The sequence below is a fragment of the Paenibacillus sp. 1011MAR3C5 genome (assembly GCF_003591485.1).
Classification (GTDB): Bacteria; Bacillota; Bacilli; order Paenibacillales; family Paenibacillaceae; genus Pristimantibacillus.
This window is the reverse complement of sequence record NZ_QZCF01000004.1, coordinates 346,028-403,698: the sequence shown is the minus strand read 5'-3', so window position 1 is coordinate 403,698 and position 57,671 is coordinate 346,028. Positions and strand designations below refer to the sequence as shown.

The 57,671-nt window shown below is 50.0% G+C and carries 53 protein-coding genes and 2 pseudogenes (1 of these 55 cut by a window edge); 19 read left to right on the top strand and 36 right to left on the bottom strand.

Annotated elements, in window-relative coordinates:
* Positions 1 to 190, bottom strand: partial view of a response regulator transcription factor gene (locus D3P07_RS15510; RefSeq protein ID WP_119801126.1) — the 5' portion only. Its footprint begins 560 nt before the window's first position; only the first 190 of its 750 coding nucleotides appear in the window; its start codon is at positions 188 to 190; the stop codon falls past the left edge of the window.
* 224 nt (positions 191 to 414) lie between these two features.
* Here D3P07_RS15510 and D3P07_RS15505 point away from each other — a divergent pair, with 224 nt between their 5' ends.
* Entirely contained in the window at positions 415 to 1,437 is a 1,023-nt protein-coding gene (locus D3P07_RS15505; RefSeq protein WP_259391527.1) for a M23 family metallopeptidase, read from the top strand.
* An 83-nt stretch (positions 1,438 to 1,520) separates the two neighbouring features.
* Here the strand turns inward: D3P07_RS15505 and D3P07_RS15500 are convergent, their stop codons facing one another.
* Positions 1,521 to 2,291 (bottom strand): SDR family NAD(P)-dependent oxidoreductase, encoded by a 771-nt coding sequence (locus D3P07_RS15500; RefSeq protein WP_119801125.1) that lies wholly within the window; start codon positions 2,289 to 2,291, stop codon positions 1,521 to 1,523.
* A 185-nt stretch (positions 2,292 to 2,476) separates the two neighbouring features.
* Between D3P07_RS15500 and D3P07_RS15495 the strand changes: the two genes are divergently transcribed.
* Positions 2,477 to 3,253, top strand: a complete 777-nt coding sequence (locus D3P07_RS15495) for a TSUP family transporter (RefSeq protein ID WP_119801124.1) — start codon at positions 2,477 to 2,479, stop codon at positions 3,251 to 3,253.
* Positions 3,254 to 3,468: 215 nt separating this feature from the next.
* Positions 3,469 to 4,800 carry an FAD-dependent oxidoreductase gene (locus D3P07_RS15490; RefSeq protein ID WP_119801228.1) on the top strand — a complete coding sequence of 444 codons (1,332 nt, stop codon included), beginning with the start codon at positions 3,469 to 3,471 and terminating at the stop codon, positions 4,798 to 4,800.
* 321 nt (positions 4,801 to 5,121) lie between these two features.
* Here D3P07_RS15490 and D3P07_RS15485 read toward each other — a convergent pair whose 3' ends face one another.
* A complete protein-coding gene (locus tag D3P07_RS15485) occupies positions 5,122 to 5,652 on the bottom strand; it encodes a type 1 glutamine amidotransferase domain-containing protein (RefSeq protein WP_119801123.1) in 531 nt (176 codons plus the stop codon).
* Positions 5,653 to 5,877: 225 nt separating this feature from the next.
* Between D3P07_RS15485 and D3P07_RS15480 the strand changes: the two genes are divergently transcribed.
* The 5 genes from D3P07_RS15480 (at position 5,878) to D3P07_RS15460 (ending at position 9,310) form a co-directional block, all read left to right on the top strand.
* Positions 5,878 to 7,116: an SPFH domain-containing protein gene (locus D3P07_RS15480; protein WP_119801122.1), complete on the top strand. Its 1,239-nt coding sequence runs from the start codon at positions 5,878 to 5,880 to the stop codon at positions 7,114 to 7,116.
* Positions 7,117 to 7,123: 7 nt separating this feature from the next.
* Complete coding sequence (locus tag D3P07_RS15475; protein WP_119801121.1) at positions 7,124 to 7,846, top strand: hypothetical protein; 723 nt, start codon at positions 7,124 to 7,126, stop codon at positions 7,844 to 7,846.
* Positions 7,847 to 7,864: 18 nt separating this feature from the next.
* Positions 7,865 to 8,341 (top strand): ABC transporter ATP-binding protein, encoded by a 477-nt coding sequence (locus D3P07_RS15470; protein ID WP_119801120.1) that lies wholly within the window; start codon positions 7,865 to 7,867, stop codon positions 8,339 to 8,341.
* Positions 8,342 to 8,391: 50 nt separating this feature from the next.
* Entirely contained in the window at positions 8,392 to 8,826 is a 435-nt protein-coding gene (locus D3P07_RS15465) for a hypothetical protein (protein WP_119801119.1), read from the top strand.
* 64 nt (positions 8,827 to 8,890) lie between these two features.
* Positions 8,891 to 9,310, top strand: a complete 420-nt coding sequence (locus D3P07_RS15460) for a hypothetical protein (protein WP_119801118.1) — start codon at positions 8,891 to 8,893, stop codon at positions 9,308 to 9,310.
* A gap of 620 nt (positions 9,311 to 9,930) precedes the next feature.
* Here D3P07_RS15460 and D3P07_RS15455 read toward each other — a convergent pair.
* Positions 9,931 to 10,620, bottom strand: coding sequence for a M50 family metallopeptidase (locus tag D3P07_RS15455; RefSeq protein ID WP_119801117.1), 690 nt, complete (start codon positions 10,618 to 10,620; stop codon positions 9,931 to 9,933).
* Between the two features lie 300 nt (positions 10,621 to 10,920).
* Here D3P07_RS15455 and D3P07_RS15450 point away from each other — a divergent pair, with 300 nt between their 5' ends.
* Positions 10,921 to 11,823: a DUF4358 domain-containing protein gene (locus D3P07_RS15450; protein ID WP_119801116.1), complete on the top strand. Its 903-nt coding sequence runs from the start codon at positions 10,921 to 10,923 to the stop codon at positions 11,821 to 11,823.
* A gap of 75 nt (positions 11,824 to 11,898) precedes the next feature.
* Here the strand turns inward: D3P07_RS15450 and D3P07_RS15445 are convergent, their stop codons facing one another.
* Complete coding sequence (locus tag D3P07_RS15445) at positions 11,899 to 13,641, bottom strand: ABC transporter ATP-binding protein (protein ID WP_119801115.1); 1,743 nt, start codon at positions 13,639 to 13,641, stop codon at positions 11,899 to 11,901.
* The gene (locus D3P07_RS15440) at positions 13,631 to 14,461 is read right to left on the bottom strand and encodes a MerR family transcriptional regulator (RefSeq protein WP_119801114.1); all 831 of its coding nucleotides are present in this window, start codon (positions 14,459 to 14,461) and stop codon (positions 13,631 to 13,633) included. Before D3P07_RS15440 ends, D3P07_RS15445 begins: the two co-directional genes overlap by 11 nt.
* A gap of 216 nt (positions 14,462 to 14,677) precedes the next feature.
* Between D3P07_RS15440 and D3P07_RS15435 the strand changes: the two genes are divergently transcribed.
* Complete coding sequence (locus D3P07_RS15435) at positions 14,678 to 14,986, top strand: hypothetical protein (protein ID WP_259391526.1); 309 nt, start codon at positions 14,678 to 14,680, stop codon at positions 14,984 to 14,986.
* A 115-nt stretch (positions 14,987 to 15,101) separates the two neighbouring features.
* Here D3P07_RS15435 and D3P07_RS15430 read toward each other — a convergent pair whose 3' ends face one another.
* The 5 genes from D3P07_RS15430 to D3P07_RS15410 form a co-directional block, all read right to left on the bottom strand.
* Positions 15,102 to 15,689: a hypothetical protein gene (locus tag D3P07_RS15430; RefSeq protein WP_119801113.1), complete on the bottom strand. Its 588-nt coding sequence runs from the start codon at positions 15,687 to 15,689 to the stop codon at positions 15,102 to 15,104.
* A gap of 110 nt (positions 15,690 to 15,799) precedes the next feature.
* Entirely contained in the window at positions 15,800 to 16,792 is a 993-nt protein-coding gene (locus tag D3P07_RS15425; protein ID WP_119801112.1) for a CobW family GTP-binding protein, read from the bottom strand.
* Positions 16,793 to 16,815: 23 nt separating this feature from the next.
* Positions 16,816 to 18,150, bottom strand: a complete 1,335-nt coding sequence (locus tag D3P07_RS15420) for an extracellular solute-binding protein (RefSeq protein ID WP_119801111.1) — start codon at positions 18,148 to 18,150, stop codon at positions 16,816 to 16,818.
* An 87-nt stretch (positions 18,151 to 18,237) separates the two neighbouring features.
* Entirely contained in the window at positions 18,238 to 19,773 is a 1,536-nt protein-coding gene (locus D3P07_RS15415; protein ID WP_119801110.1) for a response regulator, read from the bottom strand.
* Complete coding sequence (locus D3P07_RS15410; RefSeq protein WP_119801109.1) at positions 19,770 to 21,548, bottom strand: cache domain-containing sensor histidine kinase; 1,779 nt, start codon at positions 21,546 to 21,548, stop codon at positions 19,770 to 19,772. The genes D3P07_RS15415 and D3P07_RS15410 overlap by 4 nt, the downstream gene beginning before the upstream one ends.
* A 182-nt stretch (positions 21,549 to 21,730) precedes the next feature.
* Between D3P07_RS15410 and D3P07_RS15405 the strand changes: the two genes are divergently transcribed.
* From D3P07_RS15405 to D3P07_RS15390, 4 genes are read left to right on the top strand one after another with little or no spacing between them, the layout of a single operon-like run.
* Positions 21,731 to 22,363: a helix-turn-helix transcriptional regulator gene (locus D3P07_RS15405; RefSeq protein ID WP_119801108.1), complete on the top strand. Its 633-nt coding sequence runs from the start codon at positions 21,731 to 21,733 to the stop codon at positions 22,361 to 22,363.
* Between the two features lie 25 nt (positions 22,364 to 22,388).
* Positions 22,389 to 23,513 carry an alanine racemase gene (locus D3P07_RS15400; protein WP_182914343.1) on the top strand — a complete coding sequence of 375 codons (1,125 nt, stop codon included), beginning with the start codon at positions 22,389 to 22,391 and terminating at the stop codon, positions 23,511 to 23,513.
* A 27-nt stretch (positions 23,514 to 23,540) separates the two neighbouring features.
* Positions 23,541 to 25,151, top strand: coding sequence for an N-acyl-D-amino-acid deacylase family protein (locus D3P07_RS15395; protein ID WP_119801106.1), 1,611 nt, complete (start codon positions 23,541 to 23,543; stop codon positions 25,149 to 25,151).
* Positions 25,152 to 25,189: 38 nt separating this feature from the next.
* Entirely contained in the window at positions 25,190 to 25,654 is a 465-nt protein-coding gene (locus D3P07_RS15390; protein WP_119801105.1) for a RidA family protein, read from the top strand.
* Positions 25,655 to 25,778: 124 nt separating this feature from the next.
* Here the strand turns inward: D3P07_RS15390 and D3P07_RS27595 are convergent.
* Positions 25,779 to 25,865, bottom strand: a pseudogene (locus tag D3P07_RS27595) (YjcZ family sporulation protein); the annotation flags it as partial.
* A gap of 362 nt (positions 25,866 to 26,227) precedes the next feature.
* Between D3P07_RS27595 and D3P07_RS27085 the strand changes: the two are divergent.
* A complete protein-coding gene (locus D3P07_RS27085; RefSeq protein WP_165861395.1) occupies positions 26,228 to 26,365 on the top strand; it encodes a hypothetical protein in 138 nt (45 codons plus the stop codon).
* A gap of 417 nt (positions 26,366 to 26,782) precedes the next feature.
* On the opposite strand, the gene D3P07_RS15385 is transcribed toward D3P07_RS27085, so the two are convergent.
* From D3P07_RS15385 to D3P07_RS15365, 6 genes and pseudogenes are all read right to left on the bottom strand, one after another.
* Entirely contained in the window at positions 26,783 to 33,322 is a 6,540-nt protein-coding gene (locus D3P07_RS15385) for an InlB B-repeat-containing protein (RefSeq protein WP_119801104.1), read from the bottom strand.
* A 191-nt stretch (positions 33,323 to 33,513) separates the two neighbouring features.
* Positions 33,514 to 34,050: a phage tail protein gene (locus tag D3P07_RS15380; RefSeq protein ID WP_119801103.1), complete on the bottom strand. Its 537-nt coding sequence runs from the start codon at positions 34,048 to 34,050 to the stop codon at positions 33,514 to 33,516.
* An 11-nt stretch (positions 34,051 to 34,061) separates the two neighbouring features.
* On the bottom strand, positions 34,062 to 34,559 hold the full coding sequence (locus D3P07_RS15375; protein ID WP_119801102.1) for a phage tail protein: 498 nt from the start codon (positions 34,557 to 34,559) through the stop codon (positions 34,062 to 34,064).
* A 40-nt stretch (positions 34,560 to 34,599) separates the two neighbouring features.
* Complete coding sequence (locus D3P07_RS27800; RefSeq protein WP_310732557.1) at positions 34,600 to 34,851, bottom strand: phage tail protein; 252 nt, start codon at positions 34,849 to 34,851, stop codon at positions 34,600 to 34,602.
* Between the two features lie 69 nt (positions 34,852 to 34,920).
* Positions 34,921 to 35,067 (bottom strand): annotated as a pseudogene (locus D3P07_RS27795) (phage tail protein); the annotation flags it as partial.
* A 68-nt stretch (positions 35,068 to 35,135) separates the two neighbouring features.
* Complete coding sequence (locus tag D3P07_RS15365; RefSeq protein WP_119801100.1) at positions 35,136 to 35,615, bottom strand: GNAT family N-acetyltransferase; 480 nt, start codon at positions 35,613 to 35,615, stop codon at positions 35,136 to 35,138.
* Positions 35,616 to 35,822: 207 nt separating this feature from the next.
* Between D3P07_RS15365 and D3P07_RS15360 the strand changes: the two genes are divergently transcribed.
* Complete coding sequence (locus D3P07_RS15360; RefSeq protein ID WP_119801099.1) at positions 35,823 to 36,563, top strand: stalk domain-containing protein; 741 nt, start codon at positions 35,823 to 35,825, stop codon at positions 36,561 to 36,563.
* Between the two features lie 94 nt (positions 36,564 to 36,657).
* On the opposite strand, the gene rodA is transcribed toward D3P07_RS15360, so the two are convergent.
* Together rodA and D3P07_RS15350 are read right to left on the bottom strand one after the other, a co-directional pair.
* Entirely contained in the window at positions 36,658 to 37,785 is a 1,128-nt protein-coding gene (gene rodA, locus D3P07_RS15355; RefSeq protein WP_119801098.1) for a rod shape-determining protein RodA, read from the bottom strand.
* Positions 37,786 to 37,909: 124 nt separating this feature from the next.
* Complete coding sequence (locus tag D3P07_RS15350; RefSeq protein ID WP_119801097.1) at positions 37,910 to 38,974, bottom strand: LCP family protein; 1,065 nt, start codon at positions 38,972 to 38,974, stop codon at positions 37,910 to 37,912.
* Positions 38,975 to 39,155: 181 nt separating this feature from the next.
* Here D3P07_RS15350 and D3P07_RS15345 point away from each other — a divergent pair, with 181 nt between their 5' ends.
* The gene (locus D3P07_RS15345) at positions 39,156 to 39,803 is read left to right on the top strand and encodes a DUF1232 domain-containing protein (protein WP_119801096.1); all 648 of its coding nucleotides are present in this window, start codon (positions 39,156 to 39,158) and stop codon (positions 39,801 to 39,803) included.
* A gap of 164 nt (positions 39,804 to 39,967) precedes the next feature.
* The gene (locus tag D3P07_RS15340) at positions 39,968 to 40,783 is read left to right on the top strand and encodes a DUF368 domain-containing protein (RefSeq protein WP_119801095.1); all 816 of its coding nucleotides are present in this window, start codon (positions 39,968 to 39,970) and stop codon (positions 40,781 to 40,783) included.
* Between the two features lie 276 nt (positions 40,784 to 41,059).
* Here the strand turns inward: D3P07_RS15340 and D3P07_RS15335 are convergent, their stop codons facing one another.
* The 11 genes from D3P07_RS15335 to D3P07_RS15285 form a co-directional block, all read right to left on the bottom strand.
* The gene (locus tag D3P07_RS15335; protein WP_119801094.1) at positions 41,060 to 41,902 is read right to left on the bottom strand and encodes a hypothetical protein; all 843 of its coding nucleotides are present in this window, start codon (positions 41,900 to 41,902) and stop codon (positions 41,060 to 41,062) included.
* Positions 41,903 to 41,963: 61 nt separating this feature from the next.
* Positions 41,964 to 43,601, bottom strand: a complete 1,638-nt coding sequence (gene groL, locus D3P07_RS15330) for a chaperonin GroEL (protein WP_119801093.1) — start codon at positions 43,599 to 43,601, stop codon at positions 41,964 to 41,966.
* Between the two features lie 52 nt (positions 43,602 to 43,653).
* Complete coding sequence (groES, locus tag D3P07_RS15325; RefSeq protein ID WP_028609403.1) at positions 43,654 to 43,935, bottom strand: co-chaperone GroES; 282 nt, start codon at positions 43,933 to 43,935, stop codon at positions 43,654 to 43,656.
* Positions 43,936 to 44,120: 185 nt separating this feature from the next.
* On the bottom strand, positions 44,121 to 44,714 hold the full coding sequence (locus D3P07_RS15320; RefSeq protein WP_119801092.1) for a TetR family transcriptional regulator: 594 nt from the start codon (positions 44,712 to 44,714) through the stop codon (positions 44,121 to 44,123).
* A gap of 26 nt (positions 44,715 to 44,740) precedes the next feature.
* Complete coding sequence (locus tag D3P07_RS15315) at positions 44,741 to 45,910, bottom strand: YhgE/Pip domain-containing protein (RefSeq protein WP_119801091.1); 1,170 nt, start codon at positions 45,908 to 45,910, stop codon at positions 44,741 to 44,743.
* A 146-nt stretch (positions 45,911 to 46,056) separates the two neighbouring features.
* Entirely contained in the window at positions 46,057 to 46,857 is an 801-nt protein-coding gene (gene tatC, locus D3P07_RS15310; RefSeq protein ID WP_119801090.1) for a twin-arginine translocase subunit TatC, read from the bottom strand.
* 54 nt (positions 46,858 to 46,911) lie between these two features.
* A complete protein-coding gene (locus D3P07_RS15305; protein ID WP_119801089.1) occupies positions 46,912 to 47,145 on the bottom strand; it encodes a twin-arginine translocase TatA/TatE family subunit in 234 nt (77 codons plus the stop codon).
* A 75-nt stretch (positions 47,146 to 47,220) separates the two neighbouring features.
* Entirely contained in the window at positions 47,221 to 48,228 is a 1,008-nt protein-coding gene (locus D3P07_RS15300; RefSeq protein WP_119801226.1) for a molybdopterin-binding protein, read from the bottom strand.
* 47 nt (positions 48,229 to 48,275) lie between these two features.
* On the bottom strand, positions 48,276 to 48,770 hold the full coding sequence (locus D3P07_RS15295; protein ID WP_119801088.1) for a MogA/MoaB family molybdenum cofactor biosynthesis protein: 495 nt from the start codon (positions 48,768 to 48,770) through the stop codon (positions 48,276 to 48,278).
* A 38-nt stretch (positions 48,771 to 48,808) separates the two neighbouring features.
* Entirely contained in the window at positions 48,809 to 49,276 is a 468-nt protein-coding gene (gene moaC / locus D3P07_RS15290; protein ID WP_119801087.1) for a cyclic pyranopterin monophosphate synthase MoaC, read from the bottom strand.
* A gap of 34 nt (positions 49,277 to 49,310) precedes the next feature.
* Complete coding sequence (locus D3P07_RS15285; RefSeq protein ID WP_119801086.1) at positions 49,311 to 49,919, bottom strand: 5-formyltetrahydrofolate cyclo-ligase; 609 nt, start codon at positions 49,917 to 49,919, stop codon at positions 49,311 to 49,313.
* A 140-nt stretch (positions 49,920 to 50,059) separates the two neighbouring features.
* Between D3P07_RS15285 and D3P07_RS15280 the strand changes: the two genes are divergently transcribed.
* Positions 50,060 to 51,994 (top strand): ABC-F family ATP-binding cassette domain-containing protein, encoded by a 1,935-nt coding sequence (locus tag D3P07_RS15280; protein ID WP_119801085.1) that lies wholly within the window; start codon positions 50,060 to 50,062, stop codon positions 51,992 to 51,994.
* A gap of 57 nt (positions 51,995 to 52,051) precedes the next feature.
* Here D3P07_RS15280 and D3P07_RS15275 read toward each other — a convergent pair whose 3' ends face one another.
* The 5 genes from D3P07_RS15275 to D3P07_RS15260 form a co-directional block, all read right to left on the bottom strand.
* A complete protein-coding gene (locus tag D3P07_RS15275) occupies positions 52,052 to 52,702 on the bottom strand; it encodes a response regulator transcription factor (protein ID WP_119801084.1) in 651 nt (216 codons plus the stop codon).
* Entirely contained in the window at positions 52,680 to 55,076 is a 2,397-nt protein-coding gene (locus D3P07_RS15270; protein WP_119801083.1) for an ATP-binding protein, read from the bottom strand. The genes D3P07_RS15275 and D3P07_RS15270 overlap by 23 nt, the downstream gene beginning before the upstream one ends.
* 30 nt (positions 55,077 to 55,106) lie before the next feature.
* On the bottom strand, positions 55,107 to 55,274 hold the full coding sequence (gene comX, locus D3P07_RS27080) for a competence pheromone ComX (RefSeq protein ID WP_182914342.1): 168 nt from the start codon (positions 55,272 to 55,274) through the stop codon (positions 55,107 to 55,109).
* 135 nt (positions 55,275 to 55,409) lie between these two features.
* Positions 55,410 to 56,342: a polyprenyl synthetase family protein gene (locus D3P07_RS15265; RefSeq protein ID WP_119801082.1), complete on the bottom strand. Its 933-nt coding sequence runs from the start codon at positions 56,340 to 56,342 to the stop codon at positions 55,410 to 55,412.
* A 196-nt stretch (positions 56,343 to 56,538) separates the two neighbouring features.
* A complete protein-coding gene (locus D3P07_RS15260; protein WP_119801081.1) occupies positions 56,539 to 57,282 on the bottom strand; it encodes an ABC transporter ATP-binding protein in 744 nt (247 codons plus the stop codon).
* Between the last annotated feature and the right edge of the window lie 389 nt (positions 57,283 to 57,671).

The window sequence follows — 57,671 nt, the reverse complement described above, 5'->3', positions numbered from 1 at the left end:
GACCGCTCCGTCCCGGCATCATCACATCCAGCACAATGAGATGATAGGTTTTGTCGGCGCATGCCTTCAAGGCCTCCTCTGCGGATCGAACGGTATCGATATCGGCAAAGCCTTCTTTACGCAAGACTGTTTTCATCATTTCAAGTATGGAGAGCTCGTCATCGACAAGCAGTATAGAAGCATGGTTCATTATCGTTCTCCCTTAGCGACTGGCTTTGCCTCTATTTTAGCACGACTTTCAGAAGGTGGACGATGCGCCAATCTTAACGGAGCCTTAACTTTCCGGTCTGTACATCGGACCATCCTTAAGCTTCCGTACATGTTCCGTTTCATGTGCCTTTAAACTCAATTGTTACGATATAAACGAACGAAAAATAGAGAAACGAGCGAATAAAGAAAAAGGAGTGGAGTTTGATGAAAAACAAATTGCCAAAACGCCTCAGAATAGCCGGCGCCATTATCGCAACTGGAGCTATTGCGGGAATACTGACTGCCTGCAGCGGGGAAGCAAAGCCTGCAGCAACGCCGGTAGCCACACAGGTCAGCACGGGAGGGGAACAAATGGGGAATGAGGCAAGCAAGATCGAGCCGGAGGATTTGGCCAAATTTATGCTAGATGGGGAATACACACGGATTTATAAGCAATTATCCAAAGATTTTCAGGCTCAGGTGGGCGAAGAGGAATTCAAGTCTGTGGCAGCCGACGCAACAGCGGGAATCGAATCCTTCAAAGCATCAAGCTCGCTCAAGCTGAACGGCCTGGATCAGCGGATATGGCTAAGCAGCTCCCATGATACCGGGATGCTCGCCGCTTTTGACCAAGACAACGTTATTGTCGCTCTTCAGTTCCAGCCTCTGGAGCAGCATGCCGATACCGACCAGATCTATACGAAGGCCGCCTATGATTGGCCAATGCACGGAGACTGGTTCGTATTCTGGGGCGGAACGAATGTATTCGACAACTATCACTATGCGCATCCTTCCCAGCGATACGCCTATGACATCATACAAGAGAAGAACGGAATGTCGTACGAAGGAGATCCTGCGAAGAATGAAAGCTATTATGCCTTCGGACAGGATGTGGTAGCCCCTGCCGACGGGACGGTCGTTGAAGTTGTCAACGATATCGCAGATAACGAGCCAGTCGGGGTCATGAACGAGAAAGCCCCTGCCGGCAATGTCGTCGTCATCGACCATGGCGGCGAGTACAGCTACCTCGCTCATTTGAAGAAAGGGTCTGCTATGGTAAAGGTCGGTGACCAAGTAAAACGCGGAGACAAAGTCGGCGAAGTCGGCAACTCCGGCAACTCCAGCGAAGCGCATATGCACTTCCAGGTATCGGACGGCAGCGACTTATTCGAGTCCAAGTCGATTCGCATCAAGTGGTCGAATGATCTCGATCCTACTCGCGGAAAAACAATTAACGGCGGAAAATAACAGCTAACGACCAAAGACTGCCTGTCCATAAGAACAGCAGTCTTTGGTCATATATAGCATACATGCTTAACCGGATAACCATGCTATTCTTCGTATATCATTCGTCTGGTCATGCCGCCATCAACGGTCAGATGCGTGCCCGTTACGAAGTCATTGTTCGGATCGGTCAAATAGAAGCACGCATTGACGATATCCTCAGGCCTCCCCACTCGTCCCGCCGGATGCTGGGCATGATCCTCGGAGCGGAGGGCATTGTAATCTCCTGTCTCAATCCATCCGGGACAAATCGCATTGACGCGGATATGGTCATGGCCAAGGGAAACGGCCATCGCATGTGTCAGTCCCAGAATGCCGGCTTTGGAAGCCGCATATGCTTCCGAATTCGGTTCAGACATAAGCGCCCGAGTAGAGGAAAGATTAACAATTGCGCCGCCGCCGCGCTTTTTCATTTGAGCCGCAGCCTCACGCGAGCATAGGAAGGTGCCCCGCAAATTGGTATGGATTACGCTGTCCCACTCATCCAGCTCCAGCTCATACGGCGACTTCCAAATGCCAAAGCCAGCATTGTTGACGAGGATATCGATGCCCCCGACCAGTTCTTCAATTCTCGTGAACATAGAGGAGATATCACCTGGGATGCTTAGATCTACTGTGATCGAGACTGATTCATGCCCTATTCTCTTAAGCTGCGTCGAAGTGTCGGCTAGCCCGACTTCATTGCGATCGGCTATTACAACGACTGCCCCGTTTCTGGCGTAAGCCAGCGCAAGCGCTTGTCCAATCCCGGCACCCGCTCCAGTAATGAGAGCGATCTTTTCTGCAAAATGGGCTTGCTCCTGCTCTATTCCCGGCATAATGTCCCTCCTTCATGATCTTAACCGCACTTATTTAGTCATGATTATCTGATTACCTGTATTATAGCTCGCCCATGCAACGAATCAAAACATAGTAACGCATCTGGCGAAAGGCCGGAAAATGCGATATGATTTGTCAACATACAACAAACGATCAGTCTGAATAAAGAACGGGATGAACCAATATGGGCATAGAATGGGAATGGACTTGGCAAGTTATATTGATTATCGTCGCAGGGGGCTTTATAGCAGCATTCGTCGATTCAGTCGTAGGTGGAGGCGGCCTGATTGCCGTCCCGGCACTGCTCGCCGCAGGTTTGCCGCCGCATCTGGCGCTTGGAACGAATAAGCTTGCCGGATCGATGTCTTCGCTTACAAGTACGATCGCTTTTTTCCGGTCTGGGCATGTAGACCTCCGATTATCCGGCAAGCTAGTGCCGTTAACCGCAATCGGCGCGGTGGCAGGTACACTGCTCTTGCAGCTTGTTCCTACGGACTGGCTCCGTCCGCTAGTTATTGTCATGCTTTTGCTGGTTACGCTCTATACCCTCTTCCGAAAGGACTGGGGAGCGGTCAGCACCATGCGTGTGCTATCTCGCCGAAGCTGGCTCGCCATGGCGGCTGCCGCATTGCTGCTTGGCGGATATGACGGGTTTTTCGGTCCGGGAACGGGTTCGTTCCTGATCTTTGCTTTTCTCTTGATCGGACTGGACTTTGTAAAGGCGGCAGGGAATGCGAAGCTGCTTAACTTCACCAGCAACTTCTTCTCCTTAATTGCTTTTGTTGCGCTTGGCTCAGTGGCTTACGGAGTAGGATTACTAATGGGCGGGGCTATGGTGCTGGGTTCCATCGTAGGATCGAGAGTTGCGATTAAAAAGGGGGCAAAGTATGTGCGTCCTCTATTTATCGGTGTGAGCGCATTGCTGATTGCAAGACAAATATGGGTGATGGCGGTGGGGTAAGGGACCTTTCGCCATTTTTTCGCCACATGTTGTGAAAAAAATCACATGATTCTTTTCGAATCTATTGCGCTCCTCTTTCCGATCGCATATGATAATAACAAATAGATGATTGTGAATCATTTCACATTATAAATTAGGTTGTGAAAAGATTCACTTGGCGAAGGGTGAACCTAACGTCCTTCGTCCCATACAAGGAGGAGATTGGAATGAGAAACATGAACATTGCTGTTATCGGATGCACGCACGCTGGCACGGCCGCCATTACCGGAATGGCTAAGCAATACCCTGATGCCCAAATCACCGTCTTCGAGCGGAACGATAATATCTCCTTCCTGTCGTGCGGCATTGCGCTTCATGTGGGCGGTGTCGTGAAGGATTCGAAGGGGCTGTTCTACTCGTCGCCTGAGAAAATGGAAGAGCTTGGCGTGACTATGAAGGTCCGCCACGATGTACTCGATGTAGATACGGACGCCAAGACGCTAAGAGCGAAAAACCTGCAAACCGGCGAAGAATTCGTCCATTCGTTCGACAAGCTGGTCGTCACGACCGGATCGTGGCCGATTATCCCTCAACTGGAAGGCATCGATCTGGAGAACGTCGTACTGTGCAAAAATTACAATCACGCACAAGCCATCATCCAGAAAGCAAGACTTGCCCGCCGCATCGCCGTCATCGGTGCAGGTTATATCGGAATCGAGCTTGTTGAAGCCTTCGAGATGCTTGGCAAAAATGTAACGTTAATCGACAATATGGAGCGTGTGCTCTACAAATATTTGGACCGGGAGTTTACAGATGTAGCGGAACGCGCATTCGCCGATCAAGGTGTGAAGCTTGCGCTGGGCGAGACTGTTACATCGTTCCAAGGCAATGCGAATGGCGAGGTAAGAGCCGTTGTAACGAACACTGGCGTGCACGAAGCGGATATGGTTGTCCTGTGCATGGGCTTCCGGCCCAACACGGAGCTGCTCAAAGGGCAGGTCGATATGCTCCCGAACGGTGCGATCATCGTCGATGAATATATGCGCACCAGCAAGCCCGATGTATTCGCCGCAGGAGACAGCTGCGCAGTCAAATATAACCCGACCGGGGAGCATGCCTATATCCCACTAGCTACCAACGCTGTCCGTATGGGAACGCTCGTAGCCAGAAACCTTGTTGAACCTACCGTCAAATATCTCGGTACGCAAGGCACTTCGGGCATTAAAATCTATGACTACAACATCGCCTCGACCGGTATGACGGAAACGGCTGCAATTGCTGCAGGAATGAACGTGAAAAATGTCACAATCATTGATAATGATAAGCCGGAGTTCATGCCGACGTTCGAGAAGGTTACGCTCAAGGTTGTCTATGAAGCAGACAGCGGCAAAATCCTCGGCGCCCAGCTGCTATCGAAAATCGATCTGACCCAGTCGATCAACACGTTGTCGGTCTGCATCCAAAACGGTATGACGATGGACGAACTCAGCTTCGTCGACTTCTTCTTCCAGCCGCATTACAACAAGCCATGGAATCTGCTGAACCAAGCCGGGTTGCAGGCGGTGTAAGCTGCGAATGGAATCGACGATATAACATAAGTCGATGAGACCAGCTTAGTCCGTTACGCGCACCATATCCGAGCAATTAAGTCGATCTGATCGACCTATTGGCGGAACTCGGCTGGACTTGGGGCTTTAAGTCGGTGAAATCGACTTATTGAGTTAATCCCGACCATCCTTCCCACTCTCGCCATTGTTTACTGGATGTAATAAGCAGCAGCATTAAAGATTTTCACAACCGAAAGTCAACGACAGTACGCACCAACTATGAAAGGCGACACCGGAACCATCCCGGCGTCGCTTTTTTTATATCAATATAGTGCCTAACTCCTACCAAGCATTAACGCCGATCTTCTCCAGAATTTCGCTAATAAATGCAGGCTCGTCCTCCGGTGTGCGCGATGTAATCAAATTCTGATCCACGACAACTTTCTTATCGATAAAGCGACCGCCCACCTTCTCCACTTCGGATGCGATGCCTGGATACGATGTCAATGTACGTCCCTCTAATATTCCGGCTGCAGCCAGAATTTGCGGACCATGGCAAATCGCAGCGATTGTGATACCAGCAGAGTCGGCCTCCTGAACAAATTGCTGGACCTTCTCGTTGTCCATCAGCTTACCCGGGGAGCTTCCGCCAGGAATGATGACGGCCGCATAATCGCTTGCTGTTGCTTCTTCAATGGAAAGGTGGGACGTATACGCAATCGTTCCTTTTTTACCCCGCAACTCCACACCCGCCCGCTCGCTGATGATTACTGTCTCATGACCGTTCTTCACCATTTCGTCGAACGGATTTTCCATCTCCGAATCCTCGAATCCGTCCGCCAGCAGAAACGCAACCTTCTTTGCATTCGTCATTGTCAATCGCTCCTCTCAAACCTGGAATACGTATACTTTACCCTCTTCATCCTGATTTGAAGCAATTGGCTTCTTCCCCTAAAAAAAATACCGCATCCATATCTTCTCAATCTCGTATACCAAATTGGGACAAACTTCTAGCCCTATCGACCTTTATCCATTACTATAGGAAGAGATGGTTACAGGGACCTTTTTCCCATATTACATAGATGAGGTGATGACGTAATGTCCTTGATTGATATCGTCAAATATGACGGCACGCCGGATGTGTACGCTTGGAAATTTCCGCATCAGGAGCTGGGCACTTGGACGCAGCTGATTGTCAATCAATCGCAGGAAGCGATCCTGTTCAAGGGAGGCAAGGCGTTAGACAGCTTCGGACCAGGCAGACATACGCTTAGCACAGCCAATATTCCGCTTTTGAACCATATTGTCAACCTGCCGTTTGGCGGCAAGTCGCCATTTACCGCAGAAGTATGGTTCGTCAACAAAGGCAGCGTTCTTGATATTAAATGGGGTACAGCCACACCGATTCAGGTGAAGGACCCCCTGTATCATATTTTGGTTCCTGTACGCGCTTTTGGCCATTTCGGACTGACTGTCGAGGATAGCCGGAAATTCCTGATCAAGATGGTCGGAACGTTGGGCGAGTTTACAAAGGAATCATTATCCAAGCATATTCGCGGCGTTATGATGATGAATATTACCGAAATTATTACATCGTATCTGATTCATAAAAAAGTGAGCTCTTTGGAAATCAACGCGTATATCAGCGAAATTTCTTCGCATGCGCAGGCTAAAATCGCAGATGTGTTGGATGAATTCGGGATCAAAATCCATCATTTCTATATTGAAAACGTAAGCGTGCCGGATGGCGATCCCTCCATTGAGAAGCTTCGCAGTCTGCTGAACAAGAGACTGGAGATGGAAATGGTCGGCTTCTCGTATCAACAGCAGCGCTCCCTCGACATTCTGGAAGGCGCTGCAAAAAATCCGGGCAGCGTTCATCCGCTCTTTGTCGGCGCAAATCTCGGGAGCACGCTTGGCGGCACGTTCAGCGGCCAGATGGATCGTGTCAGCGACGCCATGAATGCTTCGCCTCCGCCAGCCCTTGCGAAGTGTCCGCATTGCGGAGCGAGCGGCTCGGCAGGAGTGCCATTTTGCAGCAATTGCGGTAAAAGCATGCGTGAAAAGGAGCCAGCGGCTCTGGAATCCCCGGCCAAAAAGGTCCCTCATTGCGACAAATGTGGAACCGCTATAGCTGAAAACGCCAAGTTCTGCGCCAATTGCGGCGACAAGTATCATGCATGCCCGTCTTGCGGAGCTGATACGGCAGAAGACAGTGCCAAATGCCATGAATGTGGAACCGCGCTGCCGAAGTCTTGTGTAAGCTGCAATGAAACAATTCTCGGCGGTTCCGCATTCTGCAGCCATTGCGGCGCAAGCCAGAAGCAAGGGGGTTGATCATTTCATGACGATACGTCCACAAGCTTTAAATTCAACTATCTTCCTGCTTATTGCAGGGCTTACGTTGTTTATTTATTTTGGCCTTAATCCGATTGTTACCTGGGACTTGCGCCAGATTCTGGCGCTCTCAGCCGTTCTATTGGCTGAACTGGCAGCTTGGCTGATGATATCCCGGTTAATTCAAGGCTCACGAGCAGGATACCAAGGCTCTTATATGACATACGGAATGATAGCCGGACTCTACTTCGTTGCCGCTGTCGTTGCGGCATTCCTTGCTTTCCTTCCGCTTGGCGTGTACATCACGCTCCATGGTGTACTGCTGCTTGTTGCTGTCATCGCATCTGCGCTGGTCCGTGTGTCTTACTCTCATATTCAGAACGTTGAGCAAGGGGACAGCGAGCGGACTGCAGACTGGAAGCTTATGCTGACAGCAGCGCGGAATGCCAAGCTGTCGCTTCAGCGATGGGAACAGGCGGAGCGTTCAAAAGTAGCACCCGTCCTGGACTCGCTAATTGATGATATCGCGTATAGCGATCCTGCATCCCTTCCCGCTCTTGCGGAGCTCGAATATACGATGCAACTGGATATCCAATATATCAATGGCGTCATTGAATCGGCGAAACAAATAAATGCCCAAAACGAATCCACAGAAGAGCTCATCCGTTCCATTCATCATCTGCGAGAACAAGTCAAAGCCCGCAACCTGCAATTGGTTGTGAGCAAATAACGGAGGGTACGGAACGTTATGCGTGGTTTTGGTTACGTCATTTCTGTCATCTTAACAGTGGCTGGTGCTATTTATACATTGGTTTCACTTATCTTTACGCTCATTATCATGTCGGAAGTTTCTTCAGAATCTGATTCCTTTGCAGAAGGCTTAGTCTTATTATTGATACTTTTCACCATGTTCTATCTTCCTACATTCGCGCTCTTTTTCTTCGGGCATCGCATTCGGAAGAAGCTGAAGCGCAAGAATGAAGCAGAAGCTGCGGCCATTGCCGCTGCACAGTACGATCCGGTATACCATGCCCCGCCTGTTCAACAGCGCGTGGAAACCAAAACCGTCATCAATGTCGTAGAATCCAGACCTGCTCCCGCCCCGAAAAAAGCACCTACCGTGTCCGTAGAGTGCAAGGGTTGCGGCGCCCGGAAAGCAGTAGTAAAAGGAGAAAGTACCTCTTGCGACTATTGCGGATCGCCTCTGGCAGCAACAGCTCAATAAATTGTATAGGGCGATTGCGCCTATAAGTAACGGAGGATGAAATTTAACTTATGCGCATAATCAGAATCGTAATCGGTTGTGTTTTACTCGCAGTCGGTATCCTTTATTCCATTCTTTCTATTCTATCAACGATTGAAATGGACCCGGGTAATTCCAGTGGTGAGGTAGTTGGACATTACATTGGTCAGCTCTTACTTTTTTATGGTCCATCCTTCCTGCTTCTTTACTTTGGTTATCGACTGATCAGAAAGAAGAAACCAAAAAAACAGGTTGTGCCGGTACAACAACCCATTCCCGCTTCTTATATTCCGCCAGTACAGCATCAAGTCAATACAGTCATTAATGTCGTAGAAACCAAGCCAACACCGCCGCCGGTACCGAAAAAGACCGTATCCGTGGAATGCAAAGGCTGCGGTGCACGGAAGGCTGTTGCAGCAGGCGAGAGCTCGCCATGCGATTATTGTGGATCGCCTTTAACAGCCTAAGCTTGCAACACACAACCTAAGTTTTTTATGCTGATTGCCAGCTCGTATCGGAGGTACAAAAGTTATGCGTGGTTTTAAATATGCAATGTCTATGGTCATGACCATATTCGGTACGGTTTACATCCTGCTTTCCGTCGGGTTTACATTGATTTTAATCATGCAACTTCCTAAGGGAGCAGCTCTGTCCATCGTACAGGTCATCCTTTTCCTGCTCATGAATTCGCCTCCTGTCTTGCTATTGTACTTTGGACAGCGCATCAGAAAAAAATTGTATGCCGAACAACATGCAACACTGCCGGCTCAGCCGATGTCCTTTACTCCGCCTGAGCCGAGGGCGATTATTAAAGTAAAACCTACACCGGTTCCGGCCCCGAAAAAGACCGTGTCAGCGGAATGCAAAGGCTGCGGGGCTCGGATGGCTATCATGAAAGACGAGGTTTCGTCTTGCGACTATTGCGGCTCTCCATTATCTGCGGGCAACTAAAAACATGTATACGGCTTGCTCTAACGGCTGGCATGTAAAACGATCGTTGCCCCGCAGCCTGCAACTAGTTGCCAGTAAATGACGGAGGGGTTTAAATTTTATGCGTTTCTTCTCACACATCCTGACTATTTTTGGCGTCCTATTCGCCATTGCTTCACTTTTGTTCACAGTAGTAGTTGGCCTGATAACCTCAGAAACAGGCGACTCTGATCTTTCTACATCCATTTCAGCACTTGTCTTCATGTTTTATATACCAACGTTCTTGCTCTTGTTCTTCGGCCATCGCACTCGAAAAAATCTGCGGTTGAAGATGTCAGCCCCACCCCCGCCGCAGCCTAGTCCGGTTCAAGTCATCCCACCGCCCGTCCAGCGGCGTGTAGAAACAAGAACAGTGGTCCATGTAGTGGAATCCAGGCCAGCGCCCGCTCCGAAAAAAGCGGTGTCCGTATCCGTGGAATGCAAAGGCTGCGGCGCACGTAAGGCTGTCACAGCAGGCGAAAGCTCGACATGCGACTATTGTGGCTCGCCATTAACGGCAGGAAGCTAAAGGCAGCGTGTTGGCAGCAAAAAGAGGCAGGCCCGACGTTTCATACGCCTGGCCTGCCTTCCTCTTTTATAACTTAAGCCATAAGCTTCTGTTCCTGCCCTCTTCTTCTCCCCAGCAACCTGCTCAGAGAGACGCGCGCGCACCACAAGGCAATAGCGACAAATACGAGGCCCCATAGCAAAGCAGGTACGCCAGTCGCTTCAGCTAGGTTGGTCGCATCGCCTGCAGAGCCCGGGTTTTGCAGTGCCAGATAAAGAATAACAAATGCAGAGACAACCGATTCCACCAGGCACAGAAACGCAATCAGCAAGTAATAGCTCTGCTGCAGCCATCTCGGAGCCAAAAAAGCGACAGCGGCTGTCACAGCCGCAAAGCCGACGCTCCATGCCATTCCGTAGCCGTTGCGTACGAACAGAATAGCCGCGAGACCCGCCATTAAAGCAATGATGGTTAGCCCCGTCTTCGAATTATCCTTGCGATAGAGCATAAACAGCAGCATGGCAAATAGTGACGCCCCCACGTACCCCGCCAGACCGATCGGAATGATCATCCAGCCCTCTTGAAACCGCGTCCACGTAACTCCGCTCTGATCTGCATACAGATGAATTTCCATTACCCTACCCTGCAGCAGCAGCGCGGTTAGCCCGTGAGACAGCTCATGCACCAGCGTATTCACATTGCGGAAAAACTCCGAAAACGGAATGAATCGCGTCAACACTAGAACAACAATAAACAGCAGTGCCGTACGAAACCATGAAAACAATAACGTTCCCCCTCTATGCTGAAATAGCTCTATATCCCTTCCTTATCATCCTCACAGGATTTCACTAACTACTATACCATTAACCGTATCGCCGTTAGCGATAAAATCCATTTCATACCGTTATTACGATTAATTCCAGCCTTATGTAACAACAATTTCCGCCATTTTCCTTGATGAATTTATGTACAACCTCACATACCCAACAATTTGCGACTTCCAAAAATGCAACTTTCCCCTATTTCCAAGCGTCTTTACTAGTAATAAGTTTACATAACCTATAACGAACAACGGGAGAAGATCATGTTGATCAACAAGAAACATTTGAATCTAGTCCTGCTTGCGCTTGCTATCTCACTTGCGCTGTCCGCTTGCGGCAGCGGCAATTCGAACAACAATTCCCATACAGAGCCCCGCGCCAGCGGAGTCCCGTCAGTGACGGCAACGCCTTCTGCAACACCTGAGCCCGAGCCGACTGCAACCCCTGCTCCGGGCGAAGACGGATCGTCTGCAGCTGAAGAGCAGCCGTCCCAAGCGCCATTGGAGCCGACGACTCCATCGCCGAAGCCGACAGAAACGCCTACCGTCACGGCCAAGCCAAGTGTGAAGCCTTCCGCTACGGTCAAGCCAACTCAGCAGCCGTCAGTGAGGCCAACCGAAAAACCGACGCAACAGCCGACGCAACAGCCGACGCAACAGCCAAGCGCGAAGCCTTCCGCTACACCGAAGCCAACGTCAACGCCGAGCCCAACACCACAGCCGACACAGCAGCCTTCACAGCCGCCAACGGAAAAGCCGAATCCGTCCCCAACGGTTACCGTCCAAGGCATCGTGGATAAGATTACGGCCGATCTCGAATTTGTCGGTCAGGTAGCGGTAGAGAAAGCGATGATTCCCGACTCCTACAATGGCATCGATCCGGATAGCCTGCTGGAGGAAGGCGTGTTTCAGCAAGCGGGTTTTATGATTTCCGCCAGCGAGTTTTCGGTCGTGAAGCTGAAGACTGCGGACCAATACGATACGATAAAGGAAGCCTTCGAATTCCGCGCAGCGGCCGTGCAGAAAACCTTTGAGGAATATTTGCCGGACCAGCACGAGCTGGCGAAAAACTATAAGATCGTAAAAAACGGCAATTATGTTCTCTTCTGCATCTCCAGCAAGCAGGACGAAGTGATCGACATCTTCAACGGTTTCTTCAAAACATAAACATTCCTAATCGCAAAAAAAAGCGGCCGACGATTATACGTCAGCCGCTTTTTTTAATGGGCACATGCTAATGATCTACACAGCCTGATTGTCGATAAATTGCTGCTCCACCAGCTTTGCATACAGCTCATGGGCTTGCAGCAATTCGGCATGCGTACCTTGCCCGGTCACCTCTCCCTTCTCCAGCACAATAATCTTGTCCGCATTGCTGATCGTGGACAGCCGGTGTGCGATGACTAGCGTCGTTCTAGCCTTCATCAGCTCGTTCAGCGCTTCCTGGACCAGCTTCTCCGAATCGCTGTCCAGATGCGCTGTCGCTTCATCCAGCAACAGAATATCGGGATCGCGCAGCAGCGCTCTTGCGATCGCCAGACGCTGCCGTTGCCCGCCGGACAGCTTCACGCCTCTCTCGCCTACCTCTGTCTCCAAGCCCTGCGGCAGCGAAGCGATAAATTCGGATAGATTGGATTGCGCCAGTGCTTCCTTGATCTTAGACTCATCCGTTCCTTCGAGACCGTAAGTGAGATTATGGCGAATCGTTCCCGCCATCATCGGACTATCTTGGGAGACATAAGCAATGCGGCTGCGCCAGCCCTCCAGCCCTATATCCGCAATGGGCACATCGCCGTAACGGATTACACCGTCGCTAGGGTCATAGAACCGCTCGATAAGGGAGAATAGCGTCGTCTTGCCGGTTCCGCTTGGACCTACAATAGCGGTCATACCGCCAGGCTGCGCTTCGAAGGTCAAATTCTTGACGATTGGCCTGTCAGCCGAATAGGCAAAGCTCACTCCTTCGAAAGCCAGTGTCAGATCCTTATCCAGCGCGAGCGGCTGAACCTTCATACCGGCCGCGGCTGCCCCCGACTCCGCCGGCTCCTTCAGAAGCTCAATGATGCGCATCGATGCGCCCATTGCCTTTTGGAATTGCGTGAAGAACGACGCCATCTGCGTGAACGGCATGACGATTTGGAACATATACAGGATAATAGCGACCAGTTCACCCGTGGACAACGAGTTTTGCGCAACTCTTACCCCTCCGTAGCCAATTAGTAATACCAGAATAAGCAGCATAACCGTCATCATAAGCGGCGTTACGATGGACATAATTTTGGCTTCCTGCAAGCCGAAGCGGAACAAGCTCTTGATCCGTCCTTTGCCCTGCTTGTACTCTACCTCTTCTGCCAGCGAAGCCTTGACGAGCCTGATGTCCGACAATACCCGCCCCAGATCGCCTTGGAACAGCGCCGTCTCGTCTTGCATAGACTTGGAAATTTTGAACATCTTGCTGCCGAGCGGCCATAGAATAAGCATTGCCAGCGGCACGGCAATGAACATCAGCACTGTCATCTTCCAGTCGATATAGAGCAGAATCGCGACGCCCCCGATAATGGAGACGATGCCTCCGAGGAACGAGATTACATGGCTAATGATGAAATCCTTAATGACATTCGTATCATTCGTCACGCGGCTCATCGTCTCTCCGGACGTATTCCGGTCGTAGAATGGAACAGGAAGGCGGAGCACACGCTCCCACAGCTCCTTGCGAATGCCGCCGATAATGAACTGGCCGACATAGGACATCGTATAGACCGAGAAGCCGGACGTTGCAGTCTGTAGAATAAATACAGCAGCTAACGATACGATCGTGAAGGTCTCTAGCGAGGACGCCGACAGCTGCTCCACCACATCCTTTGTCAGCAGCGGAATGAGCAGCGACATGGCGGTCTCCAGCAGTCCCAGTACGATAGCTGCCGCTATGATCCACTTGGCGGGCCTGTGCTTGCTAATCAATGTGAAAAACGGTTTAATTTCCATCGGAATTCCCCCCAGCATCCTGAATCTCTTTCTCTTTCTCCCTCTTCTCAAGCTCCTCCATGACAACTTGCACGAAAGTCTCCTCTTCCTTAGATAGACTGATCTGGAACAGAACCGGGTCAAGGCTCTGCTCAATCTCCTGCTCCAGCTTCGAGAGCTCCTGCTCGCTCAGTTGGCTTATCGCTGGTGCCAGCACCTCGGTCACGATCTGTACCATCTTACTGCCGACAGCCAGCACCTCCGGATCAGTCGGACTTTTGCCAGCCCTGCAATGCGACAGAAGCTCGATGAGAGTAAGGGTCATGATGCGCTCCCGCTCCAATCTGACCTCCTCCTTCACGCCCACATGATAGATCGCGTCTACAAGAACAGTAGGCATGCGTTCCGCCAAATATTGCTTCTGGCTCTCTTCATTCTGAATGTTGTGGATGAACATCAGCAGCAAGGCGCTATCCAGCTTTTCCGTTCCGTCCACATAGGTTCTAAGCCGCTCTATTGTAAAGATCGCCTGATCCAGCTGCTGCCGCTTCTTCTTGAGCAGCTCGTATTGAAGGGACAGCGACTGCTCCAGATCGGCCCCAGGCTCTGCGAAGTGTTCTGCAATTTCCTCCAGACTGAAATCCAAATATTTCAGCGTTAATATTTGCTGCAGCCGAAGCAAATCCCGTTCCGTGTAATAACGATGACCCTGGGCATTGCGGCCGGAGGGCGTAAGCAGCTCTTTGCGGTCATAGAACCTCAGCGTGCGCTCCGTAACCCCGGTCAACTTAGCGAATGCCCCAATGGCGTAAGTTTTTTCTGCATCCGATTGACTCTCCATCCTGTCGTCCTCCTCTCTCTATGATACGAGCATATCACTTGACGTAACGTCAAGCGCAAGCCTTTTTTTTTAAAAAAACATGATTCATAATAGCTTGTCATCATCGGTCGAATAGTGGATAAGCGCTGCGATAAATTTGGTTTTAATTACAGCATTCGTCTATATAATGAAATGTGGCTCTTAAGCTACCTATCCCTTTCGGAAGGAGCGATTGATGTGGAGAACAACCCGGTTCCGCCGTCATTCGGCGAAGGAAGCCCTCAGCACGCTTACCATCAGCATGTCTTGCAGCAGTCCCAGGACATGGCGCCTATCGTGTCGGTCAAGGAATGGATGCTCACGATGCTGCTCATGATCATTCCCGTTGTGAACATTGTCATGATGTTCGTATTCGCCTTTGGGGAAGGCAACCCGTCGAAGCAAAATTACTTCAAAGCTGCGCTCATATGGGCAGCCATCTTGCTGGCCTTTTATCTGCTCATTGTGGTACTCTTGTTCGGCACTCTTTTTACAACTACCATTTAGAACTGTCCTTCAAGCAATGTGTCTGTCAGCAATCGCTCCCGAAGCGCGCATATAAAAAAGGCATAGGAGCCTGCCAGAACCTCTCTGGCAAACTTCTATGCCTGCGCGCATGTAATCAGGATTTTTTCCCTTTAGGCGCTGCTTTCTCTGGTGTTGCGGTTGGCTGAGGCGTCGCTTTCTTCTCCGGTGCGATGGTTGGCTGAGGTGTCGGCTCCTCTTGCCGCTGCTCGTTTCTTTCCTTCCAATGATGCTTCTCCTTGTCGCCATGAGCCTTCTCCAGCTCTTCGCGAAGCTGATCCTCGGTTTTTCCTTTGGTCTCAATGCCATGCTTCTCGGCGACTTTCTGCAGATGCTCCAGACGCTTCGCCCGGTGCTCCGCTTTGAAGGCTTCCCACTTCTCCTTATTGGCTTCCTTGGCAGCGAGAAGCTCCTTCTTCAATTGATCCGCAGACTTGCCCTCTGTCGTGATGCCGAAGTAGACGGCCATCTCTTGCAGTTTCTTCAGCCGGTAAGCCTCGAATTGCTCTTTGGACATCCCGCCGCGATGATGCTTCGCTTCCCTGTCGTCCTTCAGGATCGGTCCTTCCAGCATCTGAGCCACGGATTGTTGCTCCGCATAGATGGCTGTATGGGACGAGCCTACAGAAGCTGCGGCGATGCCGATTGCGGCCGCCATAATCAGGTATATGTTGACCTTCTTCATTTGCTGTCTCACCCTTCTGTCGCAATGTATGTGGAGCGGATGCGAATCGCATTCCCCTCATTTGGAATATTGTTCCCATACATGCAGCCGAATAGACATGATTCAACAATTTACGACTTAGCTTGCAGCTCCTTAATCATCTTTAGCAGCTCCTCCTTGGAGAAGTGCTCGCCGATAAACACAGCGACATCATTCACATGGCCTTGCGGCTCGATGCGGATGAAATCAGATTCCTTATACGCATATTGGAACAGATATCGGCTCCCGCTCGACATGTCCGAGAAGGATACAACTCCCTTCGCACGATAGATGGAACCCGGCAATTGCTGCAGCAGTGCCTCGAACGACTCACTATGAACAGGCCCGTCAAAATAATGGGTATACGCCATGACATGACCATGGCTGTGATGATGCTCGAGCTGCTCACCATGTCCGCCCAGTTCCTGCCGGTCCTCCGTCTCGCGGACAGCCGTTTCGTCCAGCCACTCCCAATCGTTAATCACGCAACGAACCGCCGGCATAATAGCTGCATGCGCATTCAGCTCCCTAAGCAATTGCTGTGCTTCCACCAGTTGATCCGGCGCCAGCTTGTCGGTCTTGTTCAGCATCAGGAGTGTAGCGCACCTGATCTGCTCAACCATCAGCTTGTAGGTTCGTCCTTTGCCCAGCTTTCTTCGCTCCAGCAGCTCGGGCCCGTCTACGATCGTAACCACAGAGCGAAGCTCCAGGGAGGCATACATCGCCGCATCAGCTACCCCGTCAAGCGTCTCCATCGGATTGGCTGCGCCCGTCGACTCAATGATGATGGCATCGGGATGATGCTCCCCGATCAAGGAAGCAATCTCCACGCCCAGATCGCCGCGAATAGAGCAGCAGATGCATCCCCCAAGCATCTCGGCCATCGGAACGTCGCGGCTGATCAGCTCGCCATCCAGATTGATGTCGCCCAGTTCGTTCATGATAACGGCCGGACGCTTTCCCTCCGCCTTAAGTCGGGCCAGCAAGCTGGTCAAGAACGTCGTCTTGCCGCTGCCTAAGAATCCCGACAATAAATAGACGGGCGTCTTCTTTGATTGTATAACAGGTTGATTCCGATCACTCATAATCCCATTCTCCTCGTACCGTTCTAGGGCATGCTCCCCAGCAATTGTCCCAGCGCCTTGGCATGCGCTTCCTGAATGCTGGCAGCTATCTGCTTCGGATCTCCTCCCTCCAGTAGCTCCTGGAGTCCGTCGTTCAGCGCCTCTGCTCCTTCTGTCGTCAGTACACCGTCATAGACGGGTGTCAGACTGACGCTATTCACCAAATCATACACCTCTGCAAAGATTGGCGACACCTTGCTCTTGTCCAGCTCAATCTTATAGCTGACCAGTTGGTTGCTCTCCAGCGTCCGCTGCTGGGCTTCCGGACCGGACATCGCATAAATTAACTCGAAAGCGGCATCCTTTTTGGCTCCTGTTGCGCTTTTGCCTAGCGCCATGCCGGAGCCGACAGCCCCTGCTAGCGTATTTGGATCGCCCTTGCCGCCCGGGATAGCAGGAAGCAGCGCGGCTCCCATTTCATTCATCGCTTCCTGCGTCGCGTTCGCCGCCAGATTCGTTAGCGCCCAGCCACCGTCGATCATCATAGCCGCCTCCCCTCTGGCGAACATAAGCTCCATCTCCACATTATCAATAAGCTGATAACCTGCCTGGAAAGCTCCCGCTTCGCCGAGCTGCTTCATATAATTCAGCGCCTCGATGAACGTTGGGTCGGTGAAGCGAACGCCCCCTTCCTGACGTACCGCATACATGAGCCACTCGGTGCCGGTCACCCGGTCAGCAAGCGAGCTGAAAATGCTGGATTGAGCCGGCCACCCCGCCTTATTGCCGAGGGCGACTGGCGTAATTCCATTGCGGTTAAGCTTATCGATAACATACAGCAGCTCGCTCCACGTCTTTGGCACGCTCAGTCTGTTCTCTTCGAATATCCGCTTGTTGTAATACAGGATAGAAGTCGGCGACAGCCCCATTGGAGCGCCATAGACAAGTCCTCTATCCTTAAAGGCTTCCAGCGAATTGGGCAGAAAGCCGTCCCTCCACTCGGGATAGGCATCCACCAGCTCATCAATCGGTTGGATCAGGGATGCAGCCGCGTACTCCCTTGTCATCGCACCGCTCCACAAGACAAATACATCCGGCATATGGCCAGTCTCCGCGCTTTCCTTCAGCCGCTTCCGATATTCATCAGGCGCAATCTCCCTTACCTGAACCTTGATCTTAGGATGAGCTTCTTCAAACTCTTGAATAATCGCCCGCATGGTCTGCGCACGCAGATCATCCCCGGTGAAATTATGCCACAACGAAATGGTTGCCCTTATGTTGCCGGCCTTGTTGGCATCCCAGGACTTCAGAATGCTGCAACCAGTCGACACAGCAAGAAGAACAGTCAAGGCAACAACAGCCGTTACAGTTCTTTTCATCCCGTGCTCCCCCCAATGGTAGATTAATCGATGGATACGGAAACGATCAGCGTATCGCTTAGACAAGATTGTGTTCAGCCTTACGTTCTATCTCCTACGACGGTATTCCCAAGGCGTAAAGCCCGTATGTTTTTCAAATAGCCCGCTGAAAAACTCCACGTCCCCGTAACCCACTCGACTGGCAATCTCGCTGGAAGAAGCATCCGTTTCTTTTAGCAGCACCATAGCCTTCTCCACCCTGGCCTTCGCTACAAACTCCGCATACGTATGGCCGGTCTCCCGCCGGAACACCTCGCTGAAGTGGTGCGGGGTAAGCTGCACCCGCTTCGCGACCAGAGCCAAAGACAGATCTTCTTCGAGATGTTCCTGTATGTATGTGATCGCACGATTCATAGGCGGCATGCTGTGATGGCCGGAGGCGGTTAAATAATCCTTCAATAATTCCAGCACGCGATTCATCATCTCCTCGCGCCCGTTCTCAGCAGCAAGCTTTAACGGAATCGGCAATGCCTTGATCGCCGCCGCCGGCTCTGCGCCTGCCTCCTTCACTAAACGATAGACCGACTCCTCTGCCTCCAGCAGCACAGAATTAAGATAAGCATGATAGGATTCCGGCGTCGTTTCTTCATCTGATTCCAACGCATCCACCATGCCTTCCAGCCAAAGCTGAAGTGCGGGCGCATCCCCTTCCTGCAGCAATGCGTACAGATCCTCCTTCTCCCCCGGCGAACAAGCTCGGCGGCCGCCCTTGCGTCTGCATACGTCACGAGTATGGATCATTCGGACATCGGGCAACAATCCGTGATACAAGAACGTATGCTGTGCGCTGTCGATGGAACGCTTTAATTCGTCAAGGCTGCAGACCTCTTCGCCTACCGCCGCGTAAAGCTTGCATTTGAGCTTGCGCTCTATTCGCATCAGCATATCCTCCAGCTTGGCCAAGCTGCCTTCCTCGCCTTTCATAAGAGGAAGAATCAACAGAATATGATCCTCCCGCAAAGCCGCTTCTCCCTCGACCAGCTCATCGATCACATTATGGGCTGCGAACAGCAGAAGCTTGCCATATCCGTTCTCTGTCCCCCAGCCGGTAGCCCCAATGCAGCAGACGACATAGCGCGATGCCGTATCCATCCGGAGCCGAGGCAAGAGCCTCATGCTCTGACGCATCGTCGCATAGTCTACCTCGCCGCCCTGGATCAGCGTCTCAATAAGCTTCTCCCGCAGTTCATTCCGGTTGCCGCTCTCCCCCCGCAACACAATTCTCTCGCGTGCAGCGCCGACAGCACTCTTGATTTCATCCGGACGGCTTGTTTTAAGCAAGTAGTCGCTTACGCCCTCTGTTATTGCCCTTCTTGCATATTCGAATTGATCATACCCGGTCAAGATGATCACTTCCGTGCTTGGCAGAATCCGCCTCACTTCCCTGGCCAGATCGAACCCGTTAAGTCCGGTCATCTGAATATCGGTCAGCACAATATCCGGCCGCTCCGATTCCAGTCTTGCGATCGCTTCCTCAGCGGATGCTGCAGGCTGAAGCAGCTCATATCCGTATTCCGGCCACGGAATCACGGTGCTTAAGCCTGTGCGAATAATAACTTCATCATCAACAATTAACAGCTTCATTCCGACTCCGCCTCCTCTCTAAGCATAAGTGGTATGGCGAAGGATACCTTCGTCCCCTCTTGGTGTGCGCTCTCAACGCGCAGACCCGATTCCATGCCATAATGCAGTTGAAGCCGCTTATGCACATTGCGCAGACCGTAGCTTCCTCGCTCCAGCCGCTCCATATCCCGCTTCTGATCCTCAGGTCCTCGAAGCTCCTGCTGAATCTCGGCCAGCTTGCCTTGCTCCATTCCGACTCCGTTGTCCTCCACGCTGAAGAGCATCCGCCCCTCTGCACGCTCCGCGGTCACTTTGATCTCCCCCGCTTCCGGCTGCTGCTGAATACCGTGAATAAGCGCATTTTCGATTAAGGGCTGAAGCAGCAGCTTCAGCATGCGCTCCGAATTCAACTCAGGATCGATGTCAAGCTTGATCCAGAACTTGCCAGGGAAGCGGATGGACTGAATATTGGCATAGTGCTTGGCATGCGCCACTTCTTGCTCCACGGAACAAAACTCTTCCCCTTTGTTCAAGCTGAACCGCAGAAAATCACTTAAGCTCCCTACCATATCGGCGATCTTGTCATCCCTGTTCATCAACGCCATCCAATGAATGGACGATAGCGTGTTATATAGGAAGTGAGGGTTGATCTGCGCCTGCAGCGCCTGCATATCCGCTTCCTTCTTGCTGGATTCCTCCTGCTTGACCTGCTCGGTAAGTTGGGTGATTCTATCGCTAAGCTTATTGTAGCTTCGAACAAGCTGGCCAACCTCATCCATCGATTCGACGGGGTACGTCTGGAAGGAATCCTCGGGATTGGAATTTTTCAGAAAGCTTGTCAGCATCATTAACGGATTCGTTATTCTTTGTACAAAATAAAGGACAAGTATGGAAGCAATGAGCATGGATACGCCAATGACGGCAACCATCAGTTTCAGCACGAAGCTGTTCTCATTGCGAAAATCTTCCATGGGCATCATGCCCGTCAATCTCCATTCCACGCCGTCCACCGTATCATAGAGAACGGTGCGCTTGTTTTCTCCAGTCCCATCATATAGCCAGCCTGAGGCTTTCTCAAGCCGCGCATCCGTTAGCAAATCGCCAAGTTTGTCTGTATGTGGCGGATTTTCCCCAGTGCCAGACAGAATGACGCCTTCACTGTTGCTCAGCCATACCTCCCCGTTTTCCGAAATGCTGGCTTGATTCAAGATTTGCGTGAGCGCGCGTTCATTCAGGCTGATGACGAGCGTGCCCAGGTGTCTGTAGTTCGTTAAGCTGCGAATCGGTCTGACCAGCGAAATAACCTGGTTCGTGCCTGTAGCTGTATCCGTCTCATATTTGGCCGTCCAAAATTTAGTTTTCGACTGAAAATCCTCTATCCGCCCATCTGCACTCTGCAGGTCCGTATGGAATATGGTCGTATTCGATATGGGCGGAGAAGAATGAACCGGATATATAGTAATATCGGAAATATATCGCTTGGAATAGACCAAATTAGATAAAAACTCAATCATTTTCGTTTGTTGAACTGGAGCGGTGCCCGATCCGCTCAAAAATTGCTGCACATCCTTCTGCCCGATCAGAAAAAGCGATATATTCTCGGCGTCCTGTACGATGAACTCCATGTTGGTCGCCATCTGCCTCAGAATCCCTGCGCCGGACTGCTTCGCCTTCTCCTCCGTCGAGGTTGCCGCCATATTATAAGCGAACAAACCAAGTGCAAGTAAAGGGATTAGTACGGCGAGCAATAAAAATACGGATAGTTTACGTTTCAACGAGCTGCTGATCCAACGCATGAAATCGCATTCCTCCTGCCAAAAAAACCTCTATTTAGAATGACCAATCCGGTCATCGGCTATCTGTTCAACAGCCTGTCATACTTTTTTTTAGTATAACAAAATTTTAGTTTGATTTTTCACTTGTGTAGGTGTACCATGTGGACTAGATAAAGGTTAGAGGTATGGAAAGGGGGCGTACGTTGGAGACTATATCCCAAGAATTTATGTTTTTTGCCGAGCTTGCCAAAGGCATTGCCGCTCAATTCGGGGACAATTGCGAAGTCGTCATTCATGACTGGTCGAAGCCTTACGACAGCACCATCGTCGCCATTGAGAACGGACATGTAACGGGACGCAAAGTCGGCGACCCCAGCACCAATCTCGGTCTGGAGATTATGCGCGGCACATCCGACGGCGACAACCGCCACAATTATATTACCCAAACGGCGGACGGACGCATCCTGCGCTCTACCTCGATGTACGTGAAGAACAAAGCGGACCAGATTATCGGAGCCGTATGCATTAACTTAGATATAACCGATATTATGATGGCGGAGAAGACGCTCCAATCCTTAACGGGAAGCGGGCTTCAGCCAGTCCGCGAATCGTTCGTCAGCAGTGTAAACGAGCTGCTGGATACACTGATCATGGAGGCTCAGGAGACGATCGGCAGACCGCCGGCGCTCATGACCAAGGATGATAAGATACGCCTGATTCAGCTCTTGGATGAGAAGGGCGCTTTCCTGATTAAGAAATCGGGCGAGAAAATATGCGGGTACTTAAGCATCTCCAAATTCACATTATATAACTACTTAGAAGAATCGAAATCTTGAAGGATTAATGGGAGGTTCTTTCATAATGAGCCGTAACGCAAGCACAATCGCTGCAGCAATCGAAACACCAGGAGTCGTCATCTCATTGAAAACGGTTGAGTCCAACATTGCCAAGATGGCGGAAGCGATCAACAAAACCAGCGTTCAGCTTCGCCCGCATGCCAAGACGCATAAGCTGCCTCAGATGGCGCAGCGTCAGCTCGACGAGGGCGCAGTCGGCATTACGGTTGCCAAGATCGCTGAAGCAGAAGTAATGGCATCTGGCGGCATTACCGATATATTTGTCGCTTATCCGATAGTAGGCATGTCCAAGCTGGAGAGAGCGGTCAAGCTCGTTCAATCCGGCATTCGCCTCATCATCGGCGTGGATAGCCTGGAGGGAGCCCAGCGCATCTCGCAAGCAGCCTCGAAGCACGGCGTTCAGCTGGAAGTGAGAATGGAGATCGAATCAGGCTTAAACCGGACGGGAGTGGATGCATCTGCAGCACCAGCTTTGGCTCAGCAAATCTCCAAGCTGGACGGCGTCTTGCTAAGTGGTATCTTCACTTATCGCGGCGCGATGCTAAGCGGCTCTGCAACGACGGATCTTCGGGCGGCAGGCCATGAGGAAGGACGTTTCATGGTTCAGACGGCCGAAGCGATCCGCGCCGCTGGCGTGGCGATCCGCGACATTAGCGTCGGCTCCTCGCCAACGGCTCTGTACGCCGCAGAGATCGAAGGCATTACAGAGGTTCGTCCCGGCACTTATATTTACCAAGATGTCATGCAGGCCGCATTCGGGCTATGCGAGACCAGCGATTGCGCAGGCGCTGTTATGGCTACTGTAGTAAGCCGTCCGACGCCCACCCGGATTGTCATCGACGGCGGCAGCAAGACATTCGCAACGGACGTGCAGCCGGACAAAGCGCCCCTCCATCTGAAGGGCTTCGGCCATATTGTCGGCGATCCCGACGCTGTGTTCGAGCGCATGAACGAAGAGCATGGCGTCATCTCGATAAAAGCCGACAGCCCCTATCAGGTCGGTGACGTCATTGCCATTATTCCTAATCACATCTGCAGCACAATTAACTTGCATAACTTCGTCTATCTGCAGCAAGCCGACGGCACGCTGGTTCAAACGCCAGTAGCCGCACGCGGCCTGCTGGAGTAGCGCCATACGAGAGGAGATTGGCTAACCATGCTTGACTTAGTATTAAAGAACGGAAAAATTGTCGACGGTACCGGAAACCCTTGGTTTAGAGGAGATATCGGCGTCAAGGACGGCATCATCGTATCGGTAGGCAGCATCGATCAAGAAGCGCATAAAGTGATCGACGTAGGCCGCCAAATTATTTCCCCCGGCTTCATCGACGGCCATTGCCACTCCGATCTGATGATCCTGGATCATCCAAACAGCGACATCAAGCTGCAGCAAGGCGTTACGACCGAGGTTGTGGGCAACTGCGGGCTGGCTCCGGCTCCGCTCGTTCCAAGCAACGCGGATCTGCTGAAAACATACATTCAGCCGGTTGTCGGCAATACAAGCTGGGAGTGGCCTTGGGAGACGGTAGGCCAATACATGGACCACGTCGCCAAGTCTTCTATCTCCGAGCATATCGCCACTTATGTTGCGCATGGCGCACTGCGTATCGCCGTTATGGGCTTCGAGAACCGTCCCGCTACTCCGGCCGAGATCGCGCGTATGAAGGAATTGCTGGAGGAAGGCCTCCGTGCAGGAGCTATCGGTTTGTCCATCGGTCTTCTCTACGCACCGGGCAGCTATACATCCCGCGAAGAGCTGGCTGAGCTTTGCAGTGTCTTGCCGAAGTACAATGGCCTGCTCTCCACGCATATTCGCGGAGAAGGCAACAACCTGCTTCCTTCGGTAGCCGAAGTGATTTGGATTGCCGAAAAAACAGGCATCTCGCTGCACATCAGCCATCTGAAAGCGGCGGGTAAAATCAACTGGGGCAAGGTTATGGATGCGCTGGAGCTGGTTGAAGCGGCAAGAGCACGCGGCATGGATGTGACCGTTGACGTCTATCCGTACAATGCGGGATCGACTACACTGACAACGGTTCTGCCTCCATGGGTATTGGAGGGCGGCATTGAAGCGACACTGGAAGCCTTCCGTAATCCGAGCCTGCGTGCCCGTATCAAGGAAGAGCTTAGCCATGAGCAGACCGAATGGGATAACCTTGTATGCTCCACAGGCTGGAACAGCGTCATTGTTTCTTCTGTGAATTCGGATAAAAACAAGCATCTGGAAGGCAAGCATATCGCAGAAATCGCTGAGATGCGCAGCCAGCACCCTGTAGATTGCATGATGGATCTGCTGCTGGAGGAAGACGGACAAATCGCGATTGTCTACTTCCATATGTCTGACGATGATGTGAAGAAGGTTATTTCCTATGAGAAAGCCCTAATCGCATCCGATAGCTTGAACTGCGAGATCGGCAAGCCGCATCCTCGCACCTATGGCACATTCCCTCGCGTCTTCGCCAAGTTTGTACGCGATGACAAGGTATTGTCGCTGGAGCAGGCGGTCCGCAAGCTGACGTCGTTCCCGGTTCAACGCTTCAAGCTGGGCAAACGCGGACTTCTTGTGCCGGGCTATGCTGCCGATATTACCGTTTTCGATATGGAAACGATTCAGGATACGGCTACTTTCGCCGATCCGCGCCAATTCCCAACAGGGATCTCACATGTCGTTGTAGGAGGCCAGCTGACTCTGTCGCATGGCGTCCATACACATAAACGCGAAGGCTCGTTAATCCGGGCTCAGCACTGCTGCTCGCATCATCATTAATCCGCAGCAACCAAAAAAGATTTAAAGGAGAAATGAACATGTCTAAAATCGAACAACGTCTTGCTGAACTAGGAATCACTTTGCCGGTATTGCCAGAACCAAAATTTCTGTACAAAACCGTTAACCAAACGGGCAACCTGATCTACACATCCGGCTTCGACTGCCGTATCGACGGCGTACTTATGTATGAGGGCAAAGTTGGCTCCGATCTAACCATCGAGCAAGGCCAAGAAGCGGCTCGCCAAGTTGTCATCAACCTGCTTGCTGCTATGAAACAATACCTGGGCGATCTGGATCGCGTGGTAAAAGTAGTGAAAATCTTGGCTTTCGTCAACAGCGCACCAGGCTTCGGCGACCAGCCTTATGTCATCAACGGCGCTTCCCAGCTGCTGATCGACGTATTCGGCGAAGCTGGCCGTCATGCTCGTTCCGCAATCGGCACAAGCGATCTTCCGTTCCATACACCGGTTGAGATCGAGCTGATTGCTGAGATTCGTGACTAATTCTGCCGTCCGCACAATGTAAAAATCCCCAAGCGATTCTGTCGCTTGGGGATTTTTTGTCGTTATCATCAGCATGTGGACACGCTTGCGATTGGTTCGTTGCGAGATCAGAGTTGAATGTAGATTAGTACAGAATCGTGCGTGTAATGATAACCAACAGAATGAAGAGAACAAGGATAGCTCCAGTGCTTGAGAAAGGACTTCCGCAAGCTACGCCTGCTACGGGGTAGTGGGAGTTAGCTCCGCCGGATACATTGGCAGCGGATACGTTGGCTGCAGACATGTTTGCCGCGTAATTCAAGTTGTTCAGCTCCTTTTTTTGAAGGTACAGTATCCTATGTATTTTTCCTCAATATGTATAGGCGAATCGGAAAATTGTGCGTTTGCTTATTTTTGCTTTTTGCCCACACCTTTGTTCATATGCCACGGCATGTGGCCAGGCCTCTCTAGCCCGTTGCCCCGCTATCTAGGCGTTAGCCGAAGTTTAATGTCCTCATGTTACTTGCCCAGTCATATTGAACCAGAGGCGAATAACATACAGAGTACTCAAAACGTAAGGAGGTGCATGTAACAATGTCCGGTTGCGTTGGTGGTGCTTACGGTAACAACTCCGTTGGAGCGATCCTGGTACTCTTTATCCTGTTGGTGATTATCGCTTGCAGCTGCTTTGGCTTTGGCGGCTATGGCGGTTTCGGCGGCGGTAAATGGTAATCTGACGTCTGATATGTATCCTCCATGCATGCAGACATGTTCGATGCCCTTTAGCAGAACAGCTCACTCGGAAAGACCCGCTTCGGCGGGTCTTTCCTTCTATAGCGTGATGGACAAGACTCTACAGCTCATCTCTCTTCCGAAACTCTCCAAGTCGCATGACATAAACAATAAGAAACTTGCATGGAAGGTTGAATTTGCATGGGATATTCTATAGGAGACATCTTCATCACTTGTCCCTCCTGCAGACACAATTCATTCCAAAAAGATTACAGACAGCTCAACTCCAGAGGTGCGACCTTTTTCGGAATCAATGTGAGCCTCACGAGCATTAAGTGCTCTGTACGAATGAATGGATAAAAAAGAGAGCTGCGGCAGGCAGCTCTCTATCTTATAGGTTCATAACTGATGTTTGGTCTAAGACTTGTTAATCAGTCCCGCTTGTTGAAGAAGTCTGCGTACCATCACAGCCGTCTCGGCTCTTGTCATAGTTGCTTCCGGATTCAAGTTGCCATCGGGGCTGCCCTTAGCCAGACCGCTGTATACCGTCTCAGCAACGGACTGCTCCGCCCAAGCCGCTACCAGACTTCTATCGTTGAAGCTCACCAGCGCGGCTGCCTTCGCTGAATCAGATAAAGCTGGATGGCTTGCTGTAATTCGCATCGCCCTAGCAATCATAACCATCGCTTCCTGCCTGCTAAGCGTCGCGCCCGGTTTAAAGGAGCCATCCGTATACCCCGTCACAATGCCGTACTCCGCTGCTTTGCCGACAGCTTGATAATACCAGTCGTTCTTGCTGACATCGCTGAAGGAACTGGATGAGCCGCTCTCCTGCAAACCTAGCGCCCGAACGAGTATAGCTGCAAATTCTGCACGCGTTACCGATCCCTCCGGATTAAAGCGATCTTCGCTCGTTCCTTTCACGACAAGTCTGGAGCCCATATCATTGACGTCCTGCTTCGACCAATGCTTCTCCACATCTGCGAAAGTAACGGGATTCCAAATGATCGAATACATGCTGTTCGTCAGGCTGTTAATATGAGCGGAATACTGGCCGTTTTGAACAGCTACAAAGGTCGGTACATGATAGATGATTTTTCCGTCTTTGTCGAGCACGGCGCCTGTCGTAATTTTGGACGGATCGATGCCCTCCGGAAGAAGAATTTCCCGCTCTACATAACCAGTGAATTTGTTCAATTGAATCGAGCGATTGCCACTCGTTACGGTTATCGTGAATTCAATCGGCTGAATAATAAGCTGTGCACCCGATTGCTCCGCTGCTTCACTGAATCCTGATTGTTGCTGTGCAGAGGTTTTTTTGATCTCAATACTTATTTGCATATCCTCTACACTCGCACCCAACTGATCGGCAGCCTGATTCAGATTTAATAGCGTCGCCGGCACTGTATATGCTGCGCTTTCGGTACGAATCTCCAATGTTGCTTCTCTCTCATGAATCTTCACAAGCATCTTGCCGCTTAGCTTCACAGCAAATTGCTCTGGATCTGCAGCAACGGCCAGACTCAATTGGGATTGCTTTCCCTCTTCATCCAGCTTTTGCGCAACTTTATCCTCGTTCAGTTGAACGTCGATTGTTTGGTTTTGATTAGACGTGTTAACCTTGTCTATCAAATCTTCTGAATCCCCTATGACATTCCCGGATACAATGCTATTGTCCGTCGTTTCCGGTTTCGTATCCGGGGTCGTTCCTGGCGTTCCCGGATTGGAAGTAACGATCCATTTGGCATACAGGATGATATTCTCTGTCCCTACCGTTATGGTAGAACCTGCCGCATAGGCAGTACCCGTTCCGTCCGCTTTTGTATTCCATCCGGAGAAGGAATAACCCGATTTCCTCATGGTCCCGATTCCAGCGAGTGTTACGGATGTGCCGGATTCATAAGTATTGCTGTCTACGGGAATATTGCCGCTCGTATGGCCATTGCCCAGATACGCAACTGTATAAGTAGCTGCCGGCACGAGAGTCCACTGCGCATACAAGATTAGATCTCCGCTCATTGGCAGCGTTGCGCCTTGGACATACGCTGTACCTGTTCCATCCGCCTTCGTATTCCATCCTGCAAAGGTATAACCTGTTTTCACCAATGTGCCGCCATCTTGAATGGTTACGGTGGAACCGCCCGGATAGCTGATATTATCTGATGGAGCTTCCCCTGATGTGTGACCGTTGCCTTCATAGGTGATGGAGTACGTGATCTCCGGCACTTTCAGCCAGATCGCGTACAGAATGATTTTGTCCGAACCAACCGTAATCGTTGATCCTGCCAAAAAACTCGTTCCTGTTCCATCAGCCTTGGTGTTCCAGCCCTCGAATGTATAACCGGACCTTTGAAGCGTACCGCTATCGGCAACCTGTGCAACCGTTCCTTCCGGATACATATGGTTGTCGACCGGGGCTTCCCCGCTAGTCTGCCCATTGCCCGAGTATGTAATGGAAGAGGCAGTTACGGGAATAGCCGTCCACTGAGCATATAGGGTCGCATTGGAAAGCACGATAATCGGATGGCCTTCAAGATAAATCGTCCCTGTTCCATCAGATTTTGAATTCCAACCCGCAAAGGTGTAGCCGTTCTTCACCATATTCCCGCTGCCGAGAACAGTTGCCGATGCACCAGCGGTGTAGCCTTGGCTGTCTGTTGGCGCTACGCCTGATGTAATGCTGTTGCCTTGGTACGTAATGTAGTATTTCGCTTCCGGTAGCAGCGCCCAGATCGCATAGAGCGTGACGTTGGACGTGCCAATGGTAAGCGTCGAGCCTGCTGCATAGGCTGTGCCTGTTCCGTCAGCTTTCGTATTCCAGCCGGTGAACGTATTACCTTTCTTCACCATATTCCCGCTGCCGAGTACAGTTGCCGATGCACCAGCGGTATAGCCTTGGCTGTCTGTCGGTGCTACGCCTGATGTAATACCGTTGCCTTGGTACGTAATGTAGTATTTCGCTTCTGGAAGCAAGGTCCAGATCGCATAGAGCGTGACGTTGGACGTGCCAATGGTAAGCGTCGAGCCTGCTGCATAGGCTGTGCCTGTTCCGTCAGCCTTGGTGTTCCAGCCGGTGAACGTATTACCTTTCTTCACCATATTCCCGCTGCCGAGAACAGTTACCGAAGCACCAGCGGTGTAGCCTTGGCTGTCTGTCGGCGCTACGCCTGATGTAATGCCGTTGCCTTGGTACGTAATGTAGTATTTCGCTTCTGGAAGCAAGGTCCAAACCGCGTAGAGCGTGACATTGGACGTGCCAATGGTAAGCGTCGAGCCTGCTGCGTAGGCTGTACCTGTTCCGTCAGCTTTGGTGTTCCAGCCGCTAAACGTATTACCTTTCTTCACCATATTCCCGCTGCCGAGTACAGTTGCCGAAGCACCAGCGGTGTAGCCTTGGCTGTCTGTCGGCGCTACGCCTGATGTAATGCCGTTGCCTTGGTACGTAATGTAGTATTTCGCTTCCGGTAGCAGTGTCCAAACCGCGTAGAGCGTGACGTTGGACGTGCCAATGGTAAGCGTCGAGCCTGCTGCGTAGGCTGTACCTGTTCCGTCAGCTTTGGTGTTCCATCCAATGAACGTAGAGCCTGACTTTGTCATGTTGCCTGCCGTCGCTAAAGTGGCTTGTGTACCTGGAGCATAGTTTTTGCCCGATGGCACAGCACCACCATCATTACCGTTGCCGTCGTAGCTGATCCAGTATGTGATTAGCTCCCACTGCGCGTACAACGTTATGTTAGCGGAGCCCATTATTAGGGTCGCGCCTGCTGCATAAGCAGTGCCTGTACCGTCGGCTTTCGTATTCCAACCCTCGAATGAATAACCCGCTTTTTCTAAACTGCCTTGTGGAGCAACCGTTACTGGTGCATTCGGAGCATAAGTCCCGCCCGTTGGCACCGTACCGCTATCACTGGTATTTCCATCATAATTTAGCGTGTACGTTATCAGTTCCCACTGTGCATACAACGTCACATTAGCCGATCCCATCGTCAGAATTGAACCCGCTGCATAGGCATCGCCCGTTCCATCGGCCTTTGTGTTCCAGCCCTCGAACGAATATCCCGCTTTCTCTAAACTGCCTTGTGGAGCAACCGTTACTGGTGCATTCGGAGCATAAGTACCGCCCGTTGGCACCGTACCGCTGTCACTATTATTTCCGTCATAGTTCAGTGTGTACGTAATCAGTTCCCACTGTGCATACAACGTCACATTAGCCGATCCCATCGTCAGAATTGAACCCACTGCATAGGCATCGCCTGTGCCATCTGCCTTGGTATTCCAGCCCTCGAACGAATATCCCGCTTTCTCCAAAGTGCCTTGTGGAGCAACTGTTACTTGTGCATTCGGAGCATAAGTTCCGCCTGTCGGCACCGTACCGCTATCACTGGTATTGCCCTCATAGTTTAACGTGTACGTGATTAATTCCCACTGTGCATACAGCGTTACGTTAGCCGAACCCATTGTCAGCGTTGAGCCTGCTGCATAGGCATCGCCTGTGCCATCTGCCTTGGTATTCCAACCCTCGAATGAATAACCCGCTTTTTCCAAACTGCCTTGTGGAGCAACCGTTACTGGTGCATTCGGAGCATAAGTACCGCCCGTTGGCACCGTACCGCTGTCATCATTATTCCCGTCATAGTTCAGTGTGTACGTAATCAGTTCCCACTGCGCATACAACGTCACGTTAGCGGAACCCATTGTCAGCGTTGAACCCGCTGCATAGGCATCGCCTGTGCCGTCAGCCTTTGTGTTCCAACTTTCGAACGAATATCCCGCTTTCTCCAAAGAACCTTGTGGAGCAACCGTTACTGGTGCATTCGGAGCATAAGTACCGCCCGTTGGCACCGTACCGCTGTCACTATTATTTCCGTCATAGTTCAGTGTGTACGTGATCAGTTCCCACTGTGCATACAACGTTACGTTAGCGGAACCCATCGTCAGCGTTGAACCCGCTGCATAGGCATCGCCTGTGCCGTCGGCCTTTGTGTTCCAACCCTCGAATGAATAACCCGCTTTCTCCAAACTGCCTTGTGGAGCAACCGTTACTGGTGCATTCGGAGCATAAGTTCCGCCCGTTGGCACCGTACCGCTATCACTGGTATTGCCCTCATAGTTTAACGTGTACGTGATCAGTTCCCACTGTGCATACAACGTCACATTAGCCGATCCCATTGTCAGCGTTGAGCCTGCTGCATAAGCATCGCCTGTGCCGTCAGCCTTTGTGTTCCAACCTTCGAACGAATAACCCGCTTTCTCCAAACTGCCTTGTGGAGCAACCGTTACTGGTGCATTCGGAGCATAAGTTCCGCCCGTTGGCACCGTACCGCTATCACTGGTGTTTCCATCATAATTTAGCGTGTACTTGATCAGTTCCCACTGTGCATATAGCGTTACGTTAGCCGAACCCATTGTCAGCGATGATCCTGCTGCATAGGCATCGCCTGTGCCATCTGCCTTGGTATTCCAACTCTCGAATGAATAACCCGTTTTCTCCAAATTGCCTTGTGGAGCAACCGTTACTGGTGCATTCGGAGCATAAGTTCCACCTGTCGGCACCGTGCCGCTGTCACTTGTATTTCCGTCATAGTTCAGCGTGTACGTGATCAATTCCCACTGTGCATACAACGTCACATTAGCCGAGCCCATTGTCAGCGTTGAGCCTACTGCATAGGCATCGCCTGTTCCGTCGGCCTTCGTATTCCAGACTTTGAACGAATATCCTGCTTTCACCAAATTGCCTTGCGGCGCTACCGTTGCTTGTGCTCCTGGAGCATATGTACCGCCTGTCGGTACCGTGCCGCTATCACTTGTGTTTCCGTCATAGTTCAGCGTGTACGTAATCAGCTTCCATTGTGCGTATAACGTCACATTGGCGGAACCCATCGTGAACGTCTGTCCTGAAGCATACGAAGTGCCCGTGCCATTAACTGCCGTATTCCAGCCTGTAAAGACATAACCAGACTTGGCTAGAGTTCCTTGCAGCGCTGCGGTCACGGTTTGACCTGTTAAATACGTGCCACTATCGCTCGGAACAGTTCCCGTTTGGTGCCCATTCCCGTTATAGCTTACACTATAGCGATTAGGCTCCCACTTTGCATACAAAGTAACATCAGATGACCCGATCGTATAGGTCGAGTTTGCCGGATATGTAGTGCCTGTTCCATCCGCTTTCGTGTTCCAACCTGTAAATGTGTATCCATCACGTATCAGCGTGCCCTTGTCGGCTAGCGTAATGGAAGTGCCTGCGAATTCCTTGCTGGACGCTGTAGGGACTGTACCGCTTGTTTGACCGTTCCCGTCATACACAACACCGTACCCAGCACTAATATTTGCTACCGTAATATTCTCCAAGTTCAAATTAGACGGTGCGACTGTGTCGGCATATTTCCAAGTCAACTCTAGCGTAGTAACATTTTCATAGGTGTAACTGGTTTCCGACCCAAGCAACGTCGACAATTGAGAAACCGAATCATTAATCCTTACGTTTCCACTATTACTCAAAGTGGCGATGATTTGATTATTACGATCTTTTAATACCACGTTCAATTGAGTAAGTATACGTCCGGTACCATCTCCATTATCAACATGGCTAATTCCAAAATCTTTGAAAGTGAAATACTTATTGACCGTTTTCCCTTCAGCTTTTAAAACGAAAGTCCCGGTTGTATTTTCTTCTTGTTGATTCTCCGACCATAGACTCGTAGTTCCCGGATCACTAACGAATCCATCACTCACTAAAAACTTATCCCCACTCTTCTGAAAACCTAGAGTGTCAGAGGACGTTAGCGGACCTCCAAAATCATAAGTCCCATTGCCTGTTCCTTCCCAAGCTGCTTGAGCCCTATCTATTGCGACACTGGTAATTCCCCATAGAGTCGTTGCCATCATAGCCACAACGAGCATCACAGCGCGAATCGTTCTGTGTGCCCCCTCATGCGTTCTGTTGCTGCTCTTCATCATTCGAACACTTCTCCCTTTCCCAAAACCGCCATCCAATGATGTATATGCAACGATCAGTCCAATTACGCGGCAATAGGTATTCAAATTATTGAATTCTGTTGCTATTTAACACAGAAAACTGCATAGAGCCGATTGCCCTACGCAGTTGTCATGCAGTTCTGAAAATCTTATAAGATTTATGTATTGGGTTTCTACTGTCTTGGAGGAAATACACCTTCCAGAGAAATGATAAAGTTCATTGCCAGAAACGGCTGCATATTGTTATGCGGCTGGCTTCCACCCTGTACAGACAACGCTGTCGGCAGCATCTGAACATTCGGCTGTTGACCATTGTATATAGGTAGCTGCTTTGGCGGGCGTCCAGAGGATGCTGTTTCCGCCCAATACTGATTCGTCGGATTGCTAGCCTTTCCCGGTTGATTGACCGCTTGCGGGACATGCATATGCTTTGGCATCTGATCGTGCGTCAAGGTTTCGTTTCTGCTCCCCACTTGCTGTCCGATCATACGCGGCGTCAATCCTGGTCCTTGGCCAGTTCCCATTGAAGCTTGTCCCATTAGATTCGGTAGTGCAAAGGTCGTCTTGCCGTCACCGCCGTATTGAACGCCAATGACACTATATAAAGCTGTATATTGTCGAATTTGCATCAGCTGTCCGTTGCATAACGCCCAGCCTACAGGCGGAAAATTCCCTGCGAATATTCTAATCTCTCCGAGATACGGATCCATGGTTTACCCTCCTATTGTCGTGATGGATAGATGCCTTGTAATGCAATGCAATATCGCACTGTCAGATATGGCTGCATATTGGAATGAGCTTGACTTCCGCCCGAAGTGCCGATGGCACCGGCATTCATGTTCGTTAATGCTGCCGCTTCGCCATATCGGTCACTAACGCTTGCCCACACTTGATTTTGCGGATCTGGCAAATCTGACGGATTGGACGAAGCCATCGCTTGATGAGTATGAGCTGGCATTTCATTTATTGTCAAGGTATGGTTCGCCTCGCCAGCCGATAAACCGTAATTAATGCCTGCGCCTACATGGACAGGCACCCGTCCACGCAAGTCCGGAAGAGCAAAATTGGTTCTTCCATCTCCGCCATAGGTTGCGCCTAACAAGGAGTACAACGCTTGATTACTGTTGATATTTAGGAGCTGCCCTTCGCAAGGCAACCACCCGCGCGGCGTTATATTAAAAGGAAACAATCGCAGCTCTCCCAAAAATGGTTCAGCCATCTTAATCCCTCATTTCATAAAATAGTGATATATAGTAGCGTTAACCTTCGGAAGGAAAAATCCCCTCCAGCGCGATAATAAAAGAAACAACCGTCGTTGGCATCATATTGTTATGAGGCTGGCTTCCGCCTGATGGAGTAATCGCATTCGCACTCATCGACACGATCTTGCTTGCATCCTCCGAATAATTCGTAATGGAAGCCCATACCGCATTCTCGGGAGAGGCTATATTGCCTGTATTCGTAGTAGCTGAAGCAATGTGCGTATGAACTGGAAGTTGCTGCGTCGTCAAAGTGACCGCCTCCGTTCCCCCAAGGCTACCCAATGGCAATGCACTGTTAGTATGAATCGGAACTCGCCCTCTCAGATCAGGCACTCCGAAAGTAGTCTGGCCATCGCCGCCAAATGTTGTCCCTAGTAGCATGTATAATACTTCATTCTGCGAAATACTCAGCAGTTGACCATTGCAAAGCGCCCAGCCTATCGGAGCGTAATTGCCACCAAACATTCGAATTTCACCTACGTATTGATCACTCACATGAATTCACCTCATGGACAGATTTGTAAGCGGTAACACTACTGAAAGATCATCTCGATATACATTTCATTTTCCGCCGACTTCGTAAAGCCAAGGCGCTCATAAAGCTTGATCGCGCGATTGGACCTCACGACATGCAGCATAGTTGACCTCCCCGTTGCCAGGGCTTCTTGCATAAGATTGTTGATGACAAAGGTTCCGATTCCGTTATTTCTGTAGTGAGGGAGTATGGCCACATCTACTAGACGAATGGCGTTATCCTCTCTCGAAACTAACAGATGACCGACTTCCACCCCGTCATATAAAATGAGTTGATAGGCTTCATTCGGGTAACGGGCGGCGTATGACCTTTGCTGCATCATGAATTGCATCCGAAGAAAGGTATCCTGCTGGGCTATATCCCAGCCCATTAGCCTCATCTCCTCCAATCGGGTACTTGCGTATACCTCATATTGAAAGGATTGATCTTCTTGCCTTTCCCGGGCAGGGACAAACGTAATGGCCCTCTGATCTACCATGACTTTTCTCCCCCTGCCATTTAATGCATATTTACTAGTTTATACCGAAATTCTATTTAATTCTAGTTAATTTTCAATGATGGACCCTTAATTTGTCGATTCATGGCTATTCCCGCAAAAGGATTGTTATTTTTTTCTTTTCAGTAGCTATGTTCCGGATTATACTGGGCTACGTATACTACTATTTCCAACCGAGGAGAATGCCGGATGAAGAAGAAAGTTGCCTTACTGTCGCTAGTTTTAATTCTAGCCGCTGTCGGGATAGTCAGCGCTGCTGCAAAGTGGGGGACATTCGAGAGCTATAACATTGTTAAGCTTGTCATTAATGGAAAAGAGGTTATCCCGAAGGATACTCCGCCGGTTATATTAAAGGGTCGCACCATGGTGCCTTTATCCCTGTTGGAGCAAGCCGGTGTCAAGTCGACATGGGACGCTTCCACCTATACCGTAAATGTAGAATCCAATGCCCCTGTCAAATCAGACGCTGAGCAACAAATCATCAACTACGTGGAAGCGATGGACTTCTACAAAACGCTGGACGACCTTGGCCTCCGCTTAATGGATTTGGCCGAAAGCCTGATGGATGCTTACGATGATATCATCTATTACGACCAAACCGACACACTGGATAAATGCTATGACGATTACAATACAGCTTCCAAGAACTACAATAGCTTGCTGAAGGAATACGAAGCATATAAAAAGTTGTTCACAAGCATCGGCGCAGATACCAAAGGCATCACCAAAGCATTTACACTCTACAAAGGCGCACTCGACGATTACAGCGACGCACTCGATTATTTGGAGGATATTTATCTGAACCCCGATTCCGAGGCGCTAACCGATAAGTTTCTGGCTGTATTCGTCTCGGGACACAGTAAGTCAACGGATGGATCTATCATCAGTATGCAAGGCTACTATAAGTACAGAGGCCTGATTCTGGACTAACTCGTCTTGCAAAATAAATAGACCCGCAGGCAGGTGCTGTACATACAGCGGCCCACTTGCGGGTCTTGTCATAAGTATCGTGATGCAGAGACACTTACTCTGCTAATGGATAATCTTGATGAATGTGAACGCTCAGCGCCAAGCCGATCGACAGCATATTCGTTAATAATGAGCTTCCGCCATAACTTACAAAAGGCAAGGCTATGCCCGTCAGAGGCATTAACCCGGTATGCATCGCGATGTTCTCGAATATCTGCAGCACCAGCATAGCGATAATACCGACAATGATATAAGAGCCCGCCCGGTCCCGGCATTTGTAAGAAATGATAATCATTCGATAGATAAGTAAAAAGTAAAGCAAGAGCAGCAGCGTTGACCCAACGAAGCCAAATTCCTCGCCAATAACAGCGAAGATGGAATCCGCATAATGATAGGGCACATAGCCGCCCTGTACGAGGTTCCCCTGCATGAAGCCTTTGCCGTATAGCTCGCCTGAACCGATCGCCGTCTGTGCGTTTTTCACATGCCAGCTATTCTCCGGGTCCAGCGTGGGATCAATGAAGGTCTGTATTCGCTCAAGCTGATGCGGCTTAATGACCTTCGAGAAGAGATCGAATTGAACAAAATATAAAGCTGTTATTCCAGCCGCCACCACTAATATAGCTGACAATCCGATAACGATCTGCTTCAACTGCATATTAGCCATCCACAGAATACTGACAAGAATACTGATAAAAACGATCGATGTACCCAAATCAGGCTGCTTGAAAACCAGATAAAACGGAATGATGAACAGTCCAAGCGCCGGCACAATTTCCCTCCAAAAGCGAGGCGATCGACCGTTAAGGTTTCCCAAAAAACGGGCCAATGTCAGAATAAAGGCGATCTTCATCAATTCGGAGGGTTGAAATTGCTGCGAGCCGATCTCGATCCAGCGTGTAGAACCATTCAGATTAACGCCAATGACTAGAACCATAACGAGCAGTATCACACCGACAACATAGGATGGATAAGACAGATAGCGGACTATGAGCCGATAATCCATCATCGCGACGAGCAGCATCGGAATCACCATGACCGCATACATCTCGATGTTCGCGATATGCAGCCCTTCATAACGTGTCCCCATCGTAGCACTCTCAATAACCAGCGTACTAATGAAAGCAAAACATACTACGATACCGACAATGACCCCATCCAACCGTTTAGCTTTTTGAATCATCAATTCTTATAGACCCTGCTTTCCGATCGAGAGAGATTTCGATCTGGTTAACCATACAACCCTATTGTACAAAATTGGAAGTCACTCATTCAAAGATTTCTTTCAATACGGTGCTAATATCGAATCAGCTAGCCAAGTCGGGAGGATCCATGGAGATCAATTGCTCCATCAACTCTTCCAGACTCTCATCGTCCACAACCACGAACGGACTTTGCCATTGCCCCGGGAACGGTAAGCTATATATATGATCTGTATTAATTTTCCCGTATAAGGCTTTGACCATCGAGAGCATCGTGCCTGGCGCCATATCGGTCTTGAGGTTGGAGGTGACGATGTCCACGATCTCGAATGTTTTGGGAAGGCTGTTCCATGAAGTCAGCTTATGTACCAATGCGGTAATGACCTGCTGCTGCCTCAATCCCCTTTCAAAATCATTAGAATGGTAAGCCTCGCCGCGATTGTCCTTGCGAAACCGCGCATACTGCAGCGCCTGCTCCCCGTCCAGCACCTGCAGACCGGGATAAAGCCGGATGTACATATTTTCGCTGGGGGCATCATATTCCATACGCCTCTCCACGTCGATCTCTATTCCGTCTACAGCGTCAACCAGAGACGTTAGCGTCTCGAAGGATACGAGAAAGGTATAATCTATATCTATGTTAAAATAACGCTCAATCGTCTCTCTTGTCGTAACCATTCCCGAGCTTATGTATTCCTCAGCGAACGTAAACTGTCCCAGCTTCACTTTCTTGCCGGATAGCAGCTCCGGATGATCCCGTGCTTCACGTACCGCATATTGGTATCCGCTGGCGAACATGGAATTAACTTTGGCGTCTGTCCCTCGCAAATTCGTGACCCGAAGGTCTCTTGGGATCGATAGAAGCTTTATGCTATTCGATTGCGGAATGACATGCGCGAGCAGCAACGTATCCGTATTCATGCCGCTGTGGCTGTCACTATGATCAAGGCCGATAACCAGCATATAGAAGTCTTCCTCTACTTCCTCTATTGCATCTTCGAATCTCTCATTTTCTTCCTGGCTGCGAATCGAATCCAACATGTCTCTGTCAAGAATCGAGTTATCTAAATCAATTGTCGTACTTGACACATGCTTATATACCGCATAACAACCTGTCGCAATGAGCAGCAGCACAAATAACAACACAATATGCAAACGATTAATCCTCAAACGAAATATCCCTCCTGATGCTAGACGCGACAAGAATATCGATGGTCACGACGTTGTCACTAATATATCGATCTGTTGACAAATTGTCAACAGATCGATATATTCATTGAAATCAGGGGCCTCAACGTCGCATAATAGAAAAGCAAGGAGCCATAACGAAGGAAAGGATCGTGCATTTAATATGAACGAACCGAATCGCCCGAATCCCTTGGGGGATCTTATCAAAAACAAGCTGCAGCAGCGCTCTCTCTCTTTGCGAAAATTTAGCGAGCTCACGGCTGTCGATACTGCCACGATCTCACGTATTATTAACGGGAAGCGCAAAGCAACCCCCGAGCATCTGCAACAGTTCGCCGAATGTCTCCAATTGCCGGTATCGGAGCTCTTTCTCGCGGCAGGTTATTCCATCGAACCGCGCTTGACGGATCTGCAGTCATCGATTGCCGACATTCAGTCTCTATTAGCGCACTCAAACCTGAGTACGCAACCCTATAGCATAGCTAATATGGAGCAGGAGCTGTCCAAATACGAGTTGTTCTCGCAAACGGATGAAGGACAGGCCATGATTCTGAAAAAGTTCGATAAGAAGCTGTCCAAAGCGGGAAGCGCCGGACCCTATATACAATTTCTGAAAGATATGTACGCGAAGTATCGTCTGAATAAAGGAACCTGGGAGCGGGTGCTTATCGGAAGCGCATTGATTTACTTTATTATCCCGACGGACCTGATACCAGATTATATTTTCCCGCTCGGTTATATTGATGACGCGATTGCCGTAAATCATGTGGCACAAAAACTCCACCTGAAAAACCCTTCGTTCTTCAACTAGACGATAGCCTCTAATCCTACTCTTCTTTTCCTTCATGTTCGTGTGAAGCGATATTTTCGTTGACAATGTTTCAATGAAGTTCGCGATTTCGTCAATATTGGTGTTGATCCCCCTTCCAAAATAGGATACGATAGACCAGATTATAAAGGAGGGAATGAAACACAGTGGAGTGGAGGAATCTTTACCGGGGGCTGCTTATGGGCATTTCCGATCTTGTTCCCGGAATAAGCGGCGGCACGATTGCCGTCATGTTAGGCATTTATGAACGGCTGCTTGCAGCAATCAGCGGATTTTTCAGCAAAAATTGGAGACGCCAGATCGGATTCCTGATCCCGCTAGCCGTCGGCATGGGATCAGCCTTGCTTATTTTCAGCCGTCTCATCAAATATTTATTGGAGCATCACTATGAGCCGACGCAATTTTTCTTTATCGGTCTTGTCATCGGCGTATTGCCGCTGCTGCTGCATCAATCCGAGGCAAGAAAGAACTTTCGCCCGGTTCATGTCATTCTGCTGATCATTTCAGGCGCGCTTATCGCCTCTCTCGCCTTCTTTAACGCCGATAAAACAGGATTGCCGATTGAGGATCGCTCGGTCTTAACGCTTCTTGGCCTGTTCTTCTCGGGCTGGCTCGCCAGCATGGCCATGCTGTTGCCCGGCATCAGCGGTTCCTTCGTACTTCTGATCATCGGCGTATACCCGACCGCGATACATGCGCTGTCCTCGCTGGACTTCTTGCTTATCGCAGTAATTGGTGCCGGCGTAATCATCGGTTTCGTTGTGAGCAGCAAAGCGATTCGCGCCCTGCTGGCCCATTATGCCAATGTGACCTACGCCCTTATGATCGGGATGATTATGGGCTCCGTGGCGGTCATGTACCCTGGGTTGGCGGATGAAACAAGCACACTGATGTTATGTGTTTTGACCTTTGTCCTTGGCATTGCCACCACGCTGCTGTTCAGCTTAAGAAAAAAAGCTTAATTTTTCTAACCAAAAAGAGGTTTTGTATCGTTCAGTTGAACGAGTACAAAGCCTCTCTTTTGTCGGCAAGATGTAGTCCGGAGCTTTGCAGCAAACGTTTGATTCTTACCGCTATTTACGCTCTATTGATCGCTGCTTGCATGCCACGAGCCTTTGCCGCTGTTGCCATCAACTATTCCTTTCAAACCGTTCACACGGTAGTGGTTTATGACAAGAGACCCTCCGTGATTTATAATTCTAGATTTTGTTGAAATCGATCGCTCAATTTAATAGAGCTTATTCTATTTTCATTCCAAATTCCTTTATCGGTATGGGTTCACTAACAGATAAAACCAAAATCTTACCTTGCTGCTTCAACAGTTTAATCACTTGATTATAAGGATTTCCTAAAAGATCAGTGTACCTCAACTTCATTGTAAAAATATCACCGTCTAATTTACCCAAAACATTTAAATGGACTACCATCGACCCTCCAACTTTCAAAGCTACAGGATCAAGACCCATTTCCATATAATAACCTGCATCTGCATAAAACTTTATCCCTACTGCATTTCCCATTCCCACATTCTCAAGTTTGATGAAAGAAATATCCTCGGCCGCCTCAAAGATCTCCTCTGTTAGAGGCAGATATGCAGTTTCGAAAACGTATTCGTTATGATCGATTGAATGAACTATCCGTGCAGTGAAATAAGGTCTAATAGATAGCTTTCTTAATTCCTCCTGCTCAGACCGTAACCTTTTCTCAATTTCCGACTGATTATCGATAGTCTTTTTAAATACATACAGCGTAATTAATCCTCCAATAATACCACCAAGATAGCTTCCAAAAAAACTAACCCACGAATCTTCTCCCCCAATTGTCCAATTACCAAACGGCAACCGAATGAATTGACTTACAATGATCGGGAAAATAATCGGAAGCATAAATAAGTACCATTTTTTCTTAAAAATTTGCTTCGAGTTTTTTTTCATCACTATTCCCCGCTTAAAAGGTATCTGTTCCGCAAGCAATAAGCTATTAGAATTTACTATCAAAAAACGGGACCCCTTAAAGGTCCCGTTTCTTGGTATATCAGGGTATAGCTGATGATTGCCGCATGGAGCGATTTCCAGCTCCATCGCGTGAAATCGACCGCTTGAGCGCGGTCGCTCATTATCGAATTACTTCGATAATGATTTATTACATCATGCCGCCCATACCGCCCATGCCGCCCATGTCCGGCATGCCAGCGCCAGCTGCGCCTTTCGGCTCAGGCTTGTCGGCAACAACTGCTTCAGTTGTCAGGAACATAGCCGCTACAGATGCTGCGTTTTGCAGAGCGGAACGAGTTACTTTGGCAGGGTCAACGATACCTGCTTCGAACATGTTCACCCAAGCGCCAGTAGCTGCGTTGTAGCCTACGCCGATTTTTTCGTTTTTCAGGCGCTCAACGATAACGGAGCCTTCTTGGCCAGCGTTCGCAGCGATTGTGCGGATTGGCTCTTCCAGAGCACGAAGAACGATGTTCACGCCAGTCGCCTCGTCGCCTTCTGCATTTACAGCCGCTACCGCTTTATATACGTTCACAAGAGCTGTGCCGCCGCCGGATACGATGCCTTCTTCCACTGCTGCGCGAGTGGAGTTCAAAGCGTCTTCGATGCGAAGCTTGCGCTCTTTCAATTCTGTTTCAGTAGCTGCGCCGACTTTGATTACCGCTACGCCGCCAGCAAGTTTCGCCAGACGCTCTTGCAGCTTCTCTTTGTCGAAATCGGAAGTGGTTTCTTCCAATTGCGCTTTGATTTGATTCACACGAGCCAGGATGTCAGCGGAGTTGCCAGCGCCGTCTACCACGATCGTGTTTTCTTTTGTGATGCGCACTTGACGAGCGGAGCCCAGTTGCTCAACAGCAGTCGATTTCAGCTCAAGGCCGAGCTCTTCTGTGATCACTTGGCCGCCAGTCAGAGCAGCGATGTCTTGCAGCATAGCTTTGCGGCGGTCGCCGAAGCCAGGAGCTTTAACCGCTACACAAGTGAATGTGCCGCGCAGTTTGTTGACGATCAGCGTAGCTTGAGCTTCGCCTTCCACGTCTTCTGCGATGATCAGAAGCTGCTTGCCGGATTGAACCACTTTCTCCAGAACAGGCAGGATCTCTTGGATGTTAGAGATCTTCTTATCCGTGATCAGGATGTAAGGATTGTCAAGAATCGCTTCCATTTTATCCGTATCCGTAATCATGTAAGGGGACACGTAGCCGCGGTCGAACTGCATGCCTTCAACCACTTCAAGCTCCGTGTTGAAGCCTTTGGACTCCTCAACCGTAATAACGCCGTCGTTGCCGACTTTCTCCATCGCTTCTGCAATCAGTTGGCCTACTTCTTCGTCAGCCGACGAGATGGAAGCAACTTGAGCGATCGATTGTTTGCCTTCGATTGGCTTGGAGATTGCTTTCAGCTCTTCAACAGCAGCTTTAACGGCTTTCTCAATGCCTTTGCGGATAACCATAGGGTTAGCGCCAGCTGTAACGTTTTTCAGACCTTCGCGAATCATCGCTTGAGCCAGAACAGTCGCCGTAGTTGTACCGTCGCCTGCTACGTCGTTTGTTTTTGTTGCTACTTCTTTAACAAGCTGTGCACCCATGTTCTCGAATGCATCTTCCAGTTCGATTTCTTTTGCGATGGAAACACCGTCATTCGTGATGAGCGGGCTGCCGAATTTTTTCTCCAGAACGACGTTGCGTCCTTTTGGTCCAAGCGTAACTTTCACCGCATTTGCCAGAGCGTCAACCCCGCGGAGCATGGAACGGCGAGCGTCTTCGCTAAATTTGATTTCTTTAGCCATGTGCAATTACCTCCCGAAATTTGGATTAGAGATTAAGTATGTGTACGCGAACTTAGCCGAAAATCGCGTGAATGTCGCTTTCCTTCATAATCAAATATTCTTTGCCTTCATATTTGATTTCTGTGCCCGCATATTTGGAGAACAGAACGCGGTCGCCTTCTTTTACTTCCAATGCTACGCGAACACCGTCTTTCAGCGTGCCGCTGCCCACAGCCACTACTTTGCCTTCTTGCGGCTTTTCCTTAGCCGTATCCGGCAGCACGATGCCGCTCGCAGTTGTTTCTTCCTTCGCGATTGGTTCGATCAATACGCGTTCACCCAAAGGTTTGATCATTGAAAATAGCCTCCTTCTAAATTTGTCACTTATTGTAAATTCGTTAGCACTCATAAGCGTGTAGTGCTAACAACCATTTTTATCATACTCATTTTTGCGATTGATTTCAAGTGCCTGGCTCTATTTTTGCAGGATTTTTACACCAGTTTGTCCGCTTGCCCGTCTGCAAACCTCTAGCCGCTGCGTCATTGCCCGTTGTAGCGCAAGCCATACAGAATAAAGTCCGTCAAATCTTCGGCCAGCGTCTCCACGTCCGGCTTCTTGTCTTCGCGAAGAAGCATCCAATACTCCTGATCCCGATGGAAAAGCAGCGTACCCGTTACCGACATGAATGCCGAATCGAGCGAACGGAAAGCAAAATACCCCTGCCTGCGTCCCTCCTCCATCCAATGTCTGAGCATCTGCCACATCGGCATGACATGCTCACGAATCTTTTGGATCCGCGGCGTATTCAGAATGATCTCCTGCTGAATAATACTGATCAACTGCGGCTCCGAATGCCGATACAGCGTCACTTCGCGTATGACCAGCCTGACTCCTTCAACGGGATGAAAGCTCGGGTCGATGGAAGCGATTTTTTGATTTGGAAAAAAGTTCTCGAAAAGCGCGCCAAATAAATTTTCTTTCCCGCCGAAATGATACGAGACAAGCGCCACATTGGCGCTTGCCTCCTCGCAAATCTGTCTGATTGTCGTACCGTCGAATCCTTGAAGCGCAAACAGCTTTTTCGCCGCAAGCAGAATCCGTTGTTTAATATCATGTTCTTCGGCTAATGTCATAATCAACCTCCGATAATCGTTGTCGCTTACTTATCTTTGCGCTGACTCGCTATCGCAACCTGCGGCTGGCGAACCGCCTGCCGCCCTTTCGCGAATACAGCGATAGCGCTGACTGCAATAGCTGCCAAGGCGATAGCCACGAGCATTCCGGCATCAGAGCTTACGCCCGGACCGCCGAACAGGATATTCATCGTCCCGTCAACCGCGTACGTAGCCGGCAGCCACTCGCCGAGTCCGGTATAGAAGTTCGAAAGCAGCTCGCGGGGCACGATCGCACCCGAGGATACGAGCTGCGCCGACAGCAGCATAATGTTGAACAGCATGCCGGCCATGCCGAACAAGAACAGGAACATTTGAGAGACGAACATAAAGGTTAGCAGGAACAAGCATTGGAATCCCCACAAATACAGGAACCCGTGATCGAGCTGTCCCCCCAGAGCTACGAGCAGAGCGGCACCTACCAAGGAAACTAGGACAGAAGAAACCACATTAATGATCGCTCTTGTGCCGAACCGTCTCCATTTGCTTACACTGGCGGCTGTCGCCATCGACGATTGCTCCAGGTTCATCCCCATAATCATGGCTCCGACATAAGAAGCGAGCACCAGCATCATTGGCACCATTTGGTTGTTCATGCCTTCGACAACATTGGACGACTCGACAACGCCCTTAACCCGTTCTGCTAGGAGTGGCGCAGTCGATGCCGCCTGATCGTCCGGCATCTGCATGCCGGTCAGCGTCTTCTGAATGCCCATCGTGACGGCTGTGCGATTCACTTCGGCCGTTATTTGAGATGCTACGCTGCTCATCATGCTTTTGATCAACGCAGGATTGGATTCATTCAAGTAATAGTGTAGATCAGCCTGCTCTCCAGGCTTGCCCACTTGCTCGCTGAAGCTTGCTGAGATATGCAGCACCATCTGAATCTCGCGCTCATTCAGATCGGCTCTCGCTTCCTCCAAAGACGCGCTCTGAACGATATCGAATGGGAGCTTCTCTGCCAGATTGGCGGCAATCTGCTGCCCCATAGCCGTGTCTTCGTTCACAACCGCAATTCGAAGCTGATCCACACGATCCGTTACTCCATTATAACCTGTCATCCAGATGACTGCGAAAATGATTTGGAACATAAATGCCGTAATAATGCCCACCCATGTCGTAGGCCTCTTCATAAAAGCTTGTATGGCTGATTTCATGGACTCCACTCCTGTTTTTATATATTAAACATTTGTTTAAAACGTTCGTTTAAATTATGTTCCTTACCTATCGATCTGTCAAGAACAAAAAAAGACCTGTCGCAATCACGACAGATCTTCTGTAAGCTATGCCGGGCTTCGCCCTGTTATTCTTCCTGTTCCCGCCACTTCGCATCCGCAATCTGCTGCTTCTTGTAGACCACGTCGGACATAAACAAGCTAAGCTCGTACAATGCTATGAGCGGAATAATAACTAGTATGTCTGATATAAAGTCCGGTGGCGTCACCACAACGCCGATAATAGCCAAGATGAAATAAGCCAATCGGCGCATCTTGCGGAGCCGCTTCGGATTAAGAATCCGGATTGCCGTCAGGAACATGATCAGAAGAGGCAGCTCGAACAATAGCGAAATCGGAATAAGGATCCCGAACATAAAGGAAAAATATTGAACGATGCCGTACGTTTCCTCCAGATTCAAATGACCCGCGATGGTGCGGGTAAAGTTGAAGGCAAGCGGAAAAACGACAAAATAAGAAAATGCCAATCCTATCAAAAACATGATAAGCGCGAACGGAACATACTTCAGCGTAGATCGCTGCTCATGCGGCTTTAGCGCCGGCTTCACGAAAGACCATAGCTGGAAGGCTATGAACGGAAGTGTCACAACAAGAGCGATCACAAACGCGATTTTCATGTACATCCCAATGCCGTCCCATAGCGAGAACGTATGTAGGCTAAGCGTATTGGCCGGTTTTTGGCTCATTAGGAAATCATAAGCTGGCTCAGCAATGACAATCCCTAGCACGAGGCTCAGTGTAAGCACGATCATGACATAGATGAGGCGCTTCCGAAACTCTCCCAGGTGCTCTAGCAGGGGCATCAATCCCTCTTCGCGAATAAGCTTCTTGCGCGAAGTCGCAGCTCCGTCGGTTTTCTCTTTCGTCATGCCAATATGCTGCTCCTTTCTCCCCAGTCTTGAACAAGAAAAAAGCGGGCCCGATTAGTCCGGAAGCCGCTTATTTTCCTTCTCGTTATGTTCCGACCGGTTCACTTCGGTGCGATTTTTGTCCGAATCTCTGCGATCATTGTCGTCCATGATATCACGAGCGCCGGATTTAAATTCGCGAAGCGTCTTGCCGAAAGCGCGTCCCAATTCGGGCAACTTGTTCGGTCCAAACAACAATAGTGCAACCAACACTAGCAGAATAATACCAGTAGCGCCAATACCACCCATAGGTCAAACCTCCACATCTGAATTTCTATACTAGTATAGGACATATAAAAAACTCATTCAACCATGCCGCCACTCTCAGCGGCCAAGCAATCCGCCGTATCCCAGACCTACGATATCCTCGCGGACAATCCGGTCCCCTGCCAATAGCTTGGGCAGCAGCACGTCGAAGGATGTATACGGGTCATGCATCACACAACCGGGCAAGCCCATAATCGGAATCTCGCCTATGTAACCTATCAGCAGCATTGATCCCGGCAGCATTGGCGTTCCATAGCTCACAATATCGGCTCCGGCCGCCGCAATAGCGCCAGGCGTACGATCATCGGGATCCACCGACATCCCGCCAGTTACCAGTATCATATCATACCCTTGGCTCAGCAAATAGTGTATTTCCTTGACAATTATTTGTCGATCGTCCGGTGCGAACCGCTGCTCGGCCACTTCAGAGCCTAGCGCACGCAGCTTCTCCGCAACAGCCGGGCCGAATTTATCCTGTATTCTCCCGTGATAGACTTCTCCGCCCGTCGTAAGCAGACCTGCTCTCAGCTTGCGAAATGGCCGAACCTGCAGCGGCGCCTTCCTGTGCTGCTCCCAGTACTTCGCAGCGATCCGCTCTACTTCCTCGACTTTATTCTTCGAGACGACTAGCGGAATCGCTCGGGTTGCCGCAAGCGGGCTGCCTTCTGTCACAACAGCGTCCGTCTTCACCGTAGCCAGCGCAATCTCGCCAATTCCGTTAATCGCTTCGACAACTTCCTTGGCAATATGCGTGATTCCCATAATGGGCGACTTAATGCTAACCTTTCCCTCATGGGGCTCAGTCAGCAGGAGCGATTCATCCGCAAGCGCCTTAGCCATGCGAATTGCGGCATCATCCTCGTGAAGCTCCTCTTCGTCCAGCTCCATGATGTAGATATGCTCCTTGCCGATATCGAGCAGGCTTGGAATATCTGCTTCGGTAATAGCATGTCCGCGCTTGAACAGCCTTCCCTTGAATGTTCCCGGGATGATTTGGGTCAGGTCATGAGCTAGCCTGAGTCCGATCGCATCCTGAACCCGCACTTCCTTCAACTTCGTTTTCATACCAGTGGATTCACCTATATCTTTATCGATCGACTTTTCTGTCTTTTTCATGCGTTATGATCCCCATGCTGGCCCGATAGAATAGCAAGCGCGTGAGGCAGCTGATCCATGATCGCCATGAGACTCTCATGAACGCCTTTGGGACTGCCCGGAAGATTCACGATCAGCGAGCTGCCGCGGATACCGCAGACGCCTCTGGACAGCATCGCCCGTCTCGTCTTATGCAGGGCGCCCATCCTCATCGCTTCAGCGAGGCCGGGAACTTCCCGGTCAATGACCTTAAGCGTCGCTTCCGGCGTAATATCGCGCGGCGCAAGCCCTGTCCCTCCCGTGGTCAGCACCAGATCAGCCTGATAATATTCCGTCATCTCGATGATCGCTGCCATAATCTCGTCTTGTTCATCCGGCACAATCCGATAATCTACGATCACTCCGCCAAGCTCTTCTTCTACAAGCTCTCGAATCACTTGCGCACTCGTGTCCTCGCGCTCGCCCCGTGAGCCTTTGTCGCTAGCCGTCAACAACGCAACCTTCCACTGCATATCCCGTTCCTCCCTCTCTATTTCGTTCATGGGTATGCTTAGCGTCTATAATCCCCGCTCTTTCCCCCGGACTTCGCCATCAGCTGTGTCGGTCCGATAACCATGTCCTTCTGTAAAGCTTTGCACATATCGTATACGGTAAGCGCCGTAGCGGATACAGCCGTTAAAGCTTCCATCTCTACGCCGGTTTTTCCTTTTGTCTTCACCGTTGCTTCTATGTAAAGTTCATCCGTTCCGTTATCGCCGAATGCGATATTCACACCCGTTAACGGAAGAGGATGACACATGGGTATCCAATCCGATGTTTTTTTGGCTGCCATAATACCGGCTACCTGAGCGACAGCAAGAACGTCGCCTTTGCCGATGCTGCCTTCCTTTATTCTCGCAAGCGTAGTGCTCGCCATTCGTATGGTTGTCTGGGCAGTCGCTTCCCGCACCGTAATATCCTTCTCCGATATATCGACCATCTTAGCCCGTCCCTGATCGTTGAAATGAGTCAGCTCCATTCTTATCGCCCTTTCCTCCATATGATTGGCTATTCTATTGCCTGATTGTCGTAAATACTCGTTCCGTTACAAGTCCATCCAGCCGCAAATCATGAGAATCGCTTGGTACGAGATCATTCATCACCTGCGCTTCGAATCCAGCGCCGATCCAGACGGGCTTCGTACCCGCATCCGATACAGCTTCCGCAAACCGGTCATAATAACCGCCGCCATAACCCAAACGGCCCCCTGTGCGGTCAAAGGCCAGTCCAGGCACAACAACAACATCCGGCACCGTTCCCACCGGCTTGATGGGCGAGCGGTCAGGACTTGGTTCCATAATGCCGTAAGCTCCTGCTACGAGCTGATTCCATCCCGTTATGGAATGAAGCTTCATGGACCGATCAGCCTTCACACAGCGAGGAAGAAGCACTTCGATCTTCTTCTTCCAGCACCATTCTATGAATTCGTTTATATTCAATTCGCTTCTGAACGATACATAAGCCATGACAGTCCGATAAGAATGCCCCTCCAGCCACTGTGCCAGATGCTGACAAGCTAGGTTAGACCACTCTGCCCGTAGTTCCTCCGCCAGCCCGTTGCGCATGGCCGAGAGCTTCGTTCGGTAAGCTGATTTATCATGCCCCGCATATTCCGTTGGCATTTGACTTCATCCATTCTTTCCTGTATGAACTAATCTTACATGTAGTGTACCATTGTTATACAACTTTCGCCAATGGCGGCGCTAGTTTGTGGTACACTATAGGGTAATAATTGATGCCATTTAGGAGTGGAGGTTTCATCATGTTGTTGCAGGTTTCCAATATTTCCAAAAGCTACGGCGTAACCGCCATATTATCACATATATCGATGCAAGTTTTGGAGAAGGAACGCATCGGACTTGTCGGTGTCAACGGCGCGGGCAAGTCGACCCTGCTCAAGATCATCGCAGGAGAAATGTCCGCCGACTCCGGCGACATTCACAAGGCGAAGGAGCTGCGGCTCGGCTATCTCGCCCAGAACAGCGGCTTGCAATCTGAACGCACTATTATAGAAGAGATGCGCGCAGTCTTCGCCCATCTGATCGAGGCTGAACAGGAATTGCGTGATCTTGAAGTCAAGATCGCCGATCCAGATCTTCATGCCGACGAAAAAAAATACGCCGATGTGCTCGACCGTTATGCCCGCCGTTCCGACTGGTTCCGCGAGCAAGGAGGCTTCGAGATCAGCACCCGGATCAACAGTGTGCTGCATGGAATGGGGTTTGGATCATTCAACCTCGATACCCCTATATCCACACTTAGCGGAGGACAAAAGACACGCCTTGCGCTAGCACGCATCTTGCTGCAAGCGCCCGATCTGCTTATGCTTGACGAGCCTACCAACTATCTCGATATCGAGACATTAACATGGTTGGAATCGTATCTTCGCGGATATCCCGGCGCGATCGTCGTCGTCTCTCACGATCGTTACTTTCTGGATGCGCTGGTCGATACGATCATTGAGATTGAACGGCATTCCGCTAAGCGGTATACGGGCAACTACAGCCGCTATCTGGAGCTCAAGACCGCCGAATACGAAATCAACCTCAAGCATTATGAGAAGCAGCAGGATGAGATCGAGCGTATGGAGCAATTCATCCAGCGGAACATCGTCAGAGCGTCCACCACCAAGCGAGCCCAAAGCAGGCGCAAAGCGCTGGACAAGATGGATCGCATGGACAGGCCTGCCGGCGAGCTGAAGAAGGCTCACTTCACATTCGAGATCGAACGAATGACCGGCAAGGACGTTCTTACGGTTGATAACCTCTCGGTGACCTTCCCTGGAAGGGACGAGCCGCTGTTCCGCAACGTCAGATTCCATCTAACAAGAGGCGAGACGGTTGCTTTGATCGGACCGAACGGAATCGGCAAATCCACGCTGCTAAAGACGCTTGTCGGCCAGCTTGAGCCTTCAACCGGCACCATTCAATTCGGCTCGCATGTCAAGCTCGGTTATTACGATCAGGAGCATACGAGACTGAACGGACAAAATACGATTCTGGAAGAAGTATGGGGCTTATACCCTCATATGGAAGAAGCTCGGATTCGAACCGTATTAGGCAACTTTCTGTTCAGCGGCGAAGACGTGCTAAAGCGCATATCGTCACTGAGCGGCGGAGAGAAGGCCCGTGTCTCGCTAGCCAAGCTGATGCTGGCTCAAGCCAATGTGCTGGTGCTCGATGAGCCAACGAACCATTTGGATCTGTTCAGCAAGGAAGTGCTGGAGTCAGCCCTGTTGGATTATGAGGGTACACTCTTCTTCATTTCCCATGACCGTTACTTCTTGAATAAAATGTCCGATCGTATTGTCGAACTAGGTCCGAACGGCGTTGAGCATTTCCTGGGAAATTATGACGAAATGTTGGAGAAGAAACGCGAGATTGAAGATGCAAGGCTCGAAGCGCTTGCAGCGCAGAACAAGAACCAAAAGTCTGGCGAAGCGGCTGACACCATACCGACCACCTCTTATGAAGCTGAGAAGCAAGCCAAGCGCGATGAGCGAAACCGCCAGCGCAAGGCGGAGCAGCTGGAAGCTGAGATCGCTTCTCTGGAAGAGCAGATCGGGGAATTGGAGCACCAGCTCGCCGATCCGGAAGTCTTCAATAATTATATTCGCATTCAGGAGCTCCAGGCTGAAATTGACGAACGGAAAACAAAGCTTGCCTCTGCATATGAGCAGTGGGAACAATATATGTAGCTAGATCAAGGCGGCCTCATGATGGATTCATGAGGCCGCCTTCGCTTTGCTCTTCAATTAATACTGCTCCATACTGATCAAGCCCAAGCGCTTCGCTTCCCTTATCGCCTCTGAACGCGATCTTACATTCAGCTTCTCGAATATTTTTGTCAGCTGGTATTCAACATTCCGTTGGCTGACATGAAGCATCGCCGCCAGCTCCTTGTTGCTTACTCCAGCCGCGACTTCATGAAGGATCGTCATTTCCTTCTCGTTAATCGACACATCGTCAATCGATAGCTCCGAACGCGAGATGGCGACCTCATGCCTTCTAAGCTGCTTGAGAAGCGGTATTGGAATAACGGCCTCTCCCCGAAGCGCACACCGAATGGAGTTGTGCAGCTGATCCCTGGATGCCGTCTTCGAAATAAAACCGGACACGCCCGACTCAACCAGAAGATTGAAGTGCGTGCCGATTTCATAGCCGGAATAAATAATAACTTTCCGTTCAGGATCATTTTGAATCAATCGTTTTGTCAGCTCCAGGCCGCTAATGCCCGGCATGTTCAGATCGCATAATATAAGGTCAAAAGGTTCGGAATGAACCTTGTCCAAAGCTTCCAGCGCCGACAGCGCCACCGTTACTTTCATGTCGCTATCTTGCTCGATCATCGTTTTGGTTCCTTCACCAACCGATGGATGATCGTCAACTAATAAGATACGAATCACGCGATATACCCCTCTCCGAAAGTCCGCTCGACACAATGATCGGCATCAAAATAATGACCTCCAGGCCTTTACCGCGTTCCGAATAGAAGGAGATGTCTCCTTCAAGGCTAGCCACACGCTCTTTAATCCCAGACAGGCCCATATGCTCAAACGTCTCTACCATATAATTCACATCCAGGCCGACTCCATCATCCTGATAACGGAAGTAGATCGTACCCTCGCGCAGCTCCAGCTCAAGCTGGACGAGCTTGGCTCCGGCATGCTTGTCCGCATTGCGCAGCAGCTCCTGCACAATACGATAGATAGCCGTAATTTGCTCCTCGTCCATTTGTTCATGAATTGCCTTGGAGCGGAACTGCACCTCAAAGTTAACCCTCATCTGGGTATGCTCAATAATCGATTCAACAGCTTCAACCACACCCATTTCCTTCAGCAGCGGAGGGCGCAGCTCATTGCATGTTTCCCTGATTTGATGAATGACATCAAGCAGTCCTTCCTTGATATCCTCTAGCTCCCGCCCAAGCTTATCCGAGATCGGATGATCCATCATGACTGATTCCAGCTTGCGGTACCATAACAGCTGATCCTGCAGGGCAGAATCATGCAAATCCGCAGCAAGTTTCCTTCTCTCATTCTCCGACAGGCAGAAGAGAAGGCGAAGCACCCACGGCGATGTCGTATGCTCCTTGCGCACTTCGGACTCCAGATCCTCAATCAATCCTTCAATCAGATACAGGTTCTCAAATACGATGCTGGAGTAATTCGCCATCGTCTTCAGCCATCTGATCTCATCCGAGTTGAAGCGAGTGTGGTTGGTCTTGAGGCCAATCCACAGAATATGGTACCTAGAGCGCTGTCGTCCAATAATAAGGCCCAGCCCGTACGGCAGATCGATCAGTTCGCCCAGCTTGAACGTATTCATCACGCTGAGCAGGAAATCGGCGGTCACTCTCTCCTCATGATCATCACCCATCGGGAAGACGGCGTGCTCAGCCTGATCCACAATGAGGAATTTGATGCGGCTTACCGGCAGCAGCGAATCAATCTCTTGCTTCAATACCGCCTCCAGATCAGCCTGCTTCATGACACGGGCAATGCTTCTTGAGAACCGGTCCAGACTGTCCTGATAGCTATACATCGCCTTGAACAGCTTCGGACGGAAACGCTGGTCGATCTGTTCCTTGGCGTACAGGAACAAGGTCATGCCGATGAATATCACCAGGAAAATTCCAATCCAGTTCGTCCAATAAATTCCGGGCGTATCCATTAACACAGCAGAAATCACCAGAGTGACCACAATCGACGGAATAAGCGAGAGTGCTGTGTAATATTTGAAGCGCGTTAATATAAAGTCGATATCGAACAACTGGTTCGAGGTCGACAGGTAGAAGTAGACGACAGGCAGTATAAACAAGAACAATGCCGTGAACGCTGGAGGCAGAATTTGGCCAGCGCCGAACATCTGGGGCAATAAGTTAAGCGTTGCAAACGGCGTGAAGGCCACGAGATGCGACGTTAACGTAATCGTAAACAGAGATTTCAGCTTGGTCCGGCGATGTTTGATAAATTTCCCGATCAGCTTGAGCGCGCATATCAAATTTCCCATTAAGACAATAGCGCTATAAGTACCTTTTATGTACGTAAATACTTCTATCGAAAACAAATTCGTCCATATATAGATTAAGCTAAATAAGCTCTGCGCCCCTACGATAGCATAAAGCACAGCCAGCGTTTTATTCCCGATTAAATAATTATCGAACCGCTTCAAGTAGATATTCATAAAGCTCATGAATATTAACGGTATATTAGGCAATACGACATATATGATGGATATCCCTATCGGGTCTCGCAATATGGAGGCGGAGGAGCTGTAATAGGAAAGACCTATTGATAAAAAAAAGAGAATAAGCATGATAACAGCCGGATCATGCCTTCTTTTCACGTAGAGAAAGACGGAAAACGCACAGAATATAATTAAGGATATCCCAGGTATATAGAGTTGAAGCAATAGTTCTAACGTGGAATGGTCTCCAGACCATGCTTTTGAGAACGTGACAAGCTTCGTCATATTATCACGATCTACAATGAGGACATTATCGGCGTATTCCAATGAATAATATTTTGTGACATTCTCGAACTCTTCAGCTGGTCGGTTATTGACCTCTATAATCCGGTCTCCAATCTGCAGCCCCATCATCTTGGCTTGCCCTTCCGGTTCAATGGATTCAACCGAATAGCCATTAACCGGATCATGGGTGAGAACGGCACGTATAGAAGGCGCTCTCGTAATAACCAAGGTCAGATATAAGAGGAGTCCGATAAATACCGCCAGGAAGAAGGTTGTAGTGATGCGATTCAACATAGTGGATTTCATACAACCTCTTCCTTTCAGCCCGTTAGTCCATTAGTTCCAGATGAATGCGTATCCATTCTTCTCTTGTTTGTTGTTCATCTCGTTCAGCAGAGCCTTATGTTCTGCTGCGGAAACACCTGCAAGCTGAAGCTGTCCTCCCATAGCCAGTGACATCTTCTCTGTGCTGTTGACCAGTTGACGAATCGTTTCTTTCAACATTTGAACTCCTCCGCCTCTCTACTAAATCTTATTGTATAGCTAGTACATTTATACTATAACAAGATTTAATAGGTTAGCCAACGCAAACCTCATTCGTATTTACCGAAATGGGTTTTGCGCGATTGTCGAAAAGCCTTATGCTGACTGGCCTCCCGCCAGCTGCTGCAGCAGCTTGTCCTTCCAAAACGCATCCGCCTGCAGCTCCGCGAGAAGCTCTTGAAACCGATTATAGTGCATACGGCTTACGACGGAACCGTACAATACAACGCCGGATTGCTCGCATGCCTGCAAAAATAATTCTTTATTCCCGGTTACGTCACTCTTCGTTCCGCTGCCGTTATAATAGTCCCTTATCCAGCCCACCTGCTCATCCGGTCCTTCGAGAAGGTACATCGTCAAAAGTGTCTGCTTGCGATTCAGAAAATCGCTTTTTTCGTCCCACCGCAGCAAATCTCTGCAATCATTCCGAAGCTGGGCGGATATGCCCAGCTCCGCCGCATATTCCGCAACGGTCTCATTCCAGGGACGACCGGCCAGCAGAACGCCCGCCATACAGGCCATAACGAGAAGCGATGCCGACTTGCCTCTCACCATCTGGAAGTAGCTCTCTTCCGTATGGGTATCATTCACCAGATCTGTCATTTGCCCGTTGGCCGATTGAATCAGCTGTGTATTCATCATAACAGCCAGCTCGCCGCGCAGCACAGGATCGGATGTGCTATGGATCAGCGCCTGCTGAGACAGCGTAACCAGCGACGTGGCAACGTGCAGAGCAACCGGCAGCGGAGCTTGCATCCAAGGTTTCGATGGCGCATCCCCGTCTTCCAGATCATCCAGGATATCGGACGCCAGAATAAAGAGCTCGATCGCTGCCGCGGCCCCGTCAATATCGGCATCCTTACCCTCGAACATATGATAATGGATGGCGGCAAGCTCCCCGAACATCATCGTCTCTGCCAGTTTCTCTTCAATAAAGGAATGAGAGAACTCGAGCAACGGTTGCGCGGTAAACCACTGGGAGGCATACTGCTTCATCCGGAAGCCGACCTGCTCTTTCACGATAGTCACGTTACATCCTCCGATTCATGCAATAATATTCCAATTATACTATGAATGCCGGATCGTTTCATCCTTTATCGACGACCTCTTAATTCCCCCCTCGCTTCTCTTCATCAGGAGATGTGCAATCATCTCCATTCGTTTCTCCACTAGGCTCTTGCGCTCATTGGCCGGATCGTTGCTGTGTTTGCCGAGATTCGTGGACTTAAACTTCAACACCTCCCGCATTGCTTACGGCGTAATGCATATATACAGCTTCCATGGTCAATCCACCACCAGGAAGTTCTGCAATCAATTTTGTCGGGCTGTCACAAGCAACTAAACTCCCCTCCCTCATGACACCAACACGATCGCAATGATACTGAATTTCGGTCATATCATGCGATACGATGACGATGGTCTTGCCCTGCAATTTAAGTGAAGCCAGTATGGCCCAATATTCCTTCTTCGCCTGCGCATCCAGACCCGTCGTCGGTTCATCCAGAAAGACGATCGAAGGATCGTTCACAACCGCGATCGCGAGTGTCGTGCGCTGTCTAAGTCCGCCGGACAATCGCCTGACAACCTTATCCTCATAAGGTGTAAGTCCGAATTGCTTTAAAATGCCCTCAATGTTGTTCTTCTGATGATAGAACCCCTGGAACATGTCCAAGGCCTCACGCACCGTAAGACGATCCACAAGTGAAGTGCTTTGCGAAAATATATTGATATGCTCCTTCAACTTGTCCCATTCCGTGCTCATATCGATGCCCAGTACGTTTAATGCGCCTTCATCGAGAATCTGATTACCGGATAACAGCTCAAGCAGCGTCGTCTTGCCTGCTCCGTTCTTGCCAATTAAACCGAATAGCTCGCCCTTCTTTACCTGAAAGGATACTTGCTTGATCGCATTATTCGTCCCATAGTGCTTGCTGACTGTGTCCACCTGAATAATCGCTTGCTTATCCATTCGGTCTGCCTCCGTAAATATTTTATTGATTCTACGATAGCGCATTCATAACGTGATTTCACCGAAAACCTCACTCGTAATTTACGCAAAACGATTGCGTTCCGAAATGCCCTAAAAAGTTATGCACAGTTATATCCACAGACGTGAATAAATTGTTAGTTAATTCTGTCGAAATATATAACGAACCGTTATCCTGAACATGTCGTTTTGGCGCATCCTTGTATCTTCGCAATAAAGAACGTGGATCGTTATCCACGTTATACACATTATCCACAGTGTATAAGTGAAAAAACTATCCACGTTTGCATCATTTATTTAGTGATTGTAAACCCGCATTCCTGCACATATTTATTCAATTATTCACACTATTCTGTAGGTATGTGGATAAC

Coding starts and splice junctions, on each gene's coding strand:
- D3P07_RS15505 (WP_259391527.1), top strand. CDS start 415: ATGAAAAACAAATTGCCAAAACGCCTCAGAATAGCCGGCGCCATTATC.
- D3P07_RS15500 (WP_119801125.1), bottom strand. CDS start 2,291: ATGCCGGGAATAGAGCAGGAGCAAGCCCATTTTGCAGAAAAGATCGCT.
- D3P07_RS15495 (WP_119801124.1), top strand. CDS start 2,477: ATGGGCATAGAATGGGAATGGACTTGGCAAGTTATATTGATTATCGTC.
- D3P07_RS15490 (WP_119801228.1), top strand. CDS start 3,469: ATGAACATTGCTGTTATCGGATGCACGCACGCTGGCACGGCCGCCATT.
- D3P07_RS15485 (WP_119801123.1), bottom strand. CDS start 5,652: ATGACGAATGCAAAGAAGGTTGCGTTTCTGCTGGCGGACGGATTCGAG.
- D3P07_RS15480 (WP_119801122.1), top strand. CDS start 5,878: ATGTCCTTGATTGATATCGTCAAATATGACGGCACGCCGGATGTGTAC.
- D3P07_RS15475 (WP_119801121.1), top strand. CDS start 7,124: ATGACGATACGTCCACAAGCTTTAAATTCAACTATCTTCCTGCTTATT.
- D3P07_RS15470 (WP_119801120.1), top strand. CDS start 7,865: ATGCGTGGTTTTGGTTACGTCATTTCTGTCATCTTAACAGTGGCTGGT.
- D3P07_RS15465 (WP_119801119.1), top strand. CDS start 8,392: ATGCGCATAATCAGAATCGTAATCGGTTGTGTTTTACTCGCAGTCGGT.
- D3P07_RS15460 (WP_119801118.1), top strand. CDS start 8,891: ATGCGTGGTTTTAAATATGCAATGTCTATGGTCATGACCATATTCGGT.
- D3P07_RS15450 (WP_119801116.1), top strand. CDS start 10,921: ATGTTGATCAACAAGAAACATTTGAATCTAGTCCTGCTTGCGCTTGCT.
- D3P07_RS15445 (WP_119801115.1), bottom strand. CDS start 13,641: ATGGAAATTAAACCGTTTTTCACATTGATTAGCAAGCACAGGCCCGCC.
- D3P07_RS15440 (WP_119801114.1), bottom strand. CDS start 14,461: ATGGAGAGTCAATCGGATGCAGAAAAAACTTACGCCATTGGGGCATTC.
- D3P07_RS15430 (WP_119801113.1), bottom strand. CDS start 15,689: ATGAAGAAGGTCAACATATACCTGATTATGGCGGCCGCAATCGGCATC.
- D3P07_RS15425 (WP_119801112.1), bottom strand. CDS start 16,792: ATGAGTGATCGGAATCAACCTGTTATACAATCAAAGAAGACGCCCGTC.
- D3P07_RS15420 (WP_119801111.1), bottom strand. CDS start 18,150: ATGAAAAGAACTGTAACGGCTGTTGTTGCCTTGACTGTTCTTCTTGCT.
- D3P07_RS15415 (WP_119801110.1), bottom strand. CDS start 19,773: ATGAAGCTGTTAATTGTTGATGATGAAGTTATTATTCGCACAGGCTTA.
- D3P07_RS15410 (WP_119801109.1), bottom strand. CDS start 21,548: ATGCGTTGGATCAGCAGCTCGTTGAAACGTAAACTATCCGTATTTTTA.
- D3P07_RS15400 (WP_182914343.1), top strand. CDS start 22,389: ATGAGCCGTAACGCAAGCACAATCGCTGCAGCAATCGAAACACCAGGA.
- D3P07_RS15395 (WP_119801106.1), top strand. CDS start 23,541: ATGCTTGACTTAGTATTAAAGAACGGAAAAATTGTCGACGGTACCGGA.
- D3P07_RS15390 (WP_119801105.1), top strand. CDS start 25,190: ATGTCTAAAATCGAACAACGTCTTGCTGAACTAGGAATCACTTTGCCG.
- D3P07_RS27085 (WP_165861395.1), top strand. CDS start 26,228: ATGTCCGGTTGCGTTGGTGGTGCTTACGGTAACAACTCCGTTGGAGCG.
- D3P07_RS15385 (WP_119801104.1), bottom strand. CDS start 33,322: ATGATGAAGAGCAGCAACAGAACGCATGAGGGGGCACACAGAACGATT.
- D3P07_RS15380 (WP_119801103.1), bottom strand. CDS start 34,050: ATGGATCCGTATCTCGGAGAGATTAGAATATTCGCAGGGAATTTTCCG.
- D3P07_RS15375 (WP_119801102.1), bottom strand. CDS start 34,559: ATGGCTGAACCATTTTTGGGAGAGCTGCGATTGTTTCCTTTTAATATA.
- D3P07_RS15365 (WP_119801100.1), bottom strand. CDS start 35,615: ATGGTAGATCAGAGGGCCATTACGTTTGTCCCTGCCCGGGAAAGGCAA.
- D3P07_RS15360 (WP_119801099.1), top strand. CDS start 35,823: ATGAAGAAGAAAGTTGCCTTACTGTCGCTAGTTTTAATTCTAGCCGCT.
- rodA (WP_119801098.1), bottom strand. CDS start 37,785: ATGATTCAAAAAGCTAAACGGTTGGATGGGGTCATTGTCGGTATCGTA.
- D3P07_RS15345 (WP_119801096.1), top strand. CDS start 39,156: ATGAACGAACCGAATCGCCCGAATCCCTTGGGGGATCTTATCAAAAAC.
- D3P07_RS15335 (WP_119801094.1), bottom strand. CDS start 41,902: ATGGAGCTGGAAATCGCTCCATGCGGCAATCATCAGCTATACCCTGAT.
- groL (WP_119801093.1), bottom strand. CDS start 43,601: ATGGCTAAAGAAATCAAATTTAGCGAAGACGCTCGCCGTTCCATGCTC.
- groES (WP_028609403.1), bottom strand. CDS start 43,935: ATGATCAAACCTTTGGGTGAACGCGTATTGATCGAACCAATCGCGAAG.
- D3P07_RS15320 (WP_119801092.1), bottom strand. CDS start 44,714: ATGACATTAGCCGAAGAACATGATATTAAACAACGGATTCTGCTTGCG.
- D3P07_RS15315 (WP_119801091.1), bottom strand. CDS start 45,910: ATGAAATCAGCCATACAAGCTTTTATGAAGAGGCCTACGACATGGGTG.
- tatC (WP_119801090.1), bottom strand. CDS start 46,857: ATGACGAAAGAGAAAACCGACGGAGCTGCGACTTCGCGCAAGAAGCTT.
- D3P07_RS15305 (WP_119801089.1), bottom strand. CDS start 47,145: ATGGGTGGTATTGGCGCTACTGGTATTATTCTGCTAGTGTTGGTTGCA.
- D3P07_RS15300 (WP_119801226.1), bottom strand. CDS start 48,228: ATGAAAACGAAGTTGAAGGAAGTGCGGGTTCAGGATGCGATCGGACTC.
- D3P07_RS15295 (WP_119801088.1), bottom strand. CDS start 48,770: ATGCAGTGGAAGGTTGCGTTGTTGACGGCTAGCGACAAAGGCTCACGG.
- moaC (WP_119801087.1), bottom strand. CDS start 49,276: ATGGAGCTGACTCATTTCAACGATCAGGGACGGGCTAAGATGGTCGAT.
- D3P07_RS15285 (WP_119801086.1), bottom strand. CDS start 49,919: ATGCCAACGGAATATGCGGGGCATGATAAATCAGCTTACCGAACGAAG.
- D3P07_RS15280 (WP_119801085.1), top strand. CDS start 50,060: ATGTTGTTGCAGGTTTCCAATATTTCCAAAAGCTACGGCGTAACCGCC.
- D3P07_RS15270 (WP_119801083.1), bottom strand. CDS start 55,076: ATGAAATCCACTATGTTGAATCGCATCACTACAACCTTCTTCCTGGCG.
- comX (WP_182914342.1), bottom strand. CDS start 55,274: ATGTTGAAAGAAACGATTCGTCAACTGGTCAACAGCACAGAGAAGATG.
- D3P07_RS15260 (WP_119801081.1), bottom strand. CDS start 57,282: ATGGATAAGCAAGCGATTATTCAGGTGGACACAGTCAGCAAGCACTAT.